The organism is Aeromonas popoffii, from assembly GCF_000820025.1.
GTDB lineage: Bacteria > Pseudomonadota > Gammaproteobacteria > Enterobacterales > Aeromonadaceae > Aeromonas > Aeromonas popoffii.
Genome location: NZ_CDBI01000008.1, coordinates 24658 through 81601, shown reverse-complemented (window position 1 = coordinate 81601; position 56944 = coordinate 24658). Strand labels below are relative to the sequence as shown.

Sequence of the window (56944 nt, the reverse complement as noted above, 5' to 3'; positions counted from 1 at the left end):
TGCTGACGAGGTGAGCGCGGCTCCTGAGCCTGAAGCGGTTGCCGAACCCGTGGCCGTCAATGGTGGCGGCTCCATCGATGAAATCTCAGCCGATGAGTTCGAGCGCTTGCTCGATGAACTCCACGGCGTCGGCGGAGCCCCGACGCCGGTTGCGAGCCCCGTGCTGACTGGTACGGGTGATATCACAGACGATGAGTTTGAAGCCTTGCTCGACCAGCTGCATGGTCAGGGTCAGCATAGCGGCGCGCCTGAGATCAACCCGTTGAAGTCGGTGCAAAAAGAGGTTGACGAGCTGATCGATGATGATGAGTTCGAACGCCTGCTCGATGAATTGCATGGTCGTGGTCAAGGGCCAAAAACCAGCATCACGCCCCCTGTTGCACCAACGGTCGCAGCGCCGGTGCCCGCCGCCGTCGCCAAGTCAACACCAGCCCCCAAACCAGCAGCAGCACCGGTTGCTGCCGCTAAACCGGCACCAGCCCCCGTCAAGCAAGCCGCTGCACCAGCAGAGAATGCGGTGCAAAGCGATACCACTGTGCGGGTGGATACCAAAACGCTAGACGTCATCATGAACATGGTGGGTGAACTGGTGCTGGTACGAAATCGTCTGGTGAGCCTTGGGATCGCCAGCAACGATGAGGACATGTCAAAAGCGGTTGCCAACCTGGATGTGGTAACGGCAGACCTGCAAGGCGCCGTGATGAAGACGCGCATGCAGCCTATCAAGAAAGTATTCGGTCGTTTCCCCCGGGTTGTGCGCGATTTGGCCCGTACCCTCAAGAAAGATATTGAGCTGGTGATGGTCGGGGAAGAAACCGATCTGGACAAAAACCTGGTCGAAGCCCTGGCCGATCCGCTTGTTCACCTGGTGCGTAACTCATGTGACCACGGGGTTGAGATGCCGGATGTACGGGAAAAAGCGGGCAAGCCACGGCAGGGCACCATTACCCTGAGCGCCTCCCAGCAGGGTGATCACATTCTGCTTTGCATCGAAGACGATGGCGCAGGCATGGATCCGGAAAAGCTCAAGTCCATCGCTATCAATCGTGGCGTTCTGGATGCAGACACTGCGGCCCGCATGAGCGACAGCGATGCCTATAACCTGATTTTTGCTCCCGGTTTCTCGACCAAGTCTGAGATTTCCGATATTTCCGGCCGTGGTGTCGGCATGGATGTGGTGAAGACCAGCATAGTGAGCCTCAACGGCTCTGTGCATATTGACTCTGCCTGGGGTAAGGGCACTCGCCTCGAGATCAAGGTGCCCTTGACCTTGGCTATCTTGCCTACGCTGATGGTGGAAGTGGGTGAGCAGACATTTGCCTTGCCGCTGGGGTGTGTGAACGAGATTTTCCATCTGGACCTCAAGAAGGCCAACATGGTCGACGGTCAGCTCACCATCATAGTGCGCGACAAGGCCATCCCTCTCTTCTACCTGCACAAGTGGCTGGTAAAAGGGACAAGCAAGAAATCACGGCAGGATACGGGCCATGTGGTCATAGTGCAGATTGGCACTCAGCAGATAGGCTTTGTCGTGGATAATCTGATTGGCCAGGAAGAGGTGGTGATCAAGCCACTGGACAACCTGCTGCAAGGAACCCCGGGCATGGCCGGGGCTACCATCACCAGCGATGGTGGTATTGCACTCATTCTGGATGTGCCGAGTCTGCTCAAAGCATATGCGCGTAGACATTGATAGCTCAGGCCCAAGGAGTTAGAAAAATAACAATGGCAGTTAAGGTATTAGTTGTCGACGACTCGAGCTTCTTCCGCCGCCGGGTCAGTGAGATCATCAATCAGGATCCTATGCTGACGGTGATCGATACGGCCCAGAATGGACGGGAAGCGGTAGACAAAGCACTGGCTCTACGGCCTGATGTGATCACCATGGACATAGAGATGCCCGTGATGGATGGCATCAGCGCGGTGCGCGAGATCATGGCCAAGTGCCCCACTCCGATCCTGATGTTCTCCTCGCTGACCCATGAAGGGGCCAAGGCCACCCTCGATGCCCTGGATGCGGGAGCCCTCGATTTCCTGCCCAAGAAGTTCGAAGATATAGCCCGTGACAAGGACGAAGCAGTTCGCTTGTTGCAACAGCGGGTCAAGGAAATATCGCGCAAGCGTTTCCTGATGGGGGCCAGCGCCCGGCCAAAAGCGCCTGAACCTGCTGCTCGCAGCCCACAGGTCGGTTCGTTGCCACGTCCTGGCGATCGTCAGGTCGAGCCACCGCGAATCGTGCCGGTTGCCGCGTTTAAACGCAGCGGGAAAACTTACCAGCTGGTGGCTATTGGTACCTCTACTGGTGGTCCGGTGGCGCTGCAAAATGTGCTGACCAAATTACCGGGTGATTTTCCTCATCCGATTCTGCTGATCCAGCACATGCCGGCAACCTTTACCGCTGCATTTGCCGCTCGCCTCAACGGTTTGTGTCAGATAGGGGTCAAGGAGGCGGAGGATGGTGATGTACTCAAACCTGGTCACGCCTATCTGGCGCCGGGTGGCAAACAGATGTTGCTGGAAGGGCGCGGAGTCGGTGCTCGCATCCGGATCGTCGATGGCAATGACAAGGTTAACTACAAGCCTTGCGTGGACATCACCTTCGCATCGGCAGCCAAGACCTATGCCGACAAGGTGCTCGCCATCGTATTGACCGGCATGGGGGCGGATGGCAGGGATGGTGCGCGTCTGCTCAAGGAGCAAGGATCCACCATCTGGGCCCAGGATGAAGCCTCGTGCGTCGTATACGGTATGCCACAAGCCGTCGCCAAGGCGGGTATCGCCACTGAGTCACTGCCGCTGGATCGGGTAGCACAACGTATCCTGGTGGAGCTGGGTCGCTAAAGATGAGCATGTTTGGCCTGATCCTGGCTCTGGGAGCCATTGCCATTGCTCAGCTATGGCATGGTGGAACCCTGCTCACCCTGCTCGACGGACCGGCATTTGTCATCGTTGTTGGTGGTACCTGGGGTGCCGTCATTTTGCAGACACCACGTAAATATCTGCTCGAGGCGATCAGGCAGCTGCGCTGGATGTTGTTCCCCCCGGGTTGGGATCTGCTCAATCAGGCCGAACGGTTGCAGGGATGGGCGGTGTTCGCCCGCCAGCAGGGCCTGCTGGCGCTGGAAAATCAGGCTGATCAGGAAAGTGACGAGTTCACCCGCCAGGGGCTCACCATGATAGTGGATGGAGTGTCGATTGAGGATATTCGCATGTTGCTGGAAGCGGATATCGACATCGAGCAGGAGCGTAACGAGCACTCGGCCCGGGTATTTGAGGCCATGGGGGGATATAGTCCGACCATTGGTATCATAGGTGCGGTCATGGGTCTGATCCAGGCCATGTTCAATCTGGAGGATCCGGCAGCCCTCGGTGCCGGCATTGCCGTTGCCTTTGTTGCCACCATTTACGGGGTCGGCTTTGCCAACCTCTTTTATCTGCCGATTGCGAACCGCCTGCGCGCCTTTCATTATCATTACGCCCTGTTCCAGGAGATGACCCTGGAAGGATTGATGGCGATTGCCCACGGTGAGAATGGCCCGCAGGTTGAACGGCGGTTGAAGGCTTATCTGAAAGGAGAGTAGCCATGCGCAAGCGCTATCGTTTGCATCTGCAAGGTCGAGAACATCTCGATCGCTGGCTGGTTTCCTACGCCGACTATATGACGCTGATCTTTGCGCTGTTTGTGGTGCTCTATTCGGTGGCCCTGGTCAACAAAGATAAATATCGCGCCGTCATCGACGGCATGACCCAGGCGTTCAACGTTATGCAGCCACGCAGTGATGGCCTGCTGGAAGGGCAGGGGCAGTCGCTGTTGAACAACGAGATATCGGCCGCACCCTCAGTGCTGGAGAGTGCTATGCCACCTTCCCCCTCCCTTGCTCCCATTTCCGGTGTGCCCATCAAACAAGATGGTATGGCTCTTGCGAAGATAGATACGCAACTGAAAGAGAGCATGAGCGCTCTGATCGAGGCCGGGGTGGTCAAGCTTACGCTGGACGACAACTGGCTGACGGTCGAGTTGAGCTCGGGTCTCTTGTTTGGCAGCGGCAGTGCTTTTATGAGCACCAATGCCTACCCTGTGCTCAATACGCTTTCAGGTATTCTGAAACCGGTCGATAACTATGTGAGAGTGAGAGGCTATACAGATAACCAGCAGATAAATAATGAAATTTTTCGCTCCAACTGGACGCTGTCTGCGGCAAGGGCCGAAGCCGTGCTCACAGCTCTCATCGCCAAGGGCATAGCACCACAGCGGCTTGCCTACGAGGCATACGGGGAGTTTTCTCCCTTTGCCGAGAATGACAGCGAACAGGGACGCTTACAGAATCGCAAGGTGGTGGTCGCTATTTCCAAGTTCGCATGGACGCCACCCGCAGCTCCCGCCAAGCCTGTGATGGTGGCGCCGGTTCCTGCAGTGCAGCAGGCGGTAGAGGCAGGCGAGGTCAAGGTGATCACTCTGCCAGGTGGCGGCATACGTATAACAACAAGGCAGGATTGATACAGTGATTGTTTGGACGGTTGCCAACCAAAAAGGTGGGGTCGGTAAAACCACCACAGTAGTCGCGTTAGCCGGTATCCTGGCCCAGCGTGGCCAGCGGGTGCTATTGATTGACACCGATCCCCATGCTTCCCTGACCTCTTATCTCGATTTTGACTCGGATCGGCTGGACGGTACCCTCTATGAGCTGTTTCAGGCCGTCAAACCGACGGCCGAGCTAGTCAATAAACTGACGCTGCGAACCAAGTTTGACAACATCCACCTGCTGCCTGCCTCCATTACCCTTGCCACTCTGGATCGGGTGATGGGCAACCGGGAAGGCATGGGGTTAGTGATCAAGCGTGCCCTGCTGCGGATTCATGATCAGTATGACTATGTGCTCATCGACTGTCCGCCTGTGCTGGGGGTCATGATGGTCAACGCCCTGGCAGCCTGCGATCGGATCCTGGTGCCGGTTCAGACTGAGTTCCTGGCCCTAAAGGGGTTGGAGCGGATGATGAAGACCTTCGAAATCATGCAGCGATCCAAGCGGGAGAAGTTCCGCTTCACCGTGATCCCCACCATGTTTGACAAGCGTACCCGCGCCTCTCTGATGACACTGAAGTCCATCAAGGATCAACATGGGGATGCGGTATGGAACGCCGTCATCCCCATAGACACCAAGTTTCGGGATGCCAGCTTGCTCCACATTCCCCCTTCTATTTATTCGCCGAGCAGTCGCGGCACATATGCCTATGAGACCTTGCTCAACTATCTTGATGCCCAGGAGCGTCAACGTGCTCATGAGGTGGCATCATGAGAGACACAACCCAAGTGAGGGCCATGGATGATTACTTCCACTCCCTGTTGCTGGATGAGGCGCTGTTGCCTGATCTGCCAGAGGAGCCGGAACCTGCGCCCGCGATCCGGCTGCAACGCCAGCCTCAGGCACAGTCCGAGGTGGTGGTACAACCCTATCTGGAGGCCGATGAGCGACTCGAGCAACTGAGCGAGCTGCTTGCCCAAGTGGGGCAGGTGCAGTTTGAAATGGACGCGCTGAGCCATGAAGAGGTGATCAGCGAGCCGCTGCAGATCGAGGTCGAAGATACCTTGCTGCTCGTTGAACCAGTATGGCTGGAGGAGATGCCAGCCCCTGCGATGACAGAGCCGTCGACGCTGGTGATGACAGAGACTGCGGTGGAACTGGCCCCTCAGGCAGAGGCCGCCCCATCGACTTGGGAGAATATCGATACCGGTAAGGAGTTTCAGGCGCTCTTTTTCGACGTCGCCGGGGTTACCTTTGCGGTGCCCCTGACCGAGCTTGGCGGTATCCATCAGATGGGAGAGGTCTCATCACTGTTCGGTCAGCCGGATTGGTATCGTGGCATCATGACCTCCCGCGATCAGAAGATGAACGTGGTGGACACAGCACAGTGGGTGATGCCGGGGCAGCATCTGGAAATACCGGATTACAAGTATCTGATTATGCTGGGTGAATCTCCCTGGGGACTCGCCTGTCATCATCTGAAGGGCACAGAGTTATTGCATCGTGATCAGGTTAAATGGCGTCACCAGGAGGGCAAGCGCCCTTGGTTGGCGGGCATGGTCAAGGAGAAGATGTGTGCCCTGCTGCACGTCAGGGAATTGCTCCTGCTGCTGGAGCGCGGGGTCAACATAGAAGGTCGCTGATAACTTCTGCACTTATGCTCTTTTATTGCTAGTTTTACCAGTAGACGTTTTCATAAAAGGAATAAAAACATGACAGAAAAGCGCAATATTGCACAGAATCTGGCCGAAGATGAAGTGCTGCAATGGGTCACCTTCCAGCTGGAAAATGAAACCTACGGCATCAACGTGATGCAGGTGCAGGAGGTGTTGCGCTACACCGAAATAGCCCCTGTGCCGGGTGCGCCCGAGTATGTGCTGGGTATCATCAACCTGCGCGGCAATGTGGTGACCGTCATCGACACCCGCTCCCGTTTCGGCCTGCCTTCCGGCGATGTGAGCGAGAACTCGCGCATCGTCATTATCGAGGCGGAGAAGCAGGTGATCGGCATCATGGTCGACAGCGTGGCCGAGGTGGTCTATCTGCGTTCCTCCGAGATCGATGCCGCCCCTGCGGTGGGTACCGAAGAGAGTGCCAAGTTCATTCAGGGGGTCAGCAACCGCGATGGCCAGCTGCTTATCCTGGTCGATCTGAACAAGCTGCTCTCCGATGAAGAGTGGGAAGATATTGGTTCCCTCTGATAGGAAAATGATGTGTCGATGATTGAGATAGCCGCCTTGGGGGTATCCTTGTTGGCCCTGGTGCTGGCCCTGTACGGGGTGATCAGCAGCCGACGTGGCCAGCGAGGGTCCGACGCCAGGGTGGAGACGCTACAAGGCCAGCTTGAGAGCCTGCGCAAGCAGATGATGGAGCTGCACACGGGGGCCATCGGCATGGGTCAGCGTTTGCAGTCCGTTGAAGGGGGAATGCAGCTGGTCAATGATCGCCAGCAGGAGCTGACCCTGCAGGATCCGGAGCGCCGCCTTTACAGCCGCGCCGCCAAGATGGTGGAGCTGGGCGCCGACCTCGACGAGGTCATGAATGAATGTGAATTGCCGCAAGCTGAGGCAGAACTATTGATTTCATTGCGAAAAGGCCGTTCATAGCCCCTCAGGAAGGCGCCCGCCTTCCTGATTTTTCCCGCCCATTTGATGCATCCCAAAGGCGGGATCTTCCCCACAAATCCGGCTGATAGTTGGCATCTTTGAAAAGACGCTCCCCAATACTGTGTTAATATGCAGGCCGCTTCTTTTCACTGATTACATCCTCATGCTGCTTCAAATTAACAATCTGAGCTGCGTGCGTGAAGATCGCACTCTGTTTGAACATCTCTCCTTTGCGGTGGCTCCCGGCGATCTGGTGCAAATTGAAGGCCCCAACGGGGTGGGTAAGACCAGCCTGCTCCGGCTGCTGACCGGTCTGTCGCAGCCGTTTGCCGGTGAGGTGTGCTGGAATGGTGAGAGTATCCGCAGCTGTCGTGATGAATATCATGCCAACCTGCTCTATCTGGGCCATCAGCCTGGCGTCAAGGCGGCGCTGACGCCGCTCGAAAATCTCGCGTTCTATCAAAAGTTGCATCATCCGGCTCAATCGACGGTAGATTTGTGGCAGGTGCTTGCCCAGGTCGGCCTGGCCGGATTTGAGGACTATCCCACCGGGCAGCTCTCCGCCGGTCAGCAGCGCAGGGTCGCCCTTGCTCGGCTCTGGCTCAGTGAAAAGCCGGCACTCTGGATCCTGGATGAGCCCTTTACCGCCATCGACAAACAGGGTGTCAAGGTGCTGGAGCGGTTGTTCCTGGCCCACGCAGAGCGGGGGGGCATGGTGATCCTCACCACCCATCAGGACATGACCTTGATGGAAGGGCGGTTGAAGACCCTCTCTCTCACGCCCTCGCTGCAGGAGTAGTTTGATGTTGCGCGCCGTAATCCACCTTATTCATCGCGAGTTGTTGATGGCCCTGCGCCAGCGCTCCGACATACTCAACCCGCTCTGGTTCTTCCTCATCGTCATCACCTTGTTTCCCCTTGGTATAGGCCCCGAGCCCAAGCTGCTGGCCCGTATCGCCCCTGGCATCATCTGGGTGGCGGCCTTGCTGGCGGCCATGCTCTCGCTGGAGCGGCTGTTTCGCGATGACTTCAGCGACGGGGCGCTGGAGCAGATGATGCTGATGCCTCATCCGCTCGGGCTGCTGGCGCTGGCAAAAGTGATCGCTCACTGGCTGTTGACCGGTCTGCCATTGCTGCTGATCTCACCGCTGCTCGCCATCCTGCTGTCGCTGGACATGAACACTTATCTGGCGGTGGTTGCCACCCTGGCGCTGGGGACACCCGTACTGAGCCTGCTCGGGGCAGTCGGCGTTGCCCTGACGGTGGGGTTGCGCAAGGGCGGTGTCTTGCTGAGCTTGCTGATCTTGCCGCTCTATATTCCGGTACTGATTTTTGCCACGTCCGCCATCGATGCGGCGGGCATGGGGCTGCCCTATTCGGGCCAGCTCGCGATCTTGGGAGCCATGCTGGCCGGTGCGCTGACGCTGACCCCCTTGGCGGTTTCGGCGGCGTTGCGGGTCAGCGTGAACTGATGAACGCTGTGGTAAGGCGTCTCGGGATGGGCTGCTATAAAAAACAGACTTGAGATAGATCAAGAGGATTGCTGCTTATTTCTTTCGGGGGATGTGATGTTTTCCGGCAGTGGGTATGGTAGGCCTCGCCACTATATTAATAACAGAAAGGTTTTGTGAGCTATGTGGAAATGGTTGCACCCTTACGCTAAACCCGAACGCGCTTATCAGCTGGCAGGGACCTTGCTGCCCTGGTTTGCCGTGACAAGCCTGCTGGCGTTCATCATAGGCACCCTCTGGGGCCTGGCTTTTGCACCCGCTGATTATCAGCAGGGTGACTCCTTCCGGATCATCTACATCCATGTGCCGGCCGCCATCCTCTCCATGGGGGCTTATTCCACCATGGCGGTGGCTGCCTTCATCGGGCTGGTCTGGCAATTGCGAATGGCCGACATGACGGTGGCCGCCGTTGCGCCGGTTGGTGCTGTGTTCACCTTCATCGCGCTGTTTACCGGCGCCGCCTGGGGCAAGCCCATGTGGGGCACCTGGTGGGTGTGGGATGCCCGTCTCACCTCGGAGCTGATCCTGCTGTTCCTCTATCTGGGCGTGATTGCCCTCTACAACGCCTTCAGCGACAAGGTGGTTGCTGGCCGTGCCGCCGGCATTCTGGCGCTGGTGGGAGTGATCAACCTGCCCATCATTCACTACTCGGTGGAGTGGTGGAATACCCTGCACCAGGGCGCCAGCATCACCAAGTTCGACAAACCCTCCATCTCCCCCGAGATGCTGTGGCCGCTGCTCATCATGATACTGGCCTTTGCCACCTTCCTCGGGGCGCTCTCCCTGATGCGTTTTCGAAATGAGCTCTTGATGCGGGAGTGGCATCGCCCCTGGGTCATCGAGCTTGCCAAGCAGGAGAAGTAAGCATGCACTTTGCCTCTTTCAGTGACTTCATGGCGATGGGCGGGTACGCCTTCTATGTCTGGCTCTCCTTCGGTCTGACCCTGTTCTGCCTGGTCGGCATCGCCATTTCCACCCGGTTGAAGACCCGCAGTCTGCTCGGCGAATTGCGCAGCAAGCAGGCCCGCGAGACTCGCCGCAAGGCGGCCCAGCAGATGGAGAACACCCTATGAACCCGAGACGCAAGAAACGCCTCAGCATCATACTGGCGATAAGTCTTGGCCTCGCCGCCGTGATAGGCCTGGTGCTTTATGCCCTCAGCCAGAATATCGATCTCTTCTACACCCCTAGTGAACTGGTGGAGGGCAAGGGGCCGGACAAGGTCAAGCCGGAAGAGGGGCAGCGCCTTCGCATCGGTGGTCTGGTGGTGCCGGGGTCTGTGCTGCGGGATCAACAGAGCCTCAAGGTAGCCTTCAAGCTGGTGGACAATGGCGGCCATCTGGTCACCGTCGAGTTTGACGGCATACTGCCCGACCTGTTCCGCGAAGGGCAGGGCATAGTGGCCCAGGGTACCCTCAAGAACGCCACTACCGTGGAGGCGTTCGAGGTGCTGGCCAAGCACGATGAGAACTACATGCCGCCGGAAGTGGCCAATGCCACCAATGGCATGCATTTCAAGCCGGAATATACCGAGGCGCAGTTGAAGGGAGCCAAGCAATGAATCCGCTGGCCCACCCGCCGTTTTTACCGTTTCTCGCCTGTGTACCGGTTTGTGTCACGGCTCAATTGAAAGGAACCCTGCCATGATCCCGGAATTAGGACAGTTCTCACTGATCCTGGCCTTTGCCACCGCCCTGCTGCTGGGCGTCTATCCCTTGCTCGGTGCCCAGTGGGGGCGGCTTGGCATGATGTCGACGGCTCGTCCGCTGGCCTATGCCCAGTTCCTGCTGTTGTTGCTGTCCTTCCTGTGCCTGACCTGGGCCTTTATCGACAATGACTTCACCGTGCAGTATGTGGCTACCAATTCCAACACCCTGTTGCCGCTGGCTTATCGGATCTCCGCCGTCTGGGGTGCCCATGAGGGCTCACTGTTGCTCTGGGTGCTGACCCTGGGTGGCTGGACGGCGGCAGTGGCGTTGTTCAGTCGCAGCCTGCCGCTGGATGCGGTGGCTCGGGTACTCGGCGTGTTGGGGCTGATCTCGGTCGGTTTTACCGCCTTCGTGCTGTTTACTTCCGATCCTTTCACTCGCACTCTGCCCTACTTCCCGGTGGATGGACGGGATCTCAACCCGCTATTGCAGGATCCCGGCCTCATCTTCCACCCGCCCATGCTCTACATGGGCTATGTGGGCTTCTCGGTGGCATTTGCCTTTGCCATCGCTTCGCTGATGACGGGGCGCCTCGACGCCACCTGGGCGCGCTGGTCCCGTCCCTGGACCATGGCCGCCTGGGTCTTCCTGACTTTAGGGATAGTGCTTGGCTCCTGGTGGGCCTATTACGAGCTTGGCTGGGGTGGCTGGTGGTTCTGGGATCCAGTGGAAAACGCCTCCTTCATGCCCTGGCTGGCGGGTACTGCGCTGCTGCACTCACTGGCGGTGAGCGAGAAGCGGGCCACCTTCAAGGCCTGGACAGTGCTGCTGGCACTCTCTGCCTTCTCCCTGAGCCTGCTCGGTACCTTCCTGGTGCGCTCGGGCGTGCTGGTCTCGGTGCATGCGTTTGCCTCCGACCCGACCCGCGGCCTGTTCATTCTGGGCTTCCTGCTGGCGGTGATCGGTAGCTCGCTCCTGCTGTTTGCTTTCAAGGGCTCGCAGGTGAAGAGCCACGGCAAGCACGAGCTGTGGAGCCGCGAGACCCTGCTGCTGTGCAACAACATCATGCTGGTGGCGGGTCTGCTGACCGTGCTGCTCGGCACCCTGTTACCGCTGGTGCACAAGGAGCTGGGGCTTGGCAGCATCTCCATCGGGACGCCCTTCTTCAACCACATCTACAGCTGGCTGATCATTCCGTTTGCCCTGTTGCTGGGGCTTGGCCCGCTGTTTCGCTGGCGCCGTCAGGATCTGGGTGAGCTCAAGGGCAAGGTGATCCTGGCGCTGGTATTGAGTCTGGCCGCCGCCTTCCTGCTGCCGCTGCTGCTGGCCGAGGAGTTCAAACCCTGGGCCGCCCTCGGCATAGGCCTCGGCACCTGGATCATCATCACCAGCATTCAGGAGACCTGGGTGCGCGCCACCCACAAGCACAGCTTTGCGGTCGGTGTGCGCAAGCTGGGCAACAGCCACTGGGCCATGATTTTCGGCCACGTAGGCTTGGCGGTGAGCATCATCGGCATCGCTTGTACCCAGAACTACAGCATCGAGAAAGACCTGCGCATGCAAGCCGGCGATCGGGTGCAATTTGCCGATTACGAGTTCGTGTTCACCGGGATTACCGAGAAGAACGGTCCCAATTACGACGGTTTCAAGGGCGTGCTGGAAGTGCACAAGGGTGGCAGGCTGGTCGCCCTGCTCAAGCCGGAGAAGCGCATGTACAAGGTGAGTCGCATGCCGATGACGGAAGCGGCCATCGACGCAGGTTTCACCCGGGATCTCTATGCGGCGCTCGGCGAGCAGCTTGACAACGGTGCCTGGGCGGTGCGGATCTACTACAAACCCTTCGTGCGCTGGATCTGGTTCGGTGGTGTCTTCATGGCCATTGGCGGCGTGCTGGCGATGCTGGACAAGCGCTACCGTTTCGGCCGTCGTGACGAGGAGGCCAAGGCATGAGCAAGAAAATCTGGTTGTTTTTGATCCCCTTTATCGTCTTTTTACTGGGGTCAGTGTTTCTGTTCAAGGGACTCTACTCCGATCCCACTAAGCTCGAATCCGTGATGGTGGGCAAGGAGGTGCCGGTGTTCACCCTGCAGGACATCTATGACCTGAACAAGCAGCATGACCGCAGCATCCTCAAGGGGCAGCCCATGCTGCTCAACGTCTGGGCCACCTGGTGCCCGACCTGCTATGGGGAGCACACCTACCTCAAGCAGCTGGCGGGGCAGGGGATCTACATCGTCGGCATGAACTACAAGGATGAACGCGCCAAGGCCATCAACTGGCTGGCGGAGCTCGGCAACCCCTACCAGATCAACCTCTATGACCCGGATGGCATGCTGGGGCTGGATCTGGGAGTCTATGGCGCGCCCGAGACCTTCTTCATCGACAGCCAGGGCATCATCCGCTATCGCCACGTAGGGGATGTCAACCCCGACGTCTGGGCATCGACCCTCAAACCCATCTTTGATGCCATGAAGTGAGGGAGAGCCTGATGAGAGTATTGATTGCATCCTTGCTGTTGCTGGCCGGATTGGGCGGCGCCGGTCAGGCGCTGGCCGCCATTGATGTCTACACCTTCGACAACGATGCCCAGGAGCAGACCTTTCGCGAGCTGACCAAGGAGCTGCGTTGCCCGAAGTGCCAGAACCAGGATATCGCCGATTCCAATGCGGGGCTTGCCAAGGATCTGCGCGACAAGACCTATCAAATGGTGCGCGAGGGCAAAGAGAAGCAGGAAGTGGTGGACTACATGGTCGCCCGCTACGGCAACTTCATTCTGTATAACCCGCCGCTGATGGCGTCGACCCTGATCCTCTGGCTGGGCCCGTTGCTGGTCATCGTCATAGGTGTCGTCACTGTGGTGGTGCGCAGCCGTCGTCGCCCCGCGGCGGCCAGGCCGGCGGATAGCGCCCTGAGCGCGGAAGAGCAGATTCGTTTGACGGCCCTGCTCAAAGAGGAAGAGAAACAATGACCGCATTTTGGATAGTGATCGCGGCCCTGCTGGTGCTGGTGAGTCTGGCGCTGGTAGTGCCGTTGTGGCGCGGCGAGGGCAAGCAGAGCATCAGCCGCTCGGCCCTCAACAAGCAGCTCTATCGCCAGCGTCTGCTGGAGATAGGCGAAGAGCGTGAACAGGGCATATTGGCGGAAGAGCCGGATTCCTTGATCGAGCTGCAACGCAGCCTGCTGGACGACATTCCCGACGTGGAGCAGACCGCTCGGGGTGGCAAGAGTCTGATCTGGATCCCGGGTGTGCTGGTGCTGGTGGTGGTGAGTCTGGGACTCTATTACCAGCTCGGCTCCTGGCGGGAAGTCCAGCGCTGGCAGGATGCCAACAGCCGGTTGGGTGAGCTGAGCAACCGTATCCTGGTGGAGCAGGATGCCCAGGTGACCGAGCAGGATCTGATGGACTTCATGCTGGCCTTGCGCACCCGTCTGAAGGACGAGCCGAACGATTATCGCGGCTGGCTGCTGCTGGGCCGCCTGTCGCTGGATGGTAATGATCCCGAGATGGCCCGTGAGGCGCTGGAGCGAGCCTATGCGCTGGCGCCACAAAAGGCCATGGTGGCCGTGCCCTATGCCCAGGCACTGATGATGACCGGAGGTGAGGCTCAGGCCGATGAGCTGCTGCGTAGCGCCATTGCGCTGGATCCGGCCAACATAGAGGCTCGCTCCGTCTATGCCTTCATGGCGCTGCAAAAAGAGGACTTCAAGACGGCGCTGCTGCGCTGGCGCGAGATGTTGCCGCTGATGGAGAAGGGCTCGACCCGCTACACCATGGTGGAGCGCTCCATCGACTATGCCGAGCAGCAGCTGAAGCAGCGTGGCATGGCGGCGCCAAGCGTGCCGGCTGTCCAGAGCGAACAGGCACAAACCCAGGCGCCTGTTCAGGTGCAGGCCGGTGAGTTCCCGTTGCACGTCACGCTGGCCCCCGGCATCCAGCTGCCGGAGGATGCCCATCTGTTCGTGTTTGCGGTGATCCCCAACGGGCCACCCATGCCCATCGCGGTCAAGCGCATAGCGGGTCCCCAGTTCCCGTTGACTCTGTCACTGGGGGATGGTGATGCCATGATGGAGGGCAGTAAGCTTGCTACCTACCCGCAGTTGCAGTTCAAGGCTCGCCTCTCCCGCGGTGGCAACGTCATGAACAAGGAAGGGGCGTTTGAAGGGGTATCGGCTCCGATCCCGACGGACGCAATTCCGTCAGCGCCGATTGACATCCGCATCGATCACGCCCTCTAATACTCCCTTGGCCCGGCCCCTCGATGGGGCCGGGCTGCCTATAATCCAGATTAATCACAATAAAAAGCTAGGACTTCCATATGTATGTGCGTTTAGGGGCATTGATGGTGGCGTTGTTGCTGGGTGGCTGTGCAGGTGGTCCACCCCAGCCGGGTCCTGCAAGCCTTGACCTCAAGAGGGCCCAGAGCCGGCCAGCGGCGACCAGCACGGCCAGCGATGCTCGTGACCCTTTCCAGGGCGCAAACCGGGCCATGTGGGTGGTCAACTATGATGTGCTGGAGCCTTACGTGGCCCGCCCCGTGGTGCACGGCTATGCCAACTACGTTCCGCAGGGCATGAAGGATGGCATCGAGAATCTGGTGGAGAACTTCAACGAGCCGAGCAGCATGGTTAACCATCTGATCACGGGTGATTTGAAAGGGGCCGGGACCAATCTGGGACGCTTTACCATCAACACAACCGTGGGCGTACTGGGGATATTCGACGTGGCCAAGTATGCCGGGCTTGAGCGTGACAAGCTGGAGTTCAATACCGTGCTGGGCAGTGCCGACATCGGGGATGGCGCCTATCTGATGGTGCCTGTCTATGGCCCCAGTACCACCCGCAAGCTGGTCGGGGACACCATCGATACCATCTACTTCCCCTATGCGCTGCTGACATTGCCGCTGCGCATCACGCACTGGATGCTGGATGGATTGGGCACCCGCTCCAAGCTGATCGATCAGGAGCGGATCATTGACAACGCGCTTGATCCTTATGCACTGACCAAGGATTTCTTTTTGCAACACAACCAGAACAAAGTGACCGGTCGTCAAACCGAGTTCAAGCAGACGCCTGCGCAGAAGGCTGACGATGTCAATCTGGATGACTATCTGGATGAAATCGACCAGTGATGAACGAGCATCCGGTTTAACAACAAAGGCGCCTGCGGGCGCCTTTCTCGTCATTATTTGGCAGCTGGGTGTGGTTGTATGCACCATAAAAAAACGCCCCGCAGTGCGGGGCGTTTTGGCAAGAAGCGGCTATCAGGCAGCCAGGTTCTTGGCCACGAATTCCCAGTTAACCAGGGTCCAGAAGGTTTCCATGTACTTAGGACGCAGGTTGCGGAAATCGATGTAGTAGGCGTGTTCCCACAAGTCAACGGTCAGCAGCGGCGTGGTGCCGGCTTCGGTCAGCGGGCAACCGGCGTTGGAGGTGTTGACGATGGCCAGAGAGCCGTCGGCTTTCTTTACCAACCAGGTCCAGCTGGAGCCGAAGTTGCCGATGGCAGACTTGGTGAACGCATCTTTGAACTCGGCAAAGGAGCCGAACGCCTTATTGATGGCATCAGCCAGGGCGCCGGTCGGCTCGTTGCCGCCGTTCGGGGAGAGGCAGTGCCAGTAGAAGGTGTGGTTCCAGATCTGGGCGGCGTTGTTGAAGATGCCGCCAGTGGAAGTCTTGATGATCTCTTCCAGAGACTTGCCTTCAAACTCGGTACCCGGCACCAGGTTGTTCAGGTTGACCACATAGGTGTTGTGGTGCTTGCCGTGGTGGTATTCCAGAGTTTCCTGGGAGATGTGCGGTTCCAGAGCATTGATTGCATAGGGCAGAGCGGGAAGTTCGAATGCCATTTTCTACTCTCCATTGGCTGGCCGTGCGAAGGCGACGGTTGCAAGACATTGCGTACTCTTTTCTATTTTGAAAAGAATTGTTCTTGAAATAATGGGGCCAGTTGGCCCAAAGCCCATCGATTGTACCAGCATCAAAGATGGGCTAACAACTCTTGATTCTCGCCATGACTTGGATCAAGCTGCGGCGTATTGATTCATCACTTCTTGCATCCGGGACGGTTTGTCAGTTTGTGGTCTGCCTGGATTGCAGTAGAATGGCCGCCGAAATCGCTCTAGTGAGGCACCTATGGAAACTATTGAAAAGATCAAACAGCAGTTGGCTGACAATCCCATCATCCTTTACATGAAGGGGTCCCCCAAGCTACCCAGCTGCGGTTTCTCTGCCCAGGCCTCCCAGGCTCTGATGTCCTGTGGCGAGCCGTTTGCTTACGTCGACATACTGCAAAACCCGGACATCCGCGCCGAGTTGCCGAAGTTTGCCAACTGGCCCACTTTCCCGCAGCTGTGGGTAGAGGGTGAGCTGGTCGGCGGCTGCGATATCCTTATCGAGATGTTCCAGGCTGGCGAGCTGCAGGCCCTGATCAAGGAAACTGCCGCCAAGCACAAGCCGGATGACGCTGCTGCCGAATAAGGTCGCATCTGCATCATGTAAAAAGGGGAGCCAATGGCTCCCCTTTCTTATCACGGCTGACGGGATCAGCTGATACGTTCGATCCGTGCCATGTAAAAGCCATCAAAACCGGTCGCGGACGGGCTGACGGTGTGGTCGTCCCGCAGACGGTAGTTGTCGTTGGCAGCCAGGAATTTGTCTACCTGCTGGCGGTTCTCCTGGGGCAGGATGGAGCAGGTTGCATAGACCAGCAGACCGCCGACCTTCACCATCTGGCTGTAGCGCTGCAGTATCTCCTCCTGCAGGGCCACCAGCACCGGCAGCCGCTCTGCGGTGTCACGCCACTTGGCATCCGGGTTGCGCTTGAGCACGCCCAGGCCCGAGCAGGGTACGTCCAGCAGCACGCGATCTGCGGTGCCTTTCAGGCGCTTGACCGTCTTGCTGCTCTCGATGACGCGGGTTTCCACGTTGTGGGCACCGGCGCGGCGGGCGCGTTGCTTGAGGTTTTCCAGCTTCCACTCTTCCACATCCATCGCCAGCAAACGGCCCTTGCCGTTCATCATGGCTGCAATGTGCAGCGTCTTGCCGCCGGCACCGGCGCAGGCGTCTATGACTCGCATGCCCGGCGTCACTTCCAGCGCGGCAGCCACCAGTTGGGAGCCCGCATCCTGCTGCTCGAACCAGCCATCGGCAAATGCCTTGGTGCGGAACAGCGCTGCATCAGTGGTGACCTGCAGCGCGGTGGCGACCCCTTCCACCGGAATGGTCGAGATGTGTTCCTTGGTCAGCACGGCTTGTAACTCTTCCCGCGACCCCTTGAGGGTGTTGACCCGCAGGTAACGCTTGGGCATCCAGGCCAGGGCCGCGCGCTCGGCAGGCCAAGCCTCGCCGAGTTGCTCGCTGCCCAGCTTCTCCAGCCAGCTGGGGCAACCGTCCATCAGCACAGGGTTCTTCTTCGCTTCGGTCAGGCGGCGACGGAATGCCTCTTCGTTGAAGCGATCCAGCGTTGGGTGGTTGGGTTGAGCAATCTTGTGAAAAGCGTGCCAGCTGTGCAGCAGCGGCCAGACATTTTTCTCGGCCTGACGTACCTGAATACCGGTCAGGGCGCAATAGAGGCTGAGGCGACGCAGCAGATCGCCAGTGACCAGAGCAATCCTTGCCTGTTCTTGCGGTTTGAGTTCGATGCCTGAAAAGTGACGGGCATAGGCGCGGTCCAGGGTGAGACCCTGGCCTAGCACATCGTCAACGATGGCAACGATCAGGTCCCCGAAACGGGGCAACAGTGGGGATTTAAGCATGAGATTAACCTTGGTCAAATAAAGACGAACCGTCGTCATGGTGACGCAGCTCTAAAACTGATAAATCCGCGCAATGATAGGGGCTAGACAGGGTTGGTGCAACACTCCCCATTCGGGGAATATACAGACGATGGTGCTGGACTAATCGGACCAGCAGGAAAATGATGCCGATTGCAGTTCAGGTGAGTGCATTTAAAAGGACTAAAAAGATGCAGTTGATGAAATATTCGCCCTTGGCGCTGGTCGTGGCCAGCCTGATGAGTTCGGGTGGCCTCGCGGCCAGGGAGTGGAACACGGTGGCGGCGCGCGCCACGGCGGCGGACGGTTATGAAGTGCGGGCCAACCAGTTCCGGGTGGCCAAGGTGCCCCTCGATTACTTTGCCGGACTGCAGGCAGGGGCGCGTCAGCTGACCCTGCCACTGCCAGACGGAGGCGAGGTGACCTTCACCCTGCAGGCCTATGACCTGCTGCCCGCCGATCTCGCCGCCAGGTATCCTGACATCCTGACCTTTAAGGGTCATAACCCGGCGGCGCCGGTGGAGACGGGTCGCTTTGACCTGGGCCCGCAAGGTTTCCATGCCATGTTCACCCACCAGGGCAAGATGGTATTCGTCGACCCGCTGCGCAATGCCGAAGGCTATGCCGTCTATTACCAGCAGGATGCCTACAGCCGGCTGGAAGAGGAAGCAGACAGGGTGATCGGTGCCGACGCCAAAACCTTGGCCCGCAAGGTGCAAGTGGATGGCAACGAGCGCAAGCGCTATGTCATCGCCATCTCGGCGGCCGGGGAGTATACCCAGTTCCACGGGGGCTCCAAGGTGCTGACCATGGGGGCCATAGCCACCCTGCTCAACCGGGTGAACGAGGTATATCAGCGCGATGTGGGGGCCGAGTTCCAGCTGGCCAGCGGTAATGACGCCATTATTTTTACCGATCCTGTTACTGACCCCTTTTACAACGGTGATAACCCGAATTACATCCACGGTGTCAGCAGCCCCTATGAGGCTGATGACGTCAGCAAAAACGTCTTGGTGCAAGGAGAGGCTCTTACCAAGGGCAACCTGGGTTCCTTCGACATAGGCCATGTGCTCAACACCGGCGGTGGTGGCCTGGCCGAATTGGGCGCGCTCTGTACGGCCACCAAGTCGGCAGGCATGACGGGTTCATCCACCCCGGTGGGGGATGCTTTCTTTATCGACTATGTGGCCCACGAAATCGGCCACCAGTTTGGTGCCGATCATACTTTCAACGGCACCACCAACAATTGCGGCGGTGGCAACCGGGTCGCCGGACTGGCGTTCGAGCCGGGCAGCGGCAGCTCCATCATGGCCTACGCCGGTATTTGTGGTGACGAGAACATACAGCTGCACAGCGATCCCTATTTCCACAGCAAGTCCATCGAGCAGATGCGGGCGCACATGGCCACCGTGCCGGCTTGCGGCACCACGCTGAGCCTTAGCAACAACGCTCCCCAGGCGGCTGCCGGGGCCAGCCATATCATTCCGGCCAACACGCCGTTTGTGCTCAAGGGCGCCGGGACGGATCTGGACCAGGATCCCCTGACTTACACCTGGGAGCAGATCGATCTGGGTAACCCATCCAGCAGCGCCCTCGATATGATCGACGAGGGTTCCGGTCCGCTATTTCGCTTCGTGTCGCCGACCGGCTCGCCGGAGCGGATCCTGCCGAGCCTGCCATCCCTGCTCTCCGGCTCGTTAGCCAAGGGAGAGGCCTGGCCCACCACCAACCGGAGCCTCAACTTCCGGCTCACGGTACGTGATGGCAAGGGCGGCGTTGCCAGCGATGACATGAAGGTGCAGGTGGTCAACACCGGCAGCGCTTTCCGCCTGACCAGTCCCCTTGGCGTGGCGGTGACACCGGGCGCCAGCCAGTCGGTCAGCTGGGATGTGGCGGGCACCAGCGCGGCGCCGATCAACTGCAGCAAGGTGGACCTGTTCGTGACTCAGGATGAGGGGACTAACTGGGCGACCCTGGCCAGCAGCGAGCCCAACAGTGGCTCGGCCACCGTCACCCTGCCGGCCAACCTCACCAGCAGCGTCAGGCTGAAAGTGGCCTGCAGCGACAACATCTTCTTCGCCATCAGCCCGTACAAGTTGCCTGTGGTACAAAGTGGCGGTAACTCGGGCGGGGGTGGGGGCGGTTCGCTCGGTTTCTGGACCCTGGCACTGGCTCTACTCGGCTGGCAACGGAGGCGGGCATGAGAGTCACCGGCTTGTTGCTGCTCACACTGCTCGGCGGATGTCAGGCGAATGCTGACCCCCTGGAGCAGGCAGTCAGCGCCAGCCTTGCCAAGCAGGATTACCGGCTGATTGTGCGGGCCGGGCGCGGTGAAGTAGCGCCCGGTATTCCTGCAGAACAGCAGGCGGAGGCCAAGGCGCGCTGTGGTATACGTTATCTGGATGGACTGGGTGATGTGATAAGGCCCGGTCAGCAAGAGATACATGCCAAGCTGAGGGCCTACGCCAGCGAATATAACCAGCAGATGTTGAAGCATTGCCCTCCTCACTCTGTAAACGATCAGTAATGCCTGGTTATCAAGAGGGAGGTGTAAACCTCCTTCTATTTTTTGTAAATATTGGCGGGGCGAGCCGGCATTGATGAGGGTTGTTACGCGCAATATCTAACTGATTTTGAAGATTTTATAAAGGAAGCTAAACATAAGTTTGGAGTTATTACCCCCTTTTCAGCTGGGGTGAAAATGCTTTTCAAGTGAGGTTCTTATGAGGCCCTCCATTGTAACTTTTTGTTTTTAAATGGTTTAATTTTATTTGATTTCTTGTCTGAAAAGTTGAAATGTGACGTGCGTCACGTTATCATCGTCAGCTGTTCAGTCAGGTGATTAAAATGATGAAGTTCACAATAAAAGCAATCTCAGTTGTCATTGCAATGTCAGCCAATATCGCGCTGGCATCCCCATGGCATATGGTCGAAAAACGCAGCAAGCCGGCCGATGATACGGTAAGGGCTCGCGTATATAATACATTTGAGGTAGATCCAGATTTTTTAGAAAATCTGCGTGCAGGCCAAACCGTTATTACGCTGCCGTTGCCTGATGGCAATATGGTGCAATATGAATTGGAAGCCTATTCAGTATTACCACCAGTGCTGGCAGAAAAATATCCAGATATCATGACCTATAAAGGACGTGAAGTGGGCAATGCCAGTAATACCGGTCGCTTTGATATTTCACTGCGTGGTTTTAACGGCATGTTTATGCATGCCGGAGAGCAGGTGTTTGTCGATATTCAACGCAATGGTTCTTACGCTGTTTATTACAAAAAAAATGCACCTTCCAGTGATGGGATTAATGAAGTCGTTGAACAGTCTGATATCAAAAAAAAGTTGACGAATGACACGGAGGCCGCTCGCAATGAGATAGGCTATGCTGCGTCTACGCTCAAGGAGTATCGAATTGCATTTTCAACTACTGGGGAATATACCGAGTATTTCAAGGGGAAGGCTCAAGCGCTGGCTTCACTGACAACGTTGGTAAACCGACTTAATGATGTATATGAGCGTGATCTTGGTGCTCGTTTTGTATTGGCAGAGGGAAGTGATACTATCATCTATACGAAAAATGATAGTCCCTTCTATAACGGTGTAAATACAAACTATGTAGCCGGTGTCAGCCCTTGGTATGAGGAGAGTGACAGTAAGAAAAACGGCTATGTGCAGGGGGAAAAAGTTAAGAATAAGGAGCTGGGTTATTTCGATATCGGTCATGTACTGACAACCGCAGATAAATCGGGCGCCGCCACCTTGGGGTCCTTATGCAGCATGGTTGCACAAGACACTGATATTCCGTCAAAGCCGGTTATTTCATTCAGATCGATAGGGCGAACAGGAAATAAAATACCAGAAAGTGACGCCTTCTTTATTGATTTTGTCGCTCATGAAATAGGCCATCAATTTGGTGCCAATCATACCTATAATGCAGGCGTAGGGCAAAGATATAATAAAAAAGCTTTTGAGCCGGGTAGTGGTAGCTCCATTATGGGTTATGCCGGTTTGATAGCGAGCCAAGACTTGCAGCCCCATAGCGAAGCCTATTTTCATAGCGAGTCGATTAAGCAAATGTTAGCGCATATTGCCAAACGTGAAGAGGAGGCGAGTGTTGACGCGAAAAAGATTGCTAACAATCCGAGTTTAGCACCTTTTACTGCACCGTATATGGAACCTCGTTGTGGCATGCTTATTCCGAGAGAAAATGGAGATAATCAGGCGCCGGAAATTATCGAAGTGCCGCCAGTGCATGTAATTCCAAAAGGAGTGGCATTTAGCCTGAGTGGCGAGGGTCATGATGTTGACGGCGATACCCTCACCTATACCTGGGAGCAGGTCGATCTGGGGGACGCGACTACGAGTGGCCATCAATTGAGTTCCGGTCTCCTTGAAACCGGTCCCCTGTATCGCTATGCAGCACCGACAGCATCCCCGGTTCGCCACTTTCCCTCGCTCGCGACTCAGTTGAAAGGGGAGGCGGATAAAGGCGATGTGTGGGTCAATGTGGCTCGCACCCTTAATTTCCGTCTGGTGGCCCGTGATGGCAGGGGGGGCGCTGCCTATGGCGAGACCTCGGTCGAGGTTGTGGATACTGGCTCACGTACCTTCAAAATATTACCGCCCTCTGACCAGCGTATGCTGGTTGGCAGCCCGACCACAATTAACTGGGAAGTGGCGGGTACTGATCGTCATCCGGTCAATTGTCAGCGGGTCGACATCAGTTATAGCAACGATGAAGGCAAGAGCTGGCAGCCGCTGGTTAGCGGTGTGAGCAATAACGGCGCCCATGACGTGACCATACCGGAGCCTGCGGGCAGCTCCGTTCGTCTCAAGCTGGCGTGTAGCGACAATATCTTCTATGCCATTACGCCAAAGCTGGCGACCAAAGCGGCTTCCGAGCCCCAGCCCCAGCCTGAAAGCAATGGCGGTGGTGGCGGTGGCGGTTCGACCGGTCTATTCGCGCTGTTTGGTCTTGGTATCGCGGCACTGCTGCGTCGTCGTGAGGCCGTGAGCCACTAAACCTGATGACCAAAGGGTGAGGGTTCTCATCTTTGGGATATTCATTATTCAAGCGAAGAGGCTCTAGCCTCTTCGCTTTTTTTGTATGGTTTACAAGGTCACTTTATCGAGCGCACAATGCCTGCAATCATTCTCTTGATGGTCGTGGAACCATTATTTATTTTAAGGAAAATCAAGATGATGGATGTAGCTGATCTGCGCCGTGAATACACCCGGGGCGGATTGCACCGGGCCGATCTGCCAGCCGACCCCCTGGCGCTGTTCGAGAAGTGGCTGGCTCAGGCCTGCGAGGCCAAGTTGACCGATCCCACCGCCATGGTGGTGGCGACCGTGGATGCCGAGGGGCAACCCTGGCAGCGCACCGTGCTGCTCAAGCACTACGATGCAGAGGGGATGGTGTTCTACACCAACATGGGCAGCCGCAAGGCGCACCAGCTGGAGGGCAACCCCCGCATCAGCCTGCTCTTTCCATGGCACACTCTGGACCGTCAGGTGCATGTGACGGGTCGGGTGGAGAAGATGAGCACCTTCGAGGTGATGAAGTACTTCCACAGCCGTCCCAAGGATAGCCAGATAGCCGCCTGGGTTTCCAAGCAGTCGACCCGCATCTCGGCGCGTGGCGTGCTGGAGGCCAAATTTCTCGAGCTCAAGCAGAAGTTTGCCAAGGGGGAAGTGCCCTTGCCGAGTTTCTGGGGTGGCTATCGGGTGCGGATCGACACGGTCGAATTCTGGCAGGGTGGCGAACACCGGCTGCACGACCGCTTCTACTACAACCGGGAAGGGGAAGGCTGGCACATAGAGCGGCTGGCGCCCTGATCCCCCGTTTATCCTCTGCAATCCTGTGCTGACAAGGAGTCTGTATGCGTCTATATGGCGATCTGAGATCCGGCAACTGTTACAAGGGGTGGTTGCTGGCCCGCTGGCTGGAGTTGCCCCTCGACTGGGTCCCGGTGGATATCCAGGCCGGCGACAACCAAACCCCGGCCTTTCTGGCCATGAATCCCAACGGCAAGATCCCCGTGCTGGCCATCGATGAAGGGGATGCGCTGGCTGAGTCCAACGCCATCCTCTTCTATCTGGCGCAGGGCTCGGCGCTCTGGCCGGCAGAGGCGCGTCAGCAGGCCGAGGTGCTCAAGTGGCTGTTCTTCGAGCAATACAGCCACGAACCCTACATAGCGGTGGCGCGCTTCATCGTCCACTATCTGGGCCGCCCTGAATCCCAGGAGGCGCGGCTCGACGGCCTCAAGGCCGGAGGTGAGCGGGCGCTGGCGGTGATGGAGCAGCAGCTGAAACAGCACCCTTACCTGTGCGGCGACGCACCGACCATCGCCGATATCGCCCTCTATGCCTACACCCATGTGGCGGAGGAGGGGATCTTCTCTCTGCAGGGCTGGCCCGCCATCCAGGCCTGGATCGCCCGCATCGAGGCCCATCCCCGCCACCTGAGCCTGCCGGCGGCCTGTCAGGGCCGCTGATGGAGTTGCTGATCGAGCGGGTGCTGTGGCAACCCCATTGGGCCCCCGTGCTGCAAGCCTGGCAGCGGCAGGGCCATCGCTGGCGGCTGCTGCTCAGCAAGGAGGCAGAGTCCCACCTGGCAGAGGAGGAGGATCTCTGGTCCGCCTGCCAGCCAGATGGGCTCCTCTTGGCCACTTCGCTGCTGGCTGCCTGGCTCGACGGCGATCTGATCGCAGATGTTCAGGCGGACCCCAGCCGTCAGATCCTCATCAGTGCTTCGGTCTCCCTGCTGACCCTGGCCAAGGAGAGCGGTCTGCTCACCCTGGGCCCGCTCGGGGCGGATCTGGTGCTGACGGCGGACGACGACATGGGCGCCGTGCTCAACCGCCTGCTTGCCCGCCGTGTGAGTGTGCCTCTGCTACGTGAGCCCACTTTGGCCTCATTCTCTTCTGCGCTGGTGCTGCGGCCGTTGCTGGCCGACGACGAGGCCCAGGTGGTGCGCTATTGCAGCGACGAGGCGCTTTCGCGCTATACCCTCAATATTCCTCACCCCTACCCGCCGGAGTGCGCCCGTGACTGGCTTGTCGGCAGCTGGCGCAAGGCGGCGCTGGGGCTGGGCTGGAGCTGGGCCCTGACACTGCCGCAGGAGGATGAAGTGGCTCCGCTGGTCGGGGTGATCTCGCTGCACTGGAACGGCGATCTGGCCTGGTGGGTCGGCGTCCCCTGGCAGAACCAGGGGTTGGCTACCCGGGCCGCGCAACGGGTCAAATCCTTTGCATTCGACACCTTGCAGTTGCCGGCGCTGACCGCGTGCCACATGCCGGGCAACCTCGCCTCCGGCCGGGTGATGGCCAAGCTCGGCATGCACTCTCGCGGGCTGCGCGGCCAAACCGCCCGGCAGCCGTGCGAGGTGAGCTATTGGCGACTGGACAGGGCCATCAGCCTGCCCGAGCCAGTGACCCGGCAACTGGCGCACTGGCTGGCGGACGAGCGGGTGGCCGTGGCTATCTTGCATGGCGTCGATGCACAGGTCGGTTTGGGCCATGGCCACCCATCGCAACTCACCCTGTATCTGGATGAGCAGGGCCATGATCCCGACTTGCCGGGCGTCGCCGCTGATGATGGCGCCAGGCTCGATATCATCTGCTATCCGCTCAGTGAGCTGGATCTGACCGAACCCGAGCGGCTTCATCTGCTGGGCGGTGTGCTGCTCAAAGACAGGGACGAGCAGGGACTTGCCTGTTTGCTGCAACTGACCAGCCTGCGGCGCCATGGGCCCGTTCTGCTCACCCGCGCGCAGCGGCAACAGCGGCTCGGCTGGATTGGCAAGATGGCGCGTCGCCCCGGCCTGCCCGCGACCGGGGCCAGTGCTGGGGACTCGGTCGCGGGGCGCTATCGCCAGCTTTGGCTGCTGGTGGAGCTGCCGGCCCTGATCGATGAGCTGGCCGGACATTGGCATCAGGGGCCCGAGTTTGTGCTGGCACGGCTTGAGCAAGAGGATGCTGCGCTGTTTGCAGCCTACGGTGAGGCCATTACCACCCTGACGCCGACGGCCTTGCTGGGGTTGCTGCGGCAACTTGCGGCGCGCTTTCCTGAGTCCACCCTCCCATTTCTGGACAAAGGTGCTCAGGCTGACCGGCACTTTGTGGAATAATGCCCGCTCTGCTGTACGAGGAGTAACGCTGTATGCTGAGAACCGAGCGCCCCGGCGACATGTTGCCGGTCTATGAACTGGTGAGCGCTGCTTTTGGCCGTTCCGATGAGGCCGAACTGGTCAACCGCCTGCGCGAGTGTGGCGCCGCCGTGGTGACCATGGTCGAAGAGGAAGAGTACGAGTTCATGGGGCACCTGATGCTGAGCCCGATCACCATTAACGGCCTGGAAGGGCCCTGGCTCGGTCTGGCGCCGGTGGCCGTGCATCCGGACTGGCAGGGGCAGGGCATAGGCTCGGATCTGGTACGTGAGGGGCTGGACACGGCGCTGGAAATGGACTGGAAAGCGGTGGTGGTGCTCGGTGACCCGACCTATTACGGCCGCTTCGGTTTTCGTCCCGCCAGCGAGTTCGGCCTGCACTGCATCTACGAGGTGCCCGCCGACTGTTTTCTGGCGATGGAGCTGCAGGAAGGGGGGCTGGCCGGCATGGCCGGTGAGGTACTCTACCACCCCCTGTTTGACGAGATCCCCGACGAACAATGAGCCACAAATCGGCAGCCTTGAGGCTGCCGATTTGTTATCAAGACAGGTTGCAAGGTATGCAATCTTCCCGCTGAAGCCCCCTCGATTGTCATCAGAGTCAGTCTCCTGCGACCTTGCAACCGGACTGCTGACGGCGTGCCCGTGATCGGGTGGTCTTGGGGCATGAATAGTATGCCGATTTGTCACTGAATAACGCAGCGTTACCCGGTACCGGTCAGCTGTATTGTTGCCTCTTTTCAAGAGGATTTTCCTTTGCAATATCTCGTTACAACTTTTTCTGCAAAAAAATCTGTTTTTGTCTAGCAGGTAACATTTTTTAATCAGGCGCTGTTATTGATGTTTGACTCATACGAGAATGCCCGTGTAAGTTCGTGAAGATGATTCAATAAATAAGGATGCATAATCGATTCACTGTGAGTCTTGGTTATTTTTGTTCATTTTTATCAAGTAAATGCCAGTAAAGTGGATGCTGTTTACATCTATATCGCATAGATGCAAATAACCTCCACTTAATGTTGTCCTTGTAAACAAGGATAATTCACTCAGCCATGATGATATGGTTCTGTTTGCTATTCCCTTGTTTATGAAAGGATATTGACATCCACATAGAGTATTTATACTAGGGCATACAATATGAAAAAATTATCAGAGATCATCCATCAAGAAGTTTCACAGGGGCGGCGGGATTTTCTCACCTTCTCTTCCATGTCATTACTCGGCTTGGCGGCAAGTAGTGTTTTCCCTACTCCGGTGAAGGCCGCCTTTGCTGCCCTGAATAGTGGCACGCTCGCTGAGCTGGATGGGATCAATTTTTACGTGGTGGGGTCTGACCAGCGCCGCTTTGATTTGCCGCTGGTCAACTTTGGGCAAGAAACCGATGAAGCTCAATATCTTGCCCAGGTGATGTTTCAAGAGTTAATGAAGTTCGAATTCAAGGTTAAGTACAGCCAATTAAGCGAAGCGTTAGGCCATGGTATGGCGCCTAATGATAGTGTGCTGGCAATGAGCAATAACAACAACTCGGTATATAATATTTATTCCAGATATCCATCCTACTTTACCGATAATATGGTTGAATATGTGAGTGGCTTGTTGCAGAACTCATATAGCAAGCAAAAAGATGTCACTGTGGCCAACCGGAAATTGTATAACTCTTGGGATATGGTGAAGGTCAATGCGAATATTAAGCAAGCAGAAAAGGGGACGCAATTTAAAGAGATCATGGACGAGCTATACGCTGTCGCCACCTCTTATTGTCAAAATGGAAAGTTAAACGCCTACAATACACAAACAGACGGCCAAAAATGGGCTCGTCAACTTATTGCATACTACAACAAGAATGAGGTGTTAGACGCTCTTATCAGTTCTTTTAAAGTTCAGGAGGTGGGAAGAAACTCATCGTTTGAAATGGCGATGAGACAAGTGTATAACACCATCAATAAAGTCAGAGCGCTTAATATTTCATCCGGTCGTCACATCACCGAGGATGAGCTGCAAGAATTTGAACGCACCCTGGCGGGGTCTGTTTACACAGGGTTTGCCATGAACACGAGCTGGGGTCAACAAAGCGAGCAATACACAGTCCTGGCCAACAGGAGAAATTTCGATGATGTGGTGAAGTTGTTGAGAAATGACAGCGGTAATCAGATCTCCTTCTGGATAAGTTTCTTCACCCAACATAGCCCGGATAGCTTCTGGAATGAACTGAATAATATGGGCCTGAGAACGAGCACCTTGCAGGATGAGGGGGCCCGGCAGCGTATTCTGAGAAAATATCCTGATCTGGCAAGGGCGACGGTCAGCGTGGCTCCCACCGCCTTTTCTGGTGTGGTTCCTGCCGACGCCACCACAGACTCATTCCTTTCCGTGTTCACCTTGTTGCTGGGGGTGGGCAACTTTACCTGGTTGACGGCGACCGATCGGGATGAACTGAGCAACCCTGTTTCTTTGATGGGGTTGGCGGCGGCCTTTATTGATACGGGGCTGAATCTGATCAAGCTCGGTAAGTTCCTTGATAATGTGACCATGTTTATTTATGGCAGTGGTGCAAAAGTAGGAATAGGAAAAACCGTAGCCGAGTATATGGCGAAATTCAGTCAATACTTGAGCAACCTAGTAGCCAAAGGCAAGCATCTCACGAATGTGGTAGAGCGGCAGGTAGCCAACAAGATGTTTCTCGCCACTGCACCTCAAAGCATCGGTAAGGTTATCGATATATGTTTTGTTGGATTGGCGGCGCTGGGGGCAGCCCTGGCCGCGTATAGTCTATATGAGGCTGTCCAGGGGGGGGATGTCGGGGATATTATATTTGCTTCAATCAACATGTTGGTCGCCACGGTGGCATTGGGCGTATCCGTTGCCGCTTTGATATGGTCTACCTCTGCCTTTGCCACTTTGATTGCCGGCCCCCTGGGGGTTATTATTGCGGTGATAGGCATAGTGGTGACCATCGCCCAGTGGATCTACACGTTACTCAAAAAAGAAGATATCAAACCCGCCCCGATCGCGACATACACCACCGAGTTTATTAAACCACGGGGGCTTGAGTATGAAGATCTTGGCTCATACCTCTGCCGGGCCAAGAGTTTCAACAATGGCAATATGGTCTGTGCCATGGATGCCAAGACCATGAATACCGATTGGGACAACGTCAAGCACATTGTTGACCACAATACGCCTCTTTATCATCAGGCCGGGGCCTTGGTAACCTCCTCCAGGACTGGCAAGATTTATAACTTCGCCAATATCAAGCAGCCTGGCTACGAAAACATATCGAATTTCTTCACCAAGGGAGCCACAACATCAATCAGTAACTGGCGGCCGGACTATGAGTTGACAACCTGCGATCATGCCGTTGAGAGCAATACAAGGTATAGTAGGAAGACTGCTGCAATCTTCATAGCCAGGGTCGGATATGATAATGCGCGCATCTTCTTGACGTCTAATCTGGAAGATGCCCCGACAAGGAATAATGAGCTGACAAGGGAACAATTAGGTTTAGAGTGGCAAGAGTATCCGCTGGATGTGGTTGCCATCAATGACCTTGAGGAGACCATGTTCCTTATCTTTACTACCCTACATATCTATCAGGTGAGAGATGGTGTAGTACGCAGGATAATATCTGACTTTGTCGGTCAGCCCAATGCACCGATCACCTCGAGACTTACTGCGCTGGCACTCGGTACTAACGTGAATTTGATCTATCGGTTAGGTGGTGTGCAGGAACCAGAGAATCGCTACCATTATCTGCTGACCCGGGATGACTATGGGGATTATACCAGTATGACATTACTGCGGACCATCAATGCCCCCATGTCCTCAGACTCGCCGATTGTCGGCCGCTTGTTCAACAAAGTCGGCGAACTGGTTTCGCGGATGGACTTTATGTATCACGATGGCAAAAGTGGTTATGTGCGCTATGGCGCAATTATGAATAACACTGGTGGTGCCTCACTGTCATTGCACAATGGGGTTGAGTTTCAGGTGCCGGATAATGGATTCTATTTCTTCTACAAGAATGCATTTATTCCGAGGTAACCGATGTAACGCCCTTATTCCTCGCTGGGCCATGAGTGGTCACTATGACACGGGTCCATGCTGCAAATAAGGGTGGGGAAATCGACTTCCTGCAATAAAAAAGGCGCCATCAAGGCGCCTTTGTCGTTGCTGTCAGCCAGTCACTTCAGCTGAAGAACCAGTAACCGCGGTTGATCAGACGGGTCAGCAGTTGCAGGAAACCGGCCTGATCGGCGAGTTCTACCATGTCTGCCTGAGTGATGATGTCTTTGTCACACAGCAGGGAAATGGCGGCCGCGTCGTCGCTTGGCAGGGTCCAGGCTTCGCCGTCGATATAGCACAGCTGGCTTTCACCACTGAACCAGACACTGCGCAGGCCCGGCACCTTGATGGCAGGCTCGCCCTGAGTCAGCAGGTCGGCGACTTCCTCGGCGCTGTAGTCCGGCTCGACCGGATTGACGTCCAGATCGTGCTTGGCTTCGGAGATCATGGCGCCGAACCACGCCTTGAACAGGGTCTCGTCATCGAGGGCCTGTTGCATCAGCTCGCGCAGACGGTGCAGCTCAAAGGGCTGGATCTCGCCGTGGCGGGCACGGGGCTTGAGATCGGCATCGCCATAACGCTCGGTACGCACCTCGTTGTCGATCAGGTGATCGGCAAAAGAGGAGATAAGTGCCTTGGCATCCGGCGCACGGAAGCCAACCGAGAAGTTCATGGAGGGCTCGATGGCGTAGCCCTCGTGGGGGAATCCGGGTGGAATGTAGAGGATATCGCCTGGCTCCATGATGACATCGATGATTGCCTCGAACGGTTCGCAGTGCAGCAGCGCGGCGTGGGCGGCAAACTCGTTGAGCGGCTTGGCATCACCAACCCGCCAGTGACGCTTGCCCAGACCCTGAGTGATGAACACGTCGTAGTTGTCGATGTGGGGGCCGACCCCCGCGTGGGGGGTGGAGAAGCTCACCATCACATCGTCAAAACGCCAGCCTGGGATGAACTGGAACGGCAGTGCCAGCTCGTGTACCTCGGGGGCCCAGTGGTTGCAAGCCTGCACCAGCACTGTCCAGTTCTCTTCCCCCAGATGGTCGTAGGATTCGAAGGGGCCGTGGGCCGCTTCCCACTTGTTGTCGAAGCGGGTCACCAGACGGGACTCCACCACCTCTTCCATGGCCAGACCCGCCAGCTCGTCCGGGCTGATGGGGTCCTGAAAGTCGGTGAAGCCGCCCTTGATAAGGAGTGGGCGCTTCTGCCAGTAGTGCTCAAGGAAGTGAGCGATATCCAGATTGAGTTGGTACATGCTGTTTCTCGTGTCTCGCAAAGAGGTTTTGCCCAAGTCGGGCTTGGGAAAAGCCACTCGGGATCCTGCTGTGGCAGGGAAAATAACAGGGGCCCTGTGGCGTATCGTGCACAGGGCCCCTTCGTCAGTACCGGTTGGCTTATTTCAGCAGATCAACCAGACGCTGGGCGTCACCTATGTAGTTGGCCGGGGTCAGCTTCTTCAGCTCCACCTTCACTGCTTCCGGCAGTTCTAGGGTGTCGATAAAGGTACGCATCCCTTCGGCATCGACGCGGCGACCACGGGTCAGCTCTTTGAGCTTCTCGTAGGGCTTCTCGATACCGTAGCGGCGCATTACGGTCTGGATCGGCTCGGCCAGCACTTCCCAGTTGGCATCCAGATCGGCGGCCATGGCGGCGTCGTTGGCTTCCAGCTTGGAGATACCCTTGAGGGTCGCCTGATAGGCAATCAGGGAGTAACCGACCGCCACACCCAGGTTGCGCAGCACTGTGCTGTCGGTGAGATCACGCTGCCAGCGGGAGATGGGCAGCTTGCTTGCCAGATGCTGGAACACGGCGTTGGCCAGACCCAAGTTGCCTTCGGAGTTTTCGAAGTCGATGGGGTTGACCTTGTGCGGCATGGTGGAGGAGCCGATCTCCCCCGCGATGGTGCGCTGCTTGAAGTGACCCAGTGAAATGTAACCCCACACATCGCGATCGAAGTCGATCAGGATGGTGTTGAAGCGGGCCATGGCATCGAACAGCTCGGCGATGTAGTCGTGCGGCTCGATCTGGGTGGTGTAGGGGTTCCAGGAAAGGCCCAAGGAAGTCACAAACTCCTCGGAGAACTGGTGCCAGTCCACTTCCGGATAGGCGCTGACGTGGGCGTTGTAGTTGCCGACAGCCCCGTTGATCTTGCCGAGGATCTCCACCGCCATGATCTGCTTGAACTGGCGCTCCAGACGGTAGGCGACGTTGGCCATCTCCTTGCCCATGGTGCTCGGGGTGGCTGGCTGGCCATGGGTGCGCGACAGCAGCGGCATGTCACGGTACTCAACAGCCAGGCGCTTGAGCTCGCTGATCAGCTTCTCGCAATAAGGCTTGATGACCTCTTCGCGAGCGGTTTTCAGCATCAGACCGTGGGAGTTGTTGTTGATATCTTCCGAGGTGCAGGCGAAGTGGATGAACTCGCTGACGGCGGCCAGCTCCGGGTTCACTTCGACTTTCTCTTTGAGGAAGTACTCCACCGCTTTCACATCATGGTTGGTGGTGCGCTCAATCTGTTTGATGCGGGCGGCGTCACTCTCGTTGAAGTCGCTGACGATGCCGTCGAGCAGGGCGTTGGCGGCCGCGCTCAGGGCAGGGACTTCCGGGATCCCGGCGTGGCTGGCCAGTTTTTGCAACCAGCGCACCTCGACTTCGACGCGAAAACGCAGCAGGCCGAATTCGGAGAAGATAGGGCGCAGGGCATCGGCCTTGTCGCCATAACGACCGTCAATCGGGGAAACAGCAGTCAGCGCGGACAGCTCCATGGGGTGAACTCCTGATGATTGGTGTGGGGGTTAAAAACGTTTGGCCAGTTCCACCATCTTCTTGCGTGCGAAGATGATCTGGGTGCGGCTGCCGCCAAGCTGGCGCCACAGCACGCAGGCACGGATGCCTGCCAGCAGCAGGGCGCGCACCTTGTACTGCACCAGCGGCTGTTGCAGGAACAGTGGGGTGCCCGCCACCTGAATGCGCGGCCCTATGGGGCTGATGAGATCGCTGTAGATGCTCGCCATGTTGGCCAGGATCTGCTCGTCGAGCAGATCGAAATGTTGTTGCTGGCGGCCGATCTGACCGATCCGCTCCCCCAGCATGTTGAGTATGTCCTGGCGCTTGGCCAGCTTGCGCTCCAGCGCGATCAGGCTGACCACGTAGCGGGTCAGCTCGGCGTTCTTTTGGCTGCCGTCAGAGCCCAGCTGTTCGACCAGCGCGCGATAGCCATCACGAATGGCCAGGTGGTTGCCGAACACCTCCAGCGGCTGCTTGGGATCGGTCACCAACACGCTTTGCATGCTCTCGCGCAGCGAGGCCTCATCACAGCTGCCATCGCGGGCCACTTTTTGTACCAGATAGGCTGCCTGGCAGATGCCGGCAAAGGCCATGGTTCTGTCTTGGAATTTGTCGCTCATATCTTCACGGCCCTGTTCTGTTCATTCACTGGCAGATACCCGCAGCAGGCCATGATCCGGCCTTGGAATGTGTCGCTCATATCTTCACGGCCCTGTTCTGTTCATTCACTGGCAGATATCCGCAGCAGGCCATGATCCGGCCTTGGAATGTGTCGCTCACGTCAGCTGCCTTCTGTTAAGGATTCAAACCGGATGGCTGAAGCGCTGTTCGATGATGCCGCCGCCCAGGCACACTTCCCCGTCATAGAAGACGGCGGACTGGCCCGGGGTCACCGCTGCCTGCTTCTCGTCGAAGATGACCCGGATGGTCTCGTCATCGATGGGCTGAATGAGGCAGGGAATATCCTGCTGGCGGTAGCGGGTCTTGACGGTGCAGCGGCGCGGTGCGCGGATCGGGGTGCGATCGACCCAGTGCAGCTGGCTGGCAACCAGACCGTCGGAGTAGAGGCGGGGATGCTCGCCCTGTGCCACCACCAGCACGTTACGCTCGACCTCTTTGTCGACCACATACCAGGCCTCTTCGGTGGCGTCTTTGCGACCACCGATGCCGAGCCCCTTGCGCTGGCCCAGAGTGTGATACATCAAGCCCTGGTGCTCGCCGATCACCTTGCCATCCACGGTCTCGATTTTACCGGGCTGGGCGGGCAGGAACTTGGCCAGAAAGTCTTTGAATTTGCGCTCACCGATGAAGCAGATACCGGTGGAGTCTTTCTTCTTGGCGGTGATGAGATCCAGCTGCTCGGCGATGCGGCGCACCTCCGGCTTCTCCAAATCACCGACCGGGAACAGGCTTTGACCCACTTGGCTTTCGCTCAGGGTGTAGAGGAAGTAGCTCTGATCCTTGTTGGTATCGAGACCGCGCAGCAGGCGCGGGCGGCCGGTGCTGTCGTCACGGCGCACATAGTGGCCGGTGGCGATGTAGGTGGCACCCAGCTCTTCGGCGGCAAATTCGAGGAACGCCTTGAACTTGATCTCCTTGTTGCACAGGATATCCGGGTTCGGCGTGCGGCCTGCCTTGTACTCTTCGAGGAAGTGCTCGAACACATTGTCCCAGTACTCGGCGGCGAAATTGATGGTATGCAGCTTCATACCCAGCTTGTCGCAGACGGCCTTGGCATCAGCCAAATCCTGGGAGGCAGAGCAGTACTCGTCCGTGTCGTCTTCTTCCCAGTTCTTCATGAACAAGCCTTCGACCTGATAACCCTGCTGCTGGAGCAGGTAGGCCGAGACGGAAGAATCCACGCCGCCGGACATGCCGACGATCACCTTGATTTGGCTATTGTCTGTCATTAGTCGAAGTTACCAGTTCGTTTAAACGGGGCGTATTCTACCAGAATTTCGCGCCCCCGGTCACATATCCATGCCCTGGCTCCCATCGGGAATGCGGTGGCAGGAAATCGTTTTTCTGTTTGTCGGCACCATTATGAAAAAATGGTGCCAAACGATATCGGATAGCCTGTTCACGATCTGTCACGAGAGGCCGTCAGCAAGGTAAAGAGCAGCGCAGGAACCGGAGCGTATAGATATACGTGAGCTTTCCTGATTGCAAACAAGCGAGCAGCACATGAGCCTTGATCACGGCCTCGCAGTAAGAGCGTGGACAGGTTCTCAAATAAAGGCCTTGAGTGCTGAGAGTGGCAGGCGGGTGCCCCCCAGATAATCCTGGATGCACTGCCACACCAGGGGGCTGCGCAGGGCCGGTTTGCACTCGGCGATCTCCTCGAGCGTAAGCCAGTGGCAGGCCAGTACATCGCCATCAGGATCCTCTGGCTGGTGCTGACCCGGCGCCTTTTCAAGGTCGAACACCATGGCGGTGCGCACAAAGGTGGCCTCGCTGTCAGCCGGTTTGAACAGATAGGTGCCGAGCCACGCGGTCGGCGTGGCGGTCAGACCCGTCTCCTCTTTCAGCTCGCGGCAGGCCGCGTCAATCAGGTTTTCGCCAGGCTCCACATGGCCGGCGGGCTGATTGAAGCGGCGCTGACCTTTTATCTCCTCTTCCACCACCAGAAAGCGGCCCTGCCAGTGCACCAGGGCGGCAACCGTCAGGCGGGCCTCCATGGGGGCATGGCTGGTGGTCGGTTGCTCTGCCGAGTGATTGTTCATCATGACTCCTTGTCGCTGCTGTTGGGATTACCCGTGCGGGCCGGTCGGCGCATTGTGTTGCGATTGCTACCGCGCCCGCTGCTGCGGGGTTTGCCGCCGGTCGGGCTTGGGGTTGAGCGCTCAGTTGAGTGAGTGCTGCGGGGACGCTCGTCCCGTCTCGGTTGGCTTGCCCGCCGTGGTGCCTCTCCTGCCGGTTTGGCTACGTCGCCATCCGGTTGGGGTAATGAGGGGGCGCGCTGGCGCCGGGAAGGCGCCAGCTCCGGGGCGGGCAGGCTGCGGCTCTGCCCGGGGGCCAGCCCGTCTTCTTGCCAGTTACCCAAGGTCCAGTCGCCGATGGCGTAGCGAATGAGGCGCAGGGTAGGGTGGCCTATATGGGCCGTCATCCGCCGCACCTGACGGTTGCGCCCCTCGATGATTTTGATTTCGAGCCAGCGGGTGGGGATCTCCTTGCGCTCACGAATGGGCGGGTTACGCGGCCAGATCGCGGGCTCATCCATGAGTGTTGCCTCGGCGGGCAGGGTCATGCCGTCATTGAGCTCAACCCCGGCGCGCAGGGCGGCCAGCGCCTCCTCGCTCGGTATCCCTTCCACCTGTACCCAGTAGGTCTTGGGGGTTTTCTCCCCCGGCTGGGTAAGGTGCGCTTGCAGCTTGCCATCGTTGGTGAGCAGCAAGAGCCCCTCGCTGTCTCTGTCGAGGCGCCCTGCCGCATAGATGCCGGGCTCCTTGATGTAATCCTTGAGGGTCTCCCGGCCCGCCTCGTCGGTGAACTGGCAGAGCACCATGTAAGGCTTGTTCAGCAGCAGCAACTGGCGATCGGCGGGGTTCACCTGCGGTTTCTGTCCGGCCTGTTTCGCGTCGTGTGCGTGCCGGGTGCCGGCGCGTGAGCGGGCAAGCGCGGGCCGGTGGGTGTCATCCTGTGCGGTGCGGCCAGCGGTGGTCGGGCGGCCTTGGAGGGAGAGACGGGGGCGGGCAGGTTTCATCGCATGCATACCAAAAACAGGGGATGGCGCAGTGTATCACAGGGGGCAGAGTGGGTGGGGCATGGCAAGGTCGGGCCGGATGATGGTCACTCACGGCCGGCAGAAGAAGGTGAGCTCACGGTTGAGCATTCAGGGGTCGACGGGCAGTGCTGTGAGTTCGATGCTGGCATCGCGCCGCTCGGATGTCAGCGATACCTGGCGAGCCTGTGTGCACAGGGGATGACAACAGTCTGGATGTAGCTGCTGACGGTGGGGCAGCAATAAAAAACCGGCCCCACCAGAAGGCGGGGCCGGTTACGCGCAGTGGCTGTTTGCGTCAGGCGGGCTTGGTCGCCTGGCTGCATTGAGTTAACGCGGGTTCAGGCTGACTGGGTTGCCAGCTCGACGGCGCGCCGTTCGCGTTGGTTCAGGCGGATTGGGTAGCCAAGGTGGCGGCTTTCAATTCGCGCTTGATACGGCGGATCTTGCGCTCTTCGGCCACGGCCACGCAGGCCATCAGCACCAGACAGGCGGCGGCTGCGATATCCAGCGCCGCGAAGGTGCCAGCCCAACCGGTCAGACCGAAGATGGGGGTGCCATCGGCGATCATGCCCAGACCCAGTTTGGCGAAGCTGTCACCGATGAGGTAGGCAAAGGTGCCCTTGACGCCATCGGCCACGCTGATGCCCTGCTTGGGCACGAAGCCCACGGCGGCCACGCCGATCAGCAGTTGCGGACCAAACACCAGGAAGCCCAGCAAGAACAGGGAACCCAGGAACATGAACTGGGTGGTGGCGTGCTGGTAAAGGCCCAGGGTCGCGATAATCAGCGCCAGTGCCACACACGCGACCAGACCGCGACGGCCGTTGGCCAGATCCGAGAGGTAGCCCCACATCAGGGTGCCGACCAGCGCGCCCACTTCGAAGAAGGTGAAGCCCTGAATGGCGATCTCCTTGGAGAAGCCCAGCTCCTGGTGAGCGTACACGGTGGACCACTGGTCGATACCGATGCGCACCACGTAGAGGAAGATGTTGGCAAAGCAGAGCAGCCAGATCACCTTGTTCATCAGCACATACTTGACGAAGATTTGACCCTTGGTCAGCTTCTGCTCTTCGGTGGCGATATCTTCTTCGCTGGCCACTTCGTCAAACAGCTCTTCTACCTTGCCCAGGCCATAGGCTTCCGGTGAATCGCTGCCAAAACGCAGGCCGATAAAGCCGACCACCAGCGCGATCATGGACGGGAAGATGAACATGCCGAGCACGTTGCCATCGAACAGGTAGTTGGCACCGAACAGCGCCACACCGGCCGCACCGGCTCCGCCCACGTTGTGGGAGAGGTTCCACATACCGAGGTAAGTGCCGCGCTTGTTGCGAGGTGTCCACTTGGTAATGGTGGAGTAGCTGCAGGAGCCACCACAGCTCTGGAAGAAGCCGCTCAGGGCATAGAAGAAGATCATGAAGTAGAGGCTAAAACCGGTGCCGCCCATGCTGGCACTGAAACCCAGCATGCAAAGGGCGGAGAGGATCAGCATCAGCGGCAGGAACTGCTTGGTGTTCTTGCCATCGGCATAGTAGGAGACGACTGTCTTGCCCACCCCGTAGGTGATGGAGAAGCCAAGGCCAATCATGCCAAGCTCAGTCATGGAGAGGCCGTACTCTTGGATCATGTCGTTCTGCGCAATGTTGAAGTTCTTGCGGATCAGATACATGGTCAGATAGCCGATAAATACAACCAGATAGGATTGCATAAACGGCTTGAACCAGAGCTTGCGCCGGGCTGCGACCGGCAGGTCCAGGGTCGGTACCCGGACCTGTTGGAGAAGTTTCAACATCTTCGTTCATCCTCTGCGAGATAGACGGTATTTCCGCCGCGCCCCTCACTTTTTGGTTGGTGTTAGAGGTCACGCCACGGAAAGGACAACAGCAAGAGGTTGGACTGTGCGCCTCGCTCTCCTGTCGATTGAACCCATGCCCACTCCCTGCGCCACTGCGAGGGTCGGGTCACTACATCAGGTAGCGTGACTTTAATGAGGTGCGGCGCAAATGGCGTGAGAGCCATCCCTAGGGGCATTAGGAAAATTTCCTAGTTTGACGGGTTCCGGCCATGAAGCGTGAAGGGGATCACAAGGGGGCTGTCCGCGGTAGCCTGGTGACGGCGGCGATCCGGCGCGCAGGAGACGATGGGGCGAGCTGGGAAAAGCAGGCCAGCCGGCAGAGCCACGATGGGGCCACAGTGGGCCATGCTGTGGGTGGATGCCCAGCAGGAAGGTCATCACCGCAGCCATTATGCTGCCCAGCACGTTGGCGGGGATAATGGCCAGCACCTCGATATGGTGGTTGGCGCCACCGGCCGGGGTGATGACCGGGGAGGTAATCATGAAGAGCAGCGGGGAGGGGTTGCCAGCCAACGCTTGCCCGATCCCGAGTTGCCAATAATCAGAATTCGTTTCATCTCTGAGCGCGCTTTAAGTGCCTAATAGGCTGGTGACTATCTCTGTTGCCACTCGCTCTTTAGGACGGCCAATACCACGGTATCCCACCACTGCTGTTTGAAGAAACGGTGTTCGCGAAAATATCCCTCTTGCCTCATGCCCAACGTTTTGCACAGCCGTATCGCAGCCCGATTGTGGCTGATGGTTTCTGCATAGATCCGGTGTATGTCTAATTCACGAAAACCAAAGTCCATCAAGGCGTATGCGGCTTCATGTATGAGTCCATTCCCCTGATACGCCCGGGCCATACCACAGCCCATTGATGCCTGACGATCTGGTTCAAGACGCAGGCAAACCGTGCCAATGAATCCCCCGGTCGCTTTGTTCTCGATGGCCAATTGATAGGCGGTGCGAGGGTGTTCACTCGCCTGCTCGATAAACAGTCGGGTGAGCTGCCGATATTTATCCGGGTCGCAATCTGACTCGCTGTAAAACCGCTGATACTTGCTCTCTTGCGAGATGGCGACAAAATCCGCTTCATCAGCTGGCTGCATATCGCGCAGGATAAGGTGTGTGGTTTCAAGTTTGAACATAACGTCCTTGTTAATATCTCGCGAATGTTCGAATCCGCTTTGCTAGTGGAATCAACGATCGTTATTATTTCCGTGGCATCATCAACCATAGACCGCAGAGGGCGATACCCATACCCAGCAATCGGGTGACTGAAAAAGCTTCTCGAAAAAACAACAGTCCAATAGGTAAAAGCAAGAGTGTACTTGCCGCATTAGTCAGGAGTGACGATACCCCTAAATGGCCACCGGCTCGATATAGCAATAAGAATCCAATTTCAATCCCTAACATTCCCAGCGCCACGCCAGCAACACTCCAGTTTAATACTTGAAAGTTGCGACTGCCCTCATACAAATAAATGCCGGGTAAACATAATAAAAGGGCGATGCCGTAACTCACGGACAATGATAGAAATGGATTGACGCCACTAGGCACAAATTTAATCGAAAGATGGTATACGACCGAACCTGCGATAGCAAGAATGACAGCTAAAACATACATAGTGAACTCCAGCTAAAAAGAAAAAGCATGCTCAGTCTAGCGGATGCCATAGTTCATAGGTAGACTGCAAAAATGAATGGCAGCTATAAGGTTTTTTTATGGCCAATGACGTTGATACCGCACTGCTGCGCTCTTTCGTGAGTGTTGTACAATGTGGCAGCATTAACCGAGCCGCAATATTGCAAGGGAAAACACAGCCAGCGCTTAGCCAACAAATTCAGCGTTTAGAGCAACAGTTAGGCCATGCATTGCTGCTTCGTTCCAACAGGGGCATCCGTTTAAGTACAGAGGGGGAGGCGTTATTACCTTATGCAGAACGCATTTTAAGTCTAACAGACCAACTGAGTCTAAAACCTGCATCACAAGGCAAGCAGCATTGCAGTATTGGTTTGGTTGAAGACCTTGTGAGTCATCACTTTACCCGCGTACTCGCCGACTTTGCTTGTGTGCATCCTGGATTAAGCCTGCGTGTTGAGGTTGCTAACAAACAGTCACTCTTTGCAGCGTTTGAACGTGGTGAGTTAGATGTTTTGGTCAGCATGCCAATGACCAATGCACCAGCACCAATTCAGGAATTTAGTTTTCCACTTTATTGGTTTGCAGAACATGGGTTTGAACATCAAGGTGAGTCGTTACCTTTAGTTATGTTTAGCCAACCTTGCTCATGGCGTAATCGTATATTAGAGGCGTTAAATAGAGAAAATATTCCTTGGCATATAGTATTTGAGAGCAGTAGCCTTGCAGCGTTACAAGCTGCTACAGAGGCAGGGCTGGGCGTTGTCGCTTTACTTTCTCAAACACCCCCAAAGCATAGCCAGAGATTGACTCACCTCCCTACACTCCCAAATATTACCATTGCAGTTTATCGCCAGCGGGGAGATATGGATAACACAGTTAAACAATTAACCAATCTCTTTCTAAGAGAAATGCAGCATCATCTTGTCACGCTAAATGAGGGTGAAGGATAGTAGAACTCAAGAGAAAGGGGCTCAGCCCAGTTTGTGCGTTCAAGAAGCACTTAACGGGCAATGGGCCGCCATTTCGGTTGTCGTCTCGCTATATATGGCTTATCTCGTATCTTGGGCTAAAAATCGTAGGTTGGTGTTGAACGAAGTACCGTAGGGTGCAATAAACGAAGTGAATTGCACCGCTTATTTGGTAACAGAAAGTGTTCAGGCTGGAAGGTAGAGGTGATTACGCGAATGTCCGAATACGCTTCGCTATTCGAACCTACGGCCCTCAAGAGGAAGGGGGCTCAGCCCAGTTTGTGCGTTCAAGAAGCACTTAACGGGCAATGGGCCGCCATTTCGGTTGTCGTCTCGCTATATATGGCTTATCTCATATCTTGGGCTAACAATCGCAGGTTGGTGCTGAACGAAATGCAGCCCAAGGTTTACCGCGAAATGTATCTTTAATTCTGGTGTGCCGATCTATTACATCCACGTTTATTCCGCTCTGGCTGGTGCAATAATGCTCGCTTGGGCGGCACTTGTGCCAGCAGGTTACTGGCTGTGGCGGACCGGGATGCTGGGTGCCAGTGCAAGGGAGAGTCTCAGCATGTCCTTGTGCTGGATGCCGTGTTCAATCAGAGGCTCAGGGTAGTGGATAAGGAAATGGTCTTTGAGCACGGCATCGACGCGAAAGCCGTGGCGCTGGTAATAGGTGAGCTGATGGCCAACGCTTCCGGTGCCGAGTTCGACGCGGCGCACGCCCTTCTCGGCAAGGCTCTCCAGCACAAAGCGCAGCAGGCCAGAACCTATGCCTCTCTGCTGGTGTCCGGGGGCTACGGCGATATTGAAGATCTCGACAATCTGCTCCCCGATAAGGTTGGCCACGCAGGCTCCCACAATCTCATCGCCCTCGCTGGCGGCAAAGCCCAGAGCGCCGGGCAGGTAGGCGGCGATGCGCTGCTCGGACGGATCTGCTTCCAGCAGCAGTGTCAGCGGCAATCGGTCGGGAGCGATCTCGATAAAGGTCACCTTCATCTCATCCTGTTCTCTTGGCAATGGGCGTAGCCGACCCCGAGGGGCGTGTCATTCAATACTCAAGAAACGTCTCGCCGCAGCGTTCGCAGATCAGATGCCGCACATGAGTGGCCTGATAGGCGAGGGTCCCGCCAAATGCCCAGTTGGTGAGGGTGCTGGCGCGAAAGGCTTGCCAGAAGGCTTTACGCGGTTCTTTGGGCATCAGGTCCTGACTGTGGTCGCGCGCCACCAGCACCACTATATGGCGGGTACGCTCTCTGCATTTGTCACAGCGATGGATTTCACTTGGCGGGTTCTGGTCGTGCTGGCTGGTCATGAGGCGCTCGTGCAGGCTGATGAAGATAGTGGGCGCCCATTATATCCCTCTCCACTTGGCTCTCATAGCCCCATGGGGAGTTTTACAATCGGGAGCGGGATCACCCTGCGACCTGCGACCTGGGCCAGTCAGGGGACTGCGTCCTATCTCTGCTTGTCAGCCAGGGACACTGGTATCGCTGCGCCGTTCCAGCGCCCGCTCCACGTAGAGATAGCCGATGCCCATCACCTGCTGGGCACGGCTGAGCGTGCCGACGCGCAGTTGGGTTGCATTGACCGCATCGCTGCAATCGAACGGATTGGCGCCGGTCTGACTGACGATCGTTTGCAGCCAGGTCTCACCAAAGCCGCAGCTGCGGCCATAGAGCCAGATGCGGTTGATGTTGAGGATATTGAGGAAGTTGTAGAGGCTCAGGCCAATGGCGCGGGCCCCTTCATCCACCAGGGCGCGGATCATGGTATCCCCCTGATGGTAGAGCGCGAGCAGTTGGGCCGTGTCGAGCTCCCCATCCACCAACGCCGGGTTGTCGGCACTGGCTTGCTGCTTGAGAAACACCCGGGCCCGTTTTTTGATGGCAAACAGGGAGGCGACCGTCTCCAGGCAGCCATAGCGACCGCAGGCACAGGCGCTGCCGTCCGGATTGATAATGGTGTGGCCTATCTGGCCGCTGCCAAACAGGGTGCCCCGGTAGATCTGGCCGTTGATGATAAAGGCCGACCCGATGCCGTAATCGACGTTGATGACGCAAAAATCCCCGCCGCTTTCCTGGCCCTGCCACTTCTGGGCCAGCGCCAGCATGATGCAGTCGTTATCCACCATCACCTCGCAGCCGAGACGCTCCTCCAGCAGGTACTTGAGCTCGACCGGCGCGTGCCAGGGGGCCTGCGGCATGGTTTGGGAGACCCCGGTCGCCGGGTTGACCTGACCGTGCACCGCCAATGCCAGCCGGATCGCCAACCCCTTGTGGCGGCGCTTGTGCTGGTAGTAGTGCGCTTCAATCAGGCGCAGCAGCTCATCGGGGGTCTGCGGCGCTATCTTCTGGCCGCAGAACTCACCCAGCGGGGTGATCAGGTTATCCACCAATATGCTTTCCAGGCTGGTGGGGCTGATGTTGAAACAGAGAATGGCCCCCTTGCCGCTGGCGATGCGGTAGCTGCCCCCATTGATGCCGCGCAAGGAGAGGTTTTGTTCGCTGTGGCTGATGGCGCCGTCGGCCACCAGCTCGTCGAGGATCTTGCTGACCGCCGGGATGGAGAGCTCGCAGTGGCGGGCCAGGGTGGACTTGCTCGCCTCCTTGAGTTGGTAGAGCAGGGCCAGCAACACCTGCTTGTTGTGGTGGCGTACCTTCTGGTTGTTCAAGCCGATGATCATCAGTTCACTAAACTCCGCTTACTGTATTGCGTGATCTTTAAGCGAAAATCGCTGCAGTCACCATTCTAAACTGGCCTCATCGAAACGTTTACTAATAAATGTTGAATGAGGCGAGATTGATGAAAGCTGATGTAAAAGTCTGGGTAGAGACCATCTCACTGCCGACCTACGAGGTTGGTGCCGAAGATCCCAACCCCATGTTTCTCGAGAAGCGGGTCTATCAGGGCTCCTCGGGGGCCGTCTATCCCTACGGCGTGATCGACACCCTCACCGGTCAGAAGCAGATGAAGTCCTATCAGGCGGTCTGGCTGGAGAACGATTTTATCAAGGTGATGCTGCTGCCGGAGCTGGGTGGCCGCATCCACCGTGCCTACGACAAGGTGATGCAGCGGGACTTTGTCTATTACAACGAGGTGATAAAGCCGGCGCTGGTGGGGCTGGTAGGGCCCTGGATCTCCGGTGGTATCGAGTTCAACTGGCCGCAGCACCACAGGCCCACCACCTTTATGCCGGTGGATTTCACCATTGCGGAGCGGGAAGGCGGTGCCAAGACCGTCTGGCTGGGCGAGGTGGAGCCGATGCGCGGTCTACAGGTGATGGCGGGCTTTACCCTCTATCCCGACAAGGCGCTCATCGAGATCACCGGCAAGGTGTTCAATGGCAACGACACGCCGCGCCACTTCCTCTGGTGGTCCAACCCGGCGGTGAAAGGGGGCGATGCCCATCAGAGCGTCTTCCCGCCCGATGTGACCGCCGTCTATGACCACGGCAAGCGCGACGTCAGTGCCTTCCCCATCGCCCGTGGCACCTACTACAAGGTGGACTACTCCGCTGGCGTCGATATCTCCCGCTACCGCAACATTCCGGTGCCCACCTCCTACATGGCGGACAAGTCCGATTACGACTTCGTCGGCGCCTACTGCCATGACGAGCAGGGCGGCCTGTTGCATGTGGCGGATCACCATGTTTCGCCGGGCAAGAAACAGTGGAGCTGGGGCAACTGCGACTTCGGTCTGGCCTGGGATCGCAATCTGACCGACCACAACGGCCCCTACATCGAGCTGATGACCGGGGTTTACACCGACAACCAGCCCGACTTTACCTGGCTGGATGCGGGGGAGGAGAAGGTGTTTGTGCAGAACTTCCTGCCCTACAACACCCTGGGCACCCTGCAAAATGCCAATACCCGCGCCGCCATCAAGCTGGAGCGCAGCGACGACGGTCTGCTCTGCGGTGCCTACGCGATCGCGCCGCTGTGCCAGGCCCGTTTCGAAGTGAGTGACGAGAGTGGCGTGCTGTTCACCCAGACGCTGGATCTGCAACCGGGTCAGGCCTGGCTTGAGCCACAGGCCATCACCAGCGAGGGACGTTTGCAGGTACGCCTGCTGGATGAGCAGGGCCAGCCGATCCTGAGTTATCTCGAACACCTGCCTGCGGGCGAAGCCCTGCCGGATCCGGCCACGGCACCGGAGCCGGCCGTCAATCTCGACTCAATCGATGAGCTCTATTTCATCGGTCAGCATCTTGAGCAGTATCTGCACGCCAGCCGCTCGCCTTTTGATTACTACCTGCGGGCGCTTGAACTCGATGGTGGCGACTACCGCTGCAACCTGGCGCTGGCGACGCTGGAGTACAACCGCGCCAACTATGAGCCAGCGCTGGCCTACGTCAATCAGGCGCTGACCCGTGCCCATCGCCTCAACAAGAACCCCCAGTGTGGCAAGGCCAGCTTGCTGCGCGGCCACATTGAGGAGCGCCTGGGTCAGTTCGATGCTGCCTTCGATGACTTTTACAAGGCGACCTGGAGCGGTAACTGCCGCGACAGCGGCTTCCTCGGACTGGCCCGCATCGCCATGGTGCGCCGTGATCCCCTGCAGGCGTTGCCCTTTGTCGAGAAGAGCCTCGCGGTCAACGGTACCCACTATGGCGCCATCGCCCTCAAAGGGTTGGCGCTGGTGGAGTCCGGTCAGCGGGCGGCGGCCCTCGCCTATATCGACGAGCAGCGAGTCCGTTATCCGCTCCACTATCAGCTGGCCTTCCTGCGCTGGCTGGCAAGCGAGCAGCCGACCGATCTCGAGGCGCTGCGCACCCTGTGCAACGGGCGCGGGGTAAACCTCTGTTTCCTGGCGAGCAATCTGCTGGCGCTGGGTCGCCCCGAGTTGGCGCAGCAACTGCTCTCGCTGCTGCCAGTGGAAGAGACCCTGCCGCTGTTGTTCCAGGCCGCTCAGTTGCCCGAAGGTGAGGCGCAGTATGCCCTGCTGGCGCGGGCCGAGCAGGCATTTGGCCGCAAGGTACGCTTCCCCAATACCCTGGGCGAGGTGGCCATGCTGGCGCAACTGCCCCACAGCTGGTTTGCCAGCTACCTGCTGGGCTGCTTCCACTACAGCAAGCGCAGCTACCCGCAAGCCATCGCCCTGTGGCAGCAGGTGTGCGAGCAGGCGCCCGAATTTGCCCCGGCCTGGCGCAACCTTGGCATCTATCACTTCAACAAGAGCGGCGATCCGGTGGCGGCCGAGCAGTGCCTGAGCCGGGCCTTTGCCCTCAAGCCGGATGATGCCCGCCTCTTGTTCGAACTGGATCAGCTGCACAAGCGCTGCACCATGGCACCCAACGAGCGGTTGGCGCTGCTGGAGGCACACCGTGAGGTGGTCCTCAAGCGCGACGATCTGACCGCCGAACTGCTCGGCCTCTATCACATCACCGGCCAGCTGGAGGCGGCGGCAGAGATCTTGCGGCTGCGCGAATTCCACCCCTGGGAGGGGGGCGAGGGCAAGGTGACCGGTCAGTACCTCATCAACCAGCAGCGCCAGGCGCTGGTGCTGATGGCCCAGGGACGCCATGAGCAGGCCATACCGCTGCTGCAACAGGCTCTGTGCTACCCCCTCAATCTGGGGGAGGGACGTCTGGTGGGGCAAACCGACAACGATATCCACTACCTGCTGGCGCTCTGTCACCTCGCCTGTGACAACCAGAGTCTGGCGGCCCAGTGCCTGCAACTGGCCTGCCTCGGTCAGGGGTCGCTGGGTGCCAGTCGCTACTACAACGATCAGCCGGTCGATTACCTCTTCTATCAGGGCATGGCGCTGGCGCGTCTTGGTCGCGCTCCGGAGGCCCATCGTCTGTTTGAGGGGATGGTCGCCTGGGCCGAACAGGCGATGGGTGAGCGGGTCGAGGCGGACTTCTTCGCCGTGTCGCTACCGGACCTCATCGTGCTCGACGATGACCCGCAGCACAAACATCGCCAGCACTGTCTGTTGGTCAGGGCGCTCGGCTTGTTGGGGCTGGATCAGCGGGATGGCTGTGAACAGACCTTGCGAGAGCTGCTCACCCTCAACCCGGCCCATGACAAGGGGCACCTCTTTGCCCTGATCTGCCGCGAGCTGTCACTCCACTCATAACACCCATAACAAAAATCGGCGCCCCGCCACGGTAAGGGGCGCCACTGCACCCTACAATCGACAAGATGATAAGGATGAGTCATGGAACGCACGAAAAATCAATTGGATACGAATGGGCTCAATATGAGCTACATCTGGATGATCTGCCTGGTGGCCGCCTGCGGTGGCCTGCTGTTTGGCTATGACTGGGTGGTGATTGGCGGGGCCAAGCCCTTCTATGAGGCCTACTTCGCCATTACGGATCCGGCCCAGTCCGGCTGGGCCATGAGCTCGGCGCTGGTGGGCTGCGTGCTGGGGGCTGCCATCTCCGGCTGGTCTGCCGACCGCTTCGGTCGCAAAAAGCCGCTGATCCTGGCCGCCATCCTCTTCACCATCTCGGCCTGGGGTACCGCTACGGCCAGTAACTTCGATCTGTTCGTGATCTATCGCATCATCGGCGGTATCGGCATTGGTCTGGCCTCTGCCCTTTCGCCCATGTACATCGCCGAGATAAGCCCGGCCGAAAAGCGGGGCAAGTTCGTGGCCATCAACCAGCTCACCATCGTCATCGGGGTGCTGGCAGCCCAGCTGGTGAACCTGATGATCGCCGATCCCGTGGCCAGCAACGCGACCCAGGCCGATATTCTGGCCACCTGGAATGGCCAGTCCGGCTGGCGCTGGATGTTCGGTGCCGAACTGGTGCCGGCGCTGGCGTTTCTGGTATTGATGTTCTTCGTACCTGAGTCACCGCGCTGGTTGGCCAAAGATGGTCAGTATGAGAAAGCCTCCCGCATGCTTGGCAAGATTGGCGGTGATGATTATGCCAAACAGACCCTGGCCGATATCCGTCAGACCCTGGTGGGTGAGACCCACAAGGTGTCGCTGTCAGAGCTGGGCAAACCCTCGGTGCGGCCAATCCTCATCATCGGGATCGTGCTGGCGGTCTTCCAGCAGTGGTGCGGCATCAACGTCATCTTCAACTATGCGCAGGAGATCTTTGCCTCCGCCGGGTTTGACATCAACAGCACCCTCAAATCCATCGTCGCCACCGGTCTTATCAATCTGCTGTTTACTCTGATTGCGCTGCCCATGGTGGACAAGATCGGTCGCCGCAAGCTGATGCTGATTGGCTCGGCCGGTCTCACCATCATCTATGGCATGATGGCGGCTGCCTATGCCAGCGGTATGTTGGGGCTGCCGGTGTTGCTGCTGGTGCTGGCGGCGATCGCCATCTATGCCTTGACCCTGGCGCCGGTCACCTGGGTGCTGCTCTCCGAGATCTTCCCCAACCGGGTGCGCGGGCTGGCGATGTCGGCCGGTACGCTGGCGCTCTGGATTGCCTGTTTCGTCCTGACCTACACCTTCCCGCTGCTCAACGCCGGGCTCGGCGCCGCAGGCAGCTTCCTGCTCTATGGCCTCATCTGTTTCGCCGGTCTCATCTTTATCTATCGCAAGGTGCCCGAGACCAAAGGGGTGACGCTGGAGGCGCTGGAAGCCCAGCTGGCTCAGGGCAAGGTCGAACTGACCCAAGCCAAGGCAAGCACCTCGGCATGACGGTATACACATTAAGCAACCCGCATCTTCGGATGCGGGTCTCTGCACAAGGGGCCTGTCTGCTGGGGCTGGACGATGATCAAGGGCGCCCGCTGCTGCGAGACACTGATCCGGCGCAGCCCTGGCATCCCGGACAGAGCGCGCTGTTTCCCATGTTGCCGCTGGCCAATCGGGTAGCGGGTAACCGGTTCGAACTGTGGGGAGATGACTGTTCGCTGCCCGCGAGCAAGCTCGATCCCGATTTCTTTTTGCATGGGGATGGCTGGTTGCAGCCCTGGCAGCGGGTGGCGTTAACCGACAGCTCGGTGACCTTGCAGCTCACCAGCCAGCATGGCCCTTTTCACTATCTGGCGGAGATCGACTATCGGCTGCAGGGAGCAAGCCTGGTGGCGCGGATCAGCCTGACCCATCTGGGGGAAGCGCCCTGCCTCTACGGCGCTGGATTCCACCCCTTCTTCTGGCGCGACGAGCAGACCCGAATACGCTTTCTGGCGAGCGGCGTCTGGCAGGAGGGGCCGGATCATCTGCCGACCGACTGGGCGAGCAGACTGGCGCCCCACCTCGATTTTCGCCAGTGGCAGCCGCCGCTAGGGTGGCTCAATCACTGTTATGGCGGCTGGCGTGGTCATGCCGAGATCGATCATCCTGCCCGCCAGCAGCGCCTGCTGATTTCAAGCGAGTGCGCCTTCCTGATGCTCTACCAGCCCGATGACGCGAGTGGTTTCGTCTGTCTGGAGCCCCAGAGTCACGCCGCCAATGCCCACCACATGGCCGGTCACCCGGGCCTGCGCCTGCTCGGTCGCGGCGATCGCATGAGCATCGGCATGACCCTTAGCCAGCAACAGACACACGCAGCTCAATAACCTTCCCTTGCTCCCTTTAACGACAAGGGGCCTGTAAGGGCCTCAGGAGATGAGCGGGAGACTTCGTGACCTCAGGCCGATGCCCGTTTTTGCAGATTGGGGGTGATGATATGGCGATTGGGGACGAGCTCGGGTTGCTGCATCCGGGTCAGCAGCCGCGTTGCGGCTTGTCTGCCAATTTCACGGGCCGGTGAGCTGACGAAGGTGAGGGCGGGGGAGGTGAGTTCCGCCTCTGCCACGTCGTCAAAGCCGAGCAGGGCCACCTGCTGGCCTATGTAGTTGTCCTTGCCCACGGTGCGCCCGCTTGCCTCCACCCCGTAAATGCCGCCGAGCGCGACCTCGGGATAGTGGCAGAGCACGGCGGTCACCTTGGGGTGCTGGTGCAGCAGCTGGGCTATGGTGTCGGCGGCGCTGCGCTGGGTACGCTCGCACTCCAGCACCCACTCCGGTTTGAAGGGGAGGCCGTATTGCAGCAGGCTGGCGCAGTAGCCGCCGATCCGCTCGGCGCGGGTGAGGGAGTCGGCCCGCCCGCCGACGTAGGCGATATGGCGGTGGCCCTGCTCGATAAGGTAGGTGGTGGCCTGCTGGGCGGCATGGGTGTTGTCGGGGCCGATAAAGTCCACGTCATCGCGATAGTAGGAGCGAGCGGCGCACACCACCGGCAGTTGTGAGCCCAGCAGGATCTCCAGGGTTTTGGCCGCTGCACCGCGCACCGGATTGAAGATGATGCCTGCCACCCCCTGCCGTGACAGCGACTGTATGCTCTGCTGCAACCGCTCCGGGCTGTGGCCGCATTGGGTCAGAAACAGCAGGTAGCCCTGCTGCTCCAGCACCTCGCTCACCCCGGCGGTCACTTCGGTATAGAAGGGGTCGGTGATGTCGCGCAAGATCAGCCCCACCAGATTGGATTGCTGGCTGCGCAGGTTGGCGGCGGCGCTGTTGGGCACGTAATCAAGCTGCTTGATCGCCTGCTGCACCCGCTCGGCGGTGGCTGGCGAGATGCGCCCCTTGCCATTGAGCACCATGGAGACGGTAGTGACCGAGACCCCTGCCAGTTGGGCGACATCGGTGATCTTGACGTGTTTCGATGGTTGCAGTTTGGGTGACATAGGTTTGGACGGCATGGGTTGTGACGACATAGGGCGAGTGCTGCAGCCATGGGCAAAGAGACCGGAGAGCCACAGCATACCTCCTCGTATACCCAAGTGAAACGTTACATCACCGCTGTGCCGATCTGGCTCACAGATTTTGCACCACTCATCATTCGGGCCAGCCATTCTGTGATCCTGTCGGCACTTGTTGCTTGATAAAACGTTTTATCATCCAGCAAAACCTGATGCCGACCCGAGTCTCTGCCACGAGCAGCGGTGAGGGAAGCCGCAGACATTGCTGTTTATTCACAAGGAGCCGTTTCATGGCCAAGCCTCAAGCCAAATCCACGATATGGGAGTTCCTGCAGAGCCTCGGCAAGACCTTTATGCTGCCGGTCGCCCTGCTGGCCTTCTCGGGCATTTTGCTCGGTGTCGGCAGCTCGCTCACCAGCGATGCGGTCAAGCAGAGCATGCCCTTCCTCGACAATACCGTGCTGCAACTGCTGTTCCTCTGGATGACCAAGGTGGGGCTGGTGGCCTTTATCTACCTGCCGGTGATGTTCGCGGTGGCCATTCCGCTGGGGCTGGCGCGGGAAGAGAAGGGGGTGGCGGCCTTTGCCGGTTTCGTCGGCTATGCGGCGCTCAACCTCTCCATCAACTTCTACCTGACGGTGGCCAACGTTATCGGTGACGCGGCGGCGGAGAAGGCCTACGGGGTGAAATCCATCCTCGGCATCAGCTCCATCGACACCGGCATTCTGGGGGCCATCATAGTCGGGGTGATCGTTGCCAAACTGCACGCCCGTTTTTACACCTACCGGATGCCCGATGCGCTCGCCTTCTTCGGCGGTGCCCGCTTCGTGCCCATCATCACTGTGCTGGTGCTGGGGGTGGTCGGCTTGGTAGTGCCTTTCGCCTGGCCCTGGTTTGCCGCTGGCATCAATGGTATCGGTGCGCTGATCTCCCACGCCGGTCCCTTCGGCCCCTTCCTGTTCGGTACCGGTGAGCGTCTGCTGCTGCCGCTCGGCCTGCACCACATTCTGGTGGCGCTCATTCGCTTTACCGAAGCGGGCGGCACTCAACTGGTGTGCGGCAACGAGGTGAGCGGTGCGCTCAACATCTTCTACTCCGAGCTCGCCTGCGCCGACACCAACGGCTTCTCGGTCTCTGCCACCTCTTTCCTCTCTCAGGGCAAGATGCCTGCCTTCCTCGGCGGCCTGCCGGGTGCGGCGCTCGCCATGTATCACTGCGCCCGCCCGGAAAATCGCGGCAAGATCAAGGCGCTGCTGGTCTCCGGTGTGGTGGCCTGCGTCATCGGCGGCATCACAGAGCCGCTGGAGTTTCTGTTCCTGTTCGTGGCACCCGTGCTCTACGTTATTCACGCCATCCTGACGGGTCTCGGTTTTATGACCATGGGGCTGCTCGGCGTCACCATCGGCAACACCGACGGCAACCTCATCGATTTTCTGGTGTTCGGCGTGCTACAAGGCACCGCCACCAAGTGGTATCTGGTGCCGGTCGCGGCGGCCATTTGGTTTGCCATCTACTACAGCGTGTTTCGCTTCGCCATCGTGCGCTTTAACCTGAAAACCCCCGGCCGCGAAATCGAGACCAGCGAGGCAGCCCAGCCAGCTGGCAAGAAAGCGGGTAACAGCGGCTACAACGGTGAAATCATCCTCAATGCGCTGGGCGGGGCTGATAACATCCTCGCGCTCGATAACTGCATCACCCGCCTGCGGATGTCGGTGCAGGATATGAGCCGGGTCGATGACAAGCTGTTGAAAGCGAACGGTGCCATCGGGGTGATCAAGCTCGACGAGCACAACCTGCAGGTGGTGATCGGCCCTCAGGTGCATCTGGTGAAAAACCAGCTGCAGAGCCTGATGAGGGACTGATCTGGTCAATAAAACCCGAACGGGGGGCGCAAGCCCCCTCTTTGCCTCTCATAATATGTCTCCTGTTTATGAATGGGGAAAATTCATGCGCGATACTTATGATTTTGACCGTGTGGTCGACCGCCACGGCACCCATTGCACCCAGTGGGACTATGTGGCCGACCGCTTTGGCCACGCCGACTTGCTCCCCTTTACCATCTCCGACATGGATTTCGCGACCGCCCCCTGCATTCGCCAGACCCTGGCAACCCGGCTCGAGCACGGGGTATTTGGCTACAGCCGCTGGAATCACGACGACTTCAAGGGGGCGGTGAGCGACTGGTTTGCCAACCGCTACGGGGCAACCCTCGACCCGGATACGCTGGTCTATGGCCCCTCGGTCATCTATGTGATTGCCCAGCTGGTGAGCTTCTGGTCGGCGCCGGGCGAAGGGGTGCTGGTGCATACCCCCGCCTACGACGCCTTCGGCAATATGCTGGCCGCCAATGACAGGGTGCTGCTGCCCTGCCCGCTCAAAAAAGAGGGGGGGAGTTACCAGATCGACTGGGCGTGCTTTGAGCAGCAAGCCGCCCGCACCGATTGCCGGATTTTGCTGCTGTGCAGCCCCCACAACCCCACCGGCCGGGTCTGGACGCGCGATGAATTGAGCCGAATGGCTGCTATCTGCCAGCGCCACGGGGTCAAGGTGATCTCGGACGACATTCATATGGATGTGAGCTTTGCCCGCTATCTGCCGTGGAGCGAGGTGGCACCGGACGATAACTGGGCGCTGGTGAGCTCGGGCTCCAAATCCTTCAATATCCCCGCCCTTGGCGGCGCCTACGCCTTTATCGCCAACGCACCGGCGCGGGCCGCCTATCTGCAGCGGCTCAAGGCGGCCCATGGCCTGTCATCGCCGCCGATTCTCGGGGTGCTGGCCCATATCAGCGCCTATCGGGACGGTGGCGAGTGGCTCGATGCCCTTAAAAGCTATCTGCACGGCAACCTCACCCAGGTGGCGGCGCGGCTCAACGCGGCCTTCCCCGCCATCGACTATCGGGTGCCCGAAGGGACCTACCTTGCCTGGATTGATCTGCGCGGGCTTGGCATCGACTCCACCGAGCGGATGGATGCGCTGCAAACCTTGCTGGTGGAAAAATACCGGATCGCCATCATGCGCGGCGACACCTACGGCCCCGAAGGCAAAGGCTATATCCGCCTCAACGTCGGCTGCCCGCGCTCAAAGGTCGATCAAGGACTCGATGCCCTGATCGGCGCGCTGGGGGAGTTGCATGCCAGATAAAACAAGCCGCTCCGGGCGGCTTGTTTATTGCGAGGTCAGCTTTTGGGTATCGGGAGAGTTAGCCTGTCCGAGGATGGCACGGCTGCTAAACAGCACCTTGCCGCAGGCAAGGCAGGTGTGACGCCGTCGGTAATCACCGACGCAGGTAAGCGGGCTGAACAGTACCTTGCGGGAACCGCAGGCGTAGCAGCTGGCGTGCTCGTTATCCTCGGTGGCGCATTCGGGATGCAAGCTGAGGTACTTAGGCAGGGTGGGCAGCTTGTCCCAGTCGGGCTGAGCGACCGAGTTGTTCTTGAGGATGATGGCGACGGTCACCAGGCCCGCCAGGGTGAGTAGTACGTCCGTCAATTCCATGAGCGTCAAGACTCCGTCCGTGATGGGCCGCAGGGCCCTGGGGTTGGAAGGTACAATATGGCTCCTATCTTATCTTGCTGCGGGCTGAGTGTGCTATCCCCGTCAAGGTAGCCTTTTGGCACTGTCCGCCGGGGAGGCGATCATGAAGAACAGTTTGGAGGGCATCTCCTCTTCAGCGCCCTGGTCGATTCCCTGCCGATGGCCTGGCCGAGCCGCGTGAAAAAAATGTGCATAACCGGCAGATCTTGAGGCTGTCTGCGAGATAGTCGGACGACATCACCTCAATGAACTGATAATAGAGGGAAATGTTGAATTTAATGACATCGGGTCAGAATGATTTGGTGGGGCCTCATAGGGATCTGATGGCTGTTTGCTAGATTGGTTTATGCATAATCAATCGTTTATTTAGTTGGACAATCTAGGTGGGATCGGTGTCCAATCAAAGGAGCAGGTTGGCCAACAGTGCCGTCAGCCAGTGTGTAACCCTATGATGTAAGGAGACATCCTGATGGAAAAACTTGACCAAGAGATCGACACCATGCGCCAGGAGTTTGAGTCACAAGGCCAGAAACAGGCCCACGACAAATGGCAAGCCAGGGTTGATGAACTGCAACGGGAACGGGATCGTTCAGAAGCGCCCCAGCCGGAAGCTGAAAAACACTAGCTCGCCGACGGCTACCTCGTGATGGCCATCGGTCAAGCAGACAATAAACACCCCCATAGCCTCAGAGGAGACTGGGGGTTTTTATTGGCCGGGAGATTGCACCCTTGCACGTGTTATGAAGCGCAGCCTGACAAACAAAGATGCTTGCAGGGAACAACAAGGACCATCAGTGATGGTCCTTGTTCGTTTAGGCCGTTATTGAAACCTGCGCAGGGGGCACGTCTTGGCAGCGGTTGCCGGCGCGGGCGACCCGGCCGTCGGCCAGCAGCTGGTAGTGGCCGGTAGCGGCGGGGACAAAGGCGGACTGGCCCTGCTCGAGGCGCAGTGTCTCGCCGCCCTGCTTGAGTGTGACTGTGCCATCGATAGCAAACAGGATCTCGGCGCTGGCGGTGGTGAGCGCATGCTCGCCTGCCGGATAGACGCTGAAGGTGAAGTCCGGCACAGGCACATCGAAGTGCTGCACCGCACCCTCGCAGCGGGGGGCCAGCAGGATCTGGTCATCTGGCTTGGGCTGGCAGCGGGTGCAATCCAGCAGCTCTGCCACGTCTATATATTTTGGGGTGAGACCGGCGCGCAGCACGTTGTCGGAGTTGGCCATGATCTCAAGACCCGTGCCGCGCACATAGGCGTGGGGGGTACAGGCATCGAGGAACATGGCCTGACCCGGCTTGAGGGTCACGACATTGAGCAAGAGCGGCGAGAAGAGCCCCACATCCCCCGGATATTGGGCCGCCAGACTGGTAATGAGCGCAAAGGTCTCTTCATCCTGATGGTCGGTGGCATAGGCCAGCAGGGCCGCCAGCGCGGCTTCCTTGCGTGCCCCAGTCAGGATCAGCAACTGGTGGAAGAAGTGTTGCAAACCACTTTCGTTCTGGTTGGTGGCAAGGGCCGCGACCAGATCGGCGATGGCCGCCAGCTTGATCCGCTCGAACAGCGCCAGGATGGCGGGAATGGCACGAAAGCCGTTCATCGCCTGATAGGGGGTGAGGGCAAACACCAACTCCGGTTTGTGGTTGGGGTCTTTATAGTTGCGATTGCTCGCCTTGGGGTCGATGCCGGCGGCCTCCTCCCTGGCAAAACCGGCTTCGGCCTGGGTCTTGCTCGGGTGTACCTGGATGGAGAGGGCCTTCTCGGCGCACAGTACCTTGAACAGGAACGGCAGGCTGCCGAAACGGGCCCGGGTGGCCTCGCCCAGCGCGGCGGCCGGAGCTGCGTCGATCACCACCGAGAGCTTCTGCACCCTGCCCGCCAGCGTCACCTCTGAGCAGCCGTTGGGATGGGCGCCCATCCACAACTCGGCCTGGGGTTTGCCCGTTGGATTGGGGATGCCAAACAGGGCTGTGAGGGCGTCATGGCTGCCCCAGTCGTAGTCTTGAATCGGATTTTGCATTAACAAAAAAGAAGGCAGGTCGCGACTGCTCATAAGGGACGCCTCATTTAGTTTGAAGAAAGTCGGGTGAAGAAAAGGGTGGCATTGCTGCTGTAGACCGGACTATAACATGGGCGGCCTTTACCGCCGCAACCGCTTGCCTCTCTCCTTTGATCAGGATCAGGGGGGAGGGCCGGTTTCAGCTATCAGGTCAACGTTCCCCGCCTAGAACGGGTGTTCAGCGGCGAATACCTCAACCAGATTTGGGACAAGGGGCCGGGCTGCAAGGAGATAAGCGTGCAGACCGAAGACCCCGGCCGCTTCCCCACCGATGATTACCTGTTTCATGGGATCTGCCTCTATATCCGGGAAAATTTTCATCGCCCCATCCCCCACCGCTTTAACGTATTGGCCAGCCATCTCTCCCATCTGTTTCGCGAGCCGTGTCCTATGCGATTGGCGGACTACCTCAGCCGGATACGGATCTAACGGGCCACATTCATGCTGAAACAGTACCGCTTCCACCTCGCAGAGGTGGCGAGCCGTGGCGGTTA

52 protein-coding genes and 1 pseudogene (1 of these 53 cut by a window edge) are annotated in these 56944 nt (G+C 58.3%); 36 read left to right on the top strand and 17 right to left on the bottom strand.

Translation table 11 applies throughout. The features are described from left to right. From BN1129_RS01720 to BN1129_RS01635, 18 genes are all read left to right on the top strand, one after another. Positions 1-1693: the 3' portion of a chemotaxis protein CheA gene (locus BN1129_RS01720; protein ID WP_042034090.1), read on the top strand. Its footprint begins 452 nt before the window's first position; only the last 1693 of its 2145 coding nucleotides appear in the window; its start codon lies beyond the left edge, outside the window; it ends in the stop codon at positions 1691-1693. Positions 1694-1725: 32 nt separating this feature from the next. Continuing rightward, positions 1726-2841: a protein-glutamate methylesterase/protein-glutamine glutaminase gene (locus BN1129_RS01715; RefSeq protein WP_042034089.1), complete on the top strand. Its 1116-nt coding sequence runs from the start codon at positions 1726-1728 to the stop codon at positions 2839-2841. 2 nt (positions 2842-2843) lie between these two features. Then, positions 2844-3581, top strand: coding sequence for a flagellar motor protein (locus BN1129_RS01710; RefSeq protein WP_042034088.1), 738 nt, complete (start codon positions 2844-2846; stop codon positions 3579-3581). 2 nt (positions 3582-3583) lie between these two features. Then, entirely contained in the window at positions 3584-4498 is a 915-nt protein-coding gene (locus BN1129_RS01705) for a flagellar motor protein MotB (protein ID WP_042034087.1), read from the top strand. Positions 4499-4502: 4 nt separating this feature from the next. Then, positions 4503-5297: a ParA family protein gene (locus BN1129_RS01700; protein WP_042034086.1), complete on the top strand. Its 795-nt coding sequence runs from the start codon at positions 4503-4505 to the stop codon at positions 5295-5297. Beyond that, positions 5294-6166, top strand: coding sequence for a chemotaxis protein CheW (locus BN1129_RS01695; protein ID WP_042034085.1), 873 nt, complete (start codon positions 5294-5296; stop codon positions 6164-6166). Before BN1129_RS01700 ends, BN1129_RS01695 begins: the two co-directional genes overlap by 4 nt. A 69-nt stretch (positions 6167-6235) precedes the next feature. Continuing rightward, complete coding sequence (locus BN1129_RS01690; RefSeq protein WP_005298836.1) at positions 6236-6724, top strand: chemotaxis protein CheW; 489 nt, start codon at positions 6236-6238, stop codon at positions 6722-6724. Between the two features lie 18 nt (positions 6725-6742). Continuing rightward, positions 6743-7129 carry a DUF2802 domain-containing protein gene (locus tag BN1129_RS01685; RefSeq protein WP_042034084.1) on the top strand — a complete coding sequence of 129 codons (387 nt, stop codon included), beginning with the start codon at positions 6743-6745 and terminating at the stop codon, positions 7127-7129. A gap of 163 nt (positions 7130-7292) precedes the next feature. Beyond that, on the top strand, positions 7293-7928 hold the full coding sequence (gene ccmA / locus BN1129_RS01680; protein WP_042034082.1) for a cytochrome c biogenesis heme-transporting ATPase CcmA: 636 nt from the start codon (positions 7293-7295) through the stop codon (positions 7926-7928). Between the two features lie 4 nt (positions 7929-7932). Further along, positions 7933-8601, top strand: coding sequence for a heme exporter protein CcmB (ccmB, locus tag BN1129_RS01675; protein ID WP_042034081.1), 669 nt, complete (start codon positions 7933-7935; stop codon positions 8599-8601). 162 nt (positions 8602-8763) lie between these two features. Then, positions 8764-9504, top strand: a complete 741-nt coding sequence (locus tag BN1129_RS01670; protein ID WP_042034080.1) for a heme ABC transporter permease — start codon at positions 8764-8766, stop codon at positions 9502-9504. Positions 9505-9506: 2 nt separating this feature from the next. Then, on the top strand, positions 9507-9713 hold the full coding sequence (gene ccmD / locus BN1129_RS01665) for a heme exporter protein CcmD (protein ID WP_042034079.1): 207 nt from the start codon (positions 9507-9509) through the stop codon (positions 9711-9713). After that, on the top strand, positions 9710-10201 hold the full coding sequence (ccmE, locus tag BN1129_RS01660) for a cytochrome c maturation protein CcmE (protein ID WP_042034078.1): 492 nt from the start codon (positions 9710-9712) through the stop codon (positions 10199-10201). The genes ccmD and ccmE overlap by 4 nt, the downstream gene beginning before the upstream one ends. Before the next feature lie 82 nt (positions 10202-10283). Further along, positions 10284-12239 (top strand): heme lyase CcmF/NrfE family subunit, encoded by a 1956-nt coding sequence (locus BN1129_RS01655; protein ID WP_042034077.1) that lies wholly within the window; start codon positions 10284-10286, stop codon positions 12237-12239. Continuing rightward, complete coding sequence (locus BN1129_RS01650) at positions 12236-12766, top strand: DsbE family thiol:disulfide interchange protein (protein ID WP_042034076.1); 531 nt, start codon at positions 12236-12238, stop codon at positions 12764-12766. The genes BN1129_RS01655 and BN1129_RS01650 overlap by 4 nt, the downstream gene beginning before the upstream one ends. An 11-nt stretch (positions 12767-12777) precedes the next feature. Next, the gene (locus BN1129_RS01645) at positions 12778-13257 is read left to right on the top strand and encodes a cytochrome c-type biogenesis protein (protein WP_042034075.1); all 480 of its coding nucleotides are present in this window, start codon (positions 12778-12780) and stop codon (positions 13255-13257) included. Beyond that, on the top strand, positions 13254-14525 hold the full coding sequence (gene ccmI / locus BN1129_RS01640) for a c-type cytochrome biogenesis protein CcmI (RefSeq protein ID WP_042034074.1): 1272 nt from the start codon (positions 13254-13256) through the stop codon (positions 14523-14525). The genes BN1129_RS01645 and ccmI overlap by 4 nt, the downstream gene beginning before the upstream one ends. Positions 14526-14605: 80 nt before the next feature. Continuing rightward, complete coding sequence (locus tag BN1129_RS01635) at positions 14606-15418, top strand: MlaA family lipoprotein (protein ID WP_042034073.1); 813 nt, start codon at positions 14606-14608, stop codon at positions 15416-15418. A gap of 132 nt (positions 15419-15550) precedes the next feature. Here BN1129_RS01635 and sodB read toward each other — a convergent pair whose 3' ends face one another. Beyond that, on the bottom strand, positions 15551-16135 hold the full coding sequence (gene sodB, locus BN1129_RS01630) for a superoxide dismutase [Fe] (RefSeq protein ID WP_005319233.1): 585 nt from the start codon (positions 16133-16135) through the stop codon (positions 15551-15553). A gap of 286 nt (positions 16136-16421) precedes the next feature. Between sodB and BN1129_RS01625 the strand changes: the two genes are divergently transcribed. Further along, positions 16422-16766 (top strand): Grx4 family monothiol glutaredoxin, encoded by a 345-nt coding sequence (locus BN1129_RS01625; protein ID WP_042034070.1) that lies wholly within the window; start codon positions 16422-16424, stop codon positions 16764-16766. A 65-nt stretch (positions 16767-16831) separates the two neighbouring features. Here BN1129_RS01625 and BN1129_RS01620 read toward each other — a convergent pair whose 3' ends face one another. Then, a complete protein-coding gene (locus BN1129_RS01620) occupies positions 16832-18043 on the bottom strand; it encodes an RsmB/NOP family class I SAM-dependent RNA methyltransferase (protein ID WP_042034069.1) in 1212 nt (403 codons plus the stop codon). 209 nt (positions 18044-18252) lie between these two features. Between BN1129_RS01620 and BN1129_RS01615 the strand changes: the two genes are divergently transcribed. The 8 genes from BN1129_RS01615 to BN1129_RS01580 all read left to right on the top strand — a co-directional run bounded on the left by BN1129_RS01615 (position 18253) and on the right by BN1129_RS01580 (position 30274). Further along, positions 18253-20265, top strand: coding sequence for a zinc-dependent metalloprotease family protein (locus BN1129_RS01615; RefSeq protein ID WP_042034068.1), 2013 nt, complete (start codon positions 18253-18255; stop codon positions 20263-20265). Continuing rightward, complete coding sequence (locus BN1129_RS01610) at positions 20262-20588, top strand: hypothetical protein (protein WP_042034066.1); 327 nt, start codon at positions 20262-20264, stop codon at positions 20586-20588. The genes BN1129_RS01615 and BN1129_RS01610 overlap by 4 nt, the downstream gene beginning before the upstream one ends. 320 nt (positions 20589-20908) lie before the next feature. Continuing rightward, positions 20909-23086 (top strand): reprolysin-like metallopeptidase, encoded by a 2178-nt coding sequence (locus tag BN1129_RS01605; protein WP_052449295.1) that lies wholly within the window; start codon positions 20909-20911, stop codon positions 23084-23086. 177 nt (positions 23087-23263) lie between these two features. After that, complete coding sequence (gene pdxH, locus BN1129_RS01600; protein ID WP_042034064.1) at positions 23264-23902, top strand: pyridoxamine 5'-phosphate oxidase; 639 nt, start codon at positions 23264-23266, stop codon at positions 23900-23902. A 44-nt stretch (positions 23903-23946) separates the two neighbouring features. Next, positions 23947-24561 (top strand): glutathione S-transferase family protein, encoded by a 615-nt coding sequence (locus BN1129_RS01595; RefSeq protein ID WP_042034063.1) that lies wholly within the window; start codon positions 23947-23949, stop codon positions 24559-24561. Next, a complete protein-coding gene (locus tag BN1129_RS01590) occupies positions 24561-26195 on the top strand; it encodes a GNAT family N-acetyltransferase (protein ID WP_157013220.1) in 1635 nt (544 codons plus the stop codon). The genes BN1129_RS01595 and BN1129_RS01590 overlap by 1 nt, the downstream gene beginning before the upstream one ends. A gap of 32 nt (positions 26196-26227) precedes the next feature. Continuing rightward, positions 26228-26737, top strand: a complete 510-nt coding sequence (locus BN1129_RS01585) for a GNAT family N-acetyltransferase (RefSeq protein WP_042034061.1) — start codon at positions 26228-26230, stop codon at positions 26735-26737. A 633-nt stretch (positions 26738-27370) separates the two neighbouring features. Continuing rightward, a complete protein-coding gene (locus BN1129_RS01580) occupies positions 27371-30274 on the top strand; it encodes a hypothetical protein (RefSeq protein ID WP_042034059.1) in 2904 nt (967 codons plus the stop codon). Positions 30275-30419: 145 nt separating this feature from the next. Here the strand turns inward: BN1129_RS01580 and BN1129_RS01575 are convergent, their stop codons facing one another. The 7 genes from BN1129_RS01575 to uhpT all read right to left on the bottom strand — a co-directional run bounded on the left by BN1129_RS01575 (position 30420) and on the right by uhpT (position 38598). Then, entirely contained in the window at positions 30420-31550 is a 1131-nt protein-coding gene (locus BN1129_RS01575) for a ribosomal protein uL16 3-hydroxylase (protein ID WP_042034057.1), read from the bottom strand. A gap of 139 nt (positions 31551-31689) precedes the next feature. After that, entirely contained in the window at positions 31690-33060 is a 1371-nt protein-coding gene (gene purB / locus BN1129_RS01570; RefSeq protein ID WP_042034055.1) for an adenylosuccinate lyase, read from the bottom strand. A gap of 30 nt (positions 33061-33090) precedes the next feature. Continuing rightward, positions 33091-33702, bottom strand: a complete 612-nt coding sequence (hflD, locus tag BN1129_RS01565) for a high frequency lysogenization protein HflD (RefSeq protein WP_042034053.1) — start codon at positions 33700-33702, stop codon at positions 33091-33093. Between the two features lie 183 nt (positions 33703-33885). Beyond that, on the bottom strand, positions 33886-34992 hold the full coding sequence (mnmA, locus tag BN1129_RS01560; protein WP_042034052.1) for a tRNA 2-thiouridine(34) synthase MnmA: 1107 nt from the start codon (positions 34990-34992) through the stop codon (positions 33886-33888). A 318-nt stretch (positions 34993-35310) separates the two neighbouring features. Further along, positions 35311-35805 carry an NUDIX hydrolase gene (locus BN1129_RS01555; RefSeq protein WP_042034051.1) on the bottom strand — a complete coding sequence of 165 codons (495 nt, stop codon included), beginning with the start codon at positions 35803-35805 and terminating at the stop codon, positions 35311-35313. Next, on the bottom strand, positions 35805-36785 hold the full coding sequence (locus tag BN1129_RS01550) for a pseudouridine synthase (protein ID WP_042034050.1): 981 nt from the start codon (positions 36783-36785) through the stop codon (positions 35805-35807). The genes BN1129_RS01555 and BN1129_RS01550 overlap by 1 nt, the downstream gene beginning before the upstream one ends. 406 nt (positions 36786-37191) lie before the next feature. Then, the gene (uhpT, locus tag BN1129_RS01545; RefSeq protein WP_042034049.1) at positions 37192-38598 is read right to left on the bottom strand and encodes a hexose-6-phosphate:phosphate antiporter; all 1407 of its coding nucleotides are present in this window, start codon (positions 38596-38598) and stop codon (positions 37192-37194) included. 408 nt (positions 38599-39006) lie between these two features. Here uhpT and BN1129_RS23945 point away from each other — a divergent pair, with 408 nt between their 5' ends. After that, positions 39007-39243: a hypothetical protein gene (locus BN1129_RS23945; RefSeq protein WP_209418466.1), complete on the top strand. Its 237-nt coding sequence runs from the start codon at positions 39007-39009 to the stop codon at positions 39241-39243. Positions 39244-39254: 11 nt separating this feature from the next. Here the strand turns inward: BN1129_RS23945 and BN1129_RS01535 are convergent, their stop codons facing one another. After that, positions 39255-39791 carry a GNAT family N-acetyltransferase gene (locus tag BN1129_RS01535; RefSeq protein WP_042034046.1) on the bottom strand — a complete coding sequence of 179 codons (537 nt, stop codon included), beginning with the start codon at positions 39789-39791 and terminating at the stop codon, positions 39255-39257. A gap of 64 nt (positions 39792-39855) precedes the next feature. Next, a complete protein-coding gene (locus tag BN1129_RS22015) occupies positions 39856-40269 on the bottom strand; it encodes an EamA family transporter (protein WP_084204527.1) in 414 nt (137 codons plus the stop codon). Between the two features lie 98 nt (positions 40270-40367). Between BN1129_RS22015 and BN1129_RS22010 the strand changes: the two genes are divergently transcribed. Next, positions 40368-41237 (top strand): LysR substrate-binding domain-containing protein, encoded by an 870-nt coding sequence (locus BN1129_RS22010; RefSeq protein ID WP_084204526.1) that lies wholly within the window; start codon positions 40368-40370, stop codon positions 41235-41237. Positions 41238-41771: 534 nt separating this feature from the next. On the opposite strand, the gene BN1129_RS01525 is transcribed toward BN1129_RS22010, so the two are convergent. The 3 genes from BN1129_RS01525 to BN1129_RS01515 form a co-directional block, all read right to left on the bottom strand. Then, a complete protein-coding gene (locus BN1129_RS01525) occupies positions 41772-42248 on the bottom strand; it encodes a GNAT family N-acetyltransferase (protein ID WP_042034116.1) in 477 nt (158 codons plus the stop codon). A gap of 58 nt (positions 42249-42306) precedes the next feature. Continuing rightward, positions 42307-42570 carry a hypothetical protein gene (locus tag BN1129_RS01520; RefSeq protein WP_042034043.1) on the bottom strand — a complete coding sequence of 88 codons (264 nt, stop codon included), beginning with the start codon at positions 42568-42570 and terminating at the stop codon, positions 42307-42309. Between the two features lie 156 nt (positions 42571-42726). Further along, positions 42727-43941: an ROK family transcriptional regulator gene (locus tag BN1129_RS01515; RefSeq protein WP_042034042.1), complete on the bottom strand. Its 1215-nt coding sequence runs from the start codon at positions 43939-43941 to the stop codon at positions 42727-42729. 119 nt (positions 43942-44060) lie between these two features. Between BN1129_RS01515 and BN1129_RS01510 the strand changes: the two genes are divergently transcribed. The 3 genes from BN1129_RS01510 (at position 44061) to BN1129_RS01500 (ending at position 49735) form a co-directional block, all read left to right on the top strand. Next, positions 44061-47339, top strand: coding sequence for a DUF5107 domain-containing protein (locus BN1129_RS01510; RefSeq protein ID WP_042034041.1), 3279 nt, complete (start codon positions 44061-44063; stop codon positions 47337-47339). 81 nt (positions 47340-47420) lie between these two features. Continuing rightward, entirely contained in the window at positions 47421-48872 is a 1452-nt protein-coding gene (locus BN1129_RS01505) for a sugar porter family MFS transporter (protein WP_042034040.1), read from the top strand. Beyond that, the gene (locus BN1129_RS01500; RefSeq protein ID WP_042034039.1) at positions 48869-49735 is read left to right on the top strand and encodes an aldose 1-epimerase; all 867 of its coding nucleotides are present in this window, start codon (positions 48869-48871) and stop codon (positions 49733-49735) included. The genes BN1129_RS01505 and BN1129_RS01500 overlap by 4 nt, the downstream gene beginning before the upstream one ends. Positions 49736-49806: 71 nt before the next feature. Here BN1129_RS01500 and BN1129_RS01495 read toward each other — a convergent pair whose 3' ends face one another. Then, positions 49807-50844 carry a Mal regulon transcriptional regulator MalI gene (locus BN1129_RS01495; protein ID WP_042034115.1) on the bottom strand — a complete coding sequence of 346 codons (1038 nt, stop codon included), beginning with the start codon at positions 50842-50844 and terminating at the stop codon, positions 49807-49809. Between the two features lie 305 nt (positions 50845-51149). On the opposite strand from BN1129_RS01495, the gene malX reads away from it, so the two are divergent. Together malX and BN1129_RS01485 are read left to right on the top strand one after the other, a co-directional pair. Next, the gene (gene malX, locus BN1129_RS01490; RefSeq protein ID WP_042034037.1) at positions 51150-52721 is read left to right on the top strand and encodes a maltose/glucose-specific PTS transporter subunit IIBC; all 1572 of its coding nucleotides are present in this window, start codon (positions 51150-51152) and stop codon (positions 52719-52721) included. 85 nt (positions 52722-52806) lie between these two features. Next, the gene (locus tag BN1129_RS01485; RefSeq protein ID WP_042034036.1) at positions 52807-54003 is read left to right on the top strand and encodes a MalY/PatB family protein; all 1197 of its coding nucleotides are present in this window, start codon (positions 52807-52809) and stop codon (positions 54001-54003) included. A gap of 24 nt (positions 54004-54027) precedes the next feature. Here the strand turns inward: BN1129_RS01485 and BN1129_RS01480 are convergent, their stop codons facing one another. Beyond that, on the bottom strand, positions 54028-54357 hold the full coding sequence (locus tag BN1129_RS01480; protein WP_052449293.1) for a hypothetical protein: 330 nt from the start codon (positions 54355-54357) through the stop codon (positions 54028-54030). A 508-nt stretch (positions 54358-54865) separates the two neighbouring features. On the opposite strand from BN1129_RS01480, the gene BN1129_RS23000 reads away from it, so the two are divergent. After that, positions 54866-55021: a hypothetical protein gene (locus BN1129_RS23000; protein WP_108535925.1), complete on the top strand. Its 156-nt coding sequence runs from the start codon at positions 54866-54868 to the stop codon at positions 55019-55021. Between the two features lie 187 nt (positions 55022-55208). Here BN1129_RS23000 and manA read toward each other — a convergent pair whose 3' ends face one another. Beyond that, entirely contained in the window at positions 55209-56444 is a 1236-nt protein-coding gene (manA, locus tag BN1129_RS01475) for a mannose-6-phosphate isomerase, class I (protein WP_042034035.1), read from the bottom strand. 141 nt (positions 56445-56585) lie between these two features. Here manA and BN1129_RS22005 point away from each other — a divergent pair. Continuing rightward, positions 56586-56944 (top strand): annotated as a pseudogene (locus tag BN1129_RS22005) (AraC family transcriptional regulator); the annotation flags it as partial.

Excerpts from the sequence above, each read along its gene's own strand:
- BN1129_RS01715 (WP_042034089.1), top strand. The coding sequence starts at position 1,726 with ATGGCAGTTAAGGTATTAGTTGTCGACGACTCGAGCTTCTTCCGCCGC.
- BN1129_RS01710 (WP_042034088.1), top strand. The coding sequence starts at position 2,844 with ATGAGCATGTTTGGCCTGATCCTGGCTCTGGGAGCCATTGCCATTGCT.
- BN1129_RS01705 (WP_042034087.1), top strand. The coding sequence starts at position 3,584 with ATGCGCAAGCGCTATCGTTTGCATCTGCAAGGTCGAGAACATCTCGAT.
- BN1129_RS01695 (WP_042034085.1), top strand. The coding sequence starts at position 5,294 with ATGAGAGACACAACCCAAGTGAGGGCCATGGATGATTACTTCCACTCC.
- BN1129_RS01690 (WP_005298836.1), top strand. The coding sequence starts at position 6,236 with ATGACAGAAAAGCGCAATATTGCACAGAATCTGGCCGAAGATGAAGTG.
- BN1129_RS01685 (WP_042034084.1), top strand. The coding sequence starts at position 6,743 with ATGATTGAGATAGCCGCCTTGGGGGTATCCTTGTTGGCCCTGGTGCTG.
- ccmA (WP_042034082.1), top strand. The coding sequence starts at position 7,293 with ATGCTGCTTCAAATTAACAATCTGAGCTGCGTGCGTGAAGATCGCACT.
- ccmB (WP_042034081.1), top strand. The coding sequence starts at position 7,933 with ATGTTGCGCGCCGTAATCCACCTTATTCATCGCGAGTTGTTGATGGCC.
- BN1129_RS01670 (WP_042034080.1), top strand. The coding sequence starts at position 8,764 with ATGTGGAAATGGTTGCACCCTTACGCTAAACCCGAACGCGCTTATCAG.
- ccmD (WP_042034079.1), top strand. The coding sequence starts at position 9,507 with ATGCACTTTGCCTCTTTCAGTGACTTCATGGCGATGGGCGGGTACGCC.
- ccmE (WP_042034078.1), top strand. The coding sequence starts at position 9,710 with ATGAACCCGAGACGCAAGAAACGCCTCAGCATCATACTGGCGATAAGT.
- BN1129_RS01655 (WP_042034077.1), top strand. The coding sequence starts at position 10,284 with ATGATCCCGGAATTAGGACAGTTCTCACTGATCCTGGCCTTTGCCACC.
- BN1129_RS01650 (WP_042034076.1), top strand. The coding sequence starts at position 12,236 with ATGAGCAAGAAAATCTGGTTGTTTTTGATCCCCTTTATCGTCTTTTTA.
- BN1129_RS01645 (WP_042034075.1), top strand. The coding sequence starts at position 12,778 with ATGAGAGTATTGATTGCATCCTTGCTGTTGCTGGCCGGATTGGGCGGC.
- ccmI (WP_042034074.1), top strand. The coding sequence starts at position 13,254 with ATGACCGCATTTTGGATAGTGATCGCGGCCCTGCTGGTGCTGGTGAGT.
- BN1129_RS01635 (WP_042034073.1), top strand. The coding sequence starts at position 14,606 with ATGTATGTGCGTTTAGGGGCATTGATGGTGGCGTTGTTGCTGGGTGGC.
- sodB (WP_005319233.1), bottom strand. The coding sequence starts at position 16,135 with ATGGCATTCGAACTTCCCGCTCTGCCCTATGCAATCAATGCTCTGGAA.
- BN1129_RS01625 (WP_042034070.1), top strand. The coding sequence starts at position 16,422 with ATGGAAACTATTGAAAAGATCAAACAGCAGTTGGCTGACAATCCCATC.
- BN1129_RS01620 (WP_042034069.1), bottom strand. The coding sequence starts at position 18,043 with ATGCTTAAATCCCCACTGTTGCCCCGTTTCGGGGACCTGATCGTTGCC.
- BN1129_RS01615 (WP_042034068.1), top strand. The coding sequence starts at position 18,253 with ATGCAGTTGATGAAATATTCGCCCTTGGCGCTGGTCGTGGCCAGCCTG.
- BN1129_RS01610 (WP_042034066.1), top strand. The coding sequence starts at position 20,262 with ATGAGAGTCACCGGCTTGTTGCTGCTCACACTGCTCGGCGGATGTCAG.
- BN1129_RS01605 (WP_052449295.1), top strand. The coding sequence starts at position 20,909 with ATGATGAAGTTCACAATAAAAGCAATCTCAGTTGTCATTGCAATGTCA.
- pdxH (WP_042034064.1), top strand. The coding sequence starts at position 23,264 with ATGATGGATGTAGCTGATCTGCGCCGTGAATACACCCGGGGCGGATTG.
- BN1129_RS01595 (WP_042034063.1), top strand. The coding sequence starts at position 23,947 with ATGCGTCTATATGGCGATCTGAGATCCGGCAACTGTTACAAGGGGTGG.
- BN1129_RS01590 (WP_157013220.1), top strand. The coding sequence starts at position 24,561 with ATGGAGTTGCTGATCGAGCGGGTGCTGTGGCAACCCCATTGGGCCCCC.
- BN1129_RS01585 (WP_042034061.1), top strand. The coding sequence starts at position 26,228 with ATGCTGAGAACCGAGCGCCCCGGCGACATGTTGCCGGTCTATGAACTG.
- BN1129_RS01580 (WP_042034059.1), top strand. The coding sequence starts at position 27,371 with ATGAAAAAATTATCAGAGATCATCCATCAAGAAGTTTCACAGGGGCGG.
- BN1129_RS01575 (WP_042034057.1), bottom strand. The coding sequence starts at position 31,550 with ATGTACCAACTCAATCTGGATATCGCTCACTTCCTTGAGCACTACTGG.
- purB (WP_042034055.1), bottom strand. The coding sequence starts at position 33,060 with ATGGAGCTGTCCGCGCTGACTGCTGTTTCCCCGATTGACGGTCGTTAT.
- hflD (WP_042034053.1), bottom strand. The coding sequence starts at position 33,702 with ATGAGCGACAAATTCCAAGACAGAACCATGGCCTTTGCCGGCATCTGC.
- mnmA (WP_042034052.1), bottom strand. The coding sequence starts at position 34,992 with ATGACAGACAATAGCCAAATCAAGGTGATCGTCGGCATGTCCGGCGGC.
- BN1129_RS01555 (WP_042034051.1), bottom strand. The coding sequence starts at position 35,805 with ATGAACAATCACTCGGCAGAGCAACCGACCACCAGCCATGCCCCCATG.
- BN1129_RS01550 (WP_042034050.1), bottom strand. The coding sequence starts at position 36,785 with ATGAAACCTGCCCGCCCCCGTCTCTCCCTCCAAGGCCGCCCGACCACC.
- uhpT (WP_042034049.1), bottom strand. The coding sequence starts at position 38,598 with ATGTTGAAACTTCTCCAACAGGTCCGGGTACCGACCCTGGACCTGCCG.
- BN1129_RS23945 (WP_209418466.1), top strand. The coding sequence starts at position 39,007 with ATGCTGTGGGTGGATGCCCAGCAGGAAGGTCATCACCGCAGCCATTAT.
- BN1129_RS01535 (WP_042034046.1), bottom strand. The coding sequence starts at position 39,791 with ATGTTCAAACTTGAAACCACACACCTTATCCTGCGCGATATGCAGCCA.
- BN1129_RS22015 (WP_084204527.1), bottom strand. The coding sequence starts at position 40,269 with ATGTATGTTTTAGCTGTCATTCTTGCTATCGCAGGTTCGGTCGTATAC.
- BN1129_RS22010 (WP_084204526.1), top strand. The coding sequence starts at position 40,368 with ATGGCCAATGACGTTGATACCGCACTGCTGCGCTCTTTCGTGAGTGTT.
- BN1129_RS01520 (WP_042034043.1), bottom strand. The coding sequence starts at position 42,570 with ATGACCAGCCAGCACGACCAGAACCCGCCAAGTGAAATCCATCGCTGT.
- BN1129_RS01515 (WP_042034042.1), bottom strand. The coding sequence starts at position 43,941 with ATGATCATCGGCTTGAACAACCAGAAGGTACGCCACCACAACAAGCAG.
- BN1129_RS01510 (WP_042034041.1), top strand. The coding sequence starts at position 44,061 with ATGAAAGCTGATGTAAAAGTCTGGGTAGAGACCATCTCACTGCCGACC.
- BN1129_RS01505 (WP_042034040.1), top strand. The coding sequence starts at position 47,421 with ATGGAACGCACGAAAAATCAATTGGATACGAATGGGCTCAATATGAGC.
- BN1129_RS01500 (WP_042034039.1), top strand. The coding sequence starts at position 48,869 with ATGACGGTATACACATTAAGCAACCCGCATCTTCGGATGCGGGTCTCT.
- BN1129_RS01495 (WP_042034115.1), bottom strand. The coding sequence starts at position 50,844 with ATGTCACCCAAACTGCAACCATCGAAACACGTCAAGATCACCGATGTC.
- malX (WP_042034037.1), top strand. The coding sequence starts at position 51,150 with ATGGCCAAGCCTCAAGCCAAATCCACGATATGGGAGTTCCTGCAGAGC.
- BN1129_RS01485 (WP_042034036.1), top strand. The coding sequence starts at position 52,807 with ATGCGCGATACTTATGATTTTGACCGTGTGGTCGACCGCCACGGCACC.
- BN1129_RS01480 (WP_052449293.1), bottom strand. The coding sequence starts at position 54,357 with ATGGAATTGACGGACGTACTACTCACCCTGGCGGGCCTGGTGACCGTC.
- BN1129_RS23000 (WP_108535925.1), top strand. The coding sequence starts at position 54,866 with ATGGAAAAACTTGACCAAGAGATCGACACCATGCGCCAGGAGTTTGAG.
- manA (WP_042034035.1), bottom strand. The coding sequence starts at position 56,444 with ATGAGCAGTCGCGACCTGCCTTCTTTTTTGTTAATGCAAAATCCGATT.